General features: G+C 56.2%; 44 protein-coding genes (2 of these 44 cut by a window edge). 35 read left to right on the forward strand and 9 right to left on the reverse strand.

Going from position 1 to position 57,671, the window contains the following annotated elements:
- On the forward strand, positions 1–1,732 hold the 3' portion of the coding sequence (gene aceF / locus OUO13_RS04970; RefSeq protein ID WP_283172751.1) for a dihydrolipoyllysine-residue acetyltransferase. The gene continues 260 nt to the left of window position 1, outside the view; the window shows 1,732 of its 1,992 coding nt (coding positions 261–1,992); its start codon lies beyond the left edge, outside the window; the stop codon is at positions 1,730–1,732.
- A gap of 572 nt (positions 1,733–2,304) precedes the next feature.
- Here the strand turns inward: aceF and OUO13_RS04975 are convergent.
- Together OUO13_RS04975 and OUO13_RS04980 are read right to left on the reverse strand one after the other, a co-directional pair.
- Entirely contained in the window at positions 2,305–3,642 is a 1,338-nt protein-coding gene (locus tag OUO13_RS04975; RefSeq protein WP_283172752.1) for a hypothetical protein, read from the reverse strand.
- Between the two features lie 139 nt (positions 3,643–3,781).
- The gene (locus OUO13_RS04980) at positions 3,782–4,120 is read right to left on the reverse strand and encodes a hypothetical protein (RefSeq protein WP_283172753.1); all 339 of its coding nucleotides are present in this window, start codon (positions 4,118–4,120) and stop codon (positions 3,782–3,784) included.
- A gap of 607 nt (positions 4,121–4,727) precedes the next feature.
- Here OUO13_RS04980 and OUO13_RS04985 point away from each other — a divergent pair.
- From OUO13_RS04985 to ypfH, 12 genes are all read left to right on the forward strand, one after another.
- On the forward strand, positions 4,728–4,934 hold the full coding sequence (locus OUO13_RS04985; RefSeq protein ID WP_283172754.1) for a helix-turn-helix domain-containing protein: 207 nt from the start codon (positions 4,728–4,730) through the stop codon (positions 4,932–4,934).
- Between the two features lie 73 nt (positions 4,935–5,007).
- Entirely contained in the window at positions 5,008–7,494 is a 2,487-nt protein-coding gene (locus OUO13_RS04990; RefSeq protein WP_283172755.1) for a type I restriction-modification system subunit M, read from the forward strand.
- Positions 7,491–8,555 carry a PDDEXK nuclease domain-containing protein gene (locus tag OUO13_RS04995; protein WP_283172756.1) on the forward strand — a complete coding sequence of 355 codons (1,065 nt, stop codon included), beginning with the start codon at positions 7,491–7,493 and terminating at the stop codon, positions 8,553–8,555. Before OUO13_RS04990 ends, OUO13_RS04995 begins: the two co-directional genes overlap by 4 nt.
- Positions 8,552–9,904: a restriction endonuclease subunit S gene (locus OUO13_RS05000; RefSeq protein ID WP_283172757.1), complete on the forward strand. Its 1,353-nt coding sequence runs from the start codon at positions 8,552–8,554 to the stop codon at positions 9,902–9,904. Before OUO13_RS04995 ends, OUO13_RS05000 begins: the two co-directional genes overlap by 4 nt.
- A 64-nt stretch (positions 9,905–9,968) precedes the next feature.
- Positions 9,969–10,163 carry a DarT ssDNA thymidine ADP-ribosyltransferase family protein gene (locus tag OUO13_RS20035; RefSeq protein WP_428982320.1) on the forward strand — a complete coding sequence of 65 codons (195 nt, stop codon included), beginning with the start codon at positions 9,969–9,971 and terminating at the stop codon, positions 10,161–10,163.
- The gene (gene darG, locus OUO13_RS05005) at positions 10,163–11,239 is read left to right on the forward strand and encodes a type II toxin-antitoxin system antitoxin DNA ADP-ribosyl glycohydrolase DarG (RefSeq protein WP_283172758.1); all 1,077 of its coding nucleotides are present in this window, start codon (positions 10,163–10,165) and stop codon (positions 11,237–11,239) included. The genes OUO13_RS20035 and darG overlap by 1 nt, the downstream gene beginning before the upstream one ends.
- A gap of 280 nt (positions 11,240–11,519) precedes the next feature.
- Positions 11,520–14,630: a type I restriction endonuclease subunit R gene (locus OUO13_RS05010; RefSeq protein ID WP_283172759.1), complete on the forward strand. Its 3,111-nt coding sequence runs from the start codon at positions 11,520–11,522 to the stop codon at positions 14,628–14,630.
- A 14-nt stretch (positions 14,631–14,644) separates the two neighbouring features.
- On the forward strand, positions 14,645–15,358 hold the full coding sequence (locus OUO13_RS05015; RefSeq protein ID WP_283172760.1) for a M48 family metallopeptidase: 714 nt from the start codon (positions 14,645–14,647) through the stop codon (positions 15,356–15,358).
- 588 nt (positions 15,359–15,946) lie between these two features.
- Positions 15,947–16,228: an EF-hand domain-containing protein gene (locus tag OUO13_RS05020; protein ID WP_283172761.1), complete on the forward strand. Its 282-nt coding sequence runs from the start codon at positions 15,947–15,949 to the stop codon at positions 16,226–16,228.
- A gap of 137 nt (positions 16,229–16,365) precedes the next feature.
- Positions 16,366–16,662: a hypothetical protein gene (locus tag OUO13_RS05025; RefSeq protein WP_283172762.1), complete on the forward strand. Its 297-nt coding sequence runs from the start codon at positions 16,366–16,368 to the stop codon at positions 16,660–16,662.
- Positions 16,663–16,876: 214 nt separating this feature from the next.
- Positions 16,877–17,773 carry a LysR family transcriptional regulator gene (locus OUO13_RS05030; RefSeq protein WP_283172763.1) on the forward strand — a complete coding sequence of 299 codons (897 nt, stop codon included), beginning with the start codon at positions 16,877–16,879 and terminating at the stop codon, positions 17,771–17,773.
- Between the two features lie 48 nt (positions 17,774–17,821).
- Positions 17,822–18,469: an esterase gene (gene ypfH / locus OUO13_RS05035; protein ID WP_283172764.1), complete on the forward strand. Its 648-nt coding sequence runs from the start codon at positions 17,822–17,824 to the stop codon at positions 18,467–18,469.
- An 11-nt stretch (positions 18,470–18,480) separates the two neighbouring features.
- On the opposite strand, the gene OUO13_RS05040 is transcribed toward ypfH, so the two are convergent.
- Positions 18,481–19,569 (reverse strand): substrate-binding domain-containing protein, encoded by a 1,089-nt coding sequence (locus OUO13_RS05040; protein WP_283172765.1) that lies wholly within the window; start codon positions 19,567–19,569, stop codon positions 18,481–18,483.
- 138 nt (positions 19,570–19,707) lie between these two features.
- Here OUO13_RS05040 and OUO13_RS05045 point away from each other — a divergent pair, with 138 nt between their 5' ends.
- From OUO13_RS05045 to OUO13_RS05065, 5 genes are read left to right on the forward strand one after another with little or no spacing between them, the layout of a single operon-like run.
- A complete protein-coding gene (locus OUO13_RS05045) occupies positions 19,708–20,253 on the forward strand; it encodes a formate dehydrogenase subunit gamma (RefSeq protein ID WP_283172766.1) in 546 nt (181 codons plus the stop codon).
- Positions 20,250–21,812: a formate dehydrogenase beta subunit gene (locus OUO13_RS05050; RefSeq protein ID WP_283172767.1), complete on the forward strand. Its 1,563-nt coding sequence runs from the start codon at positions 20,250–20,252 to the stop codon at positions 21,810–21,812. The genes OUO13_RS05045 and OUO13_RS05050 overlap by 4 nt, the downstream gene beginning before the upstream one ends.
- Before the next feature lie 2 nt (positions 21,813–21,814).
- Entirely contained in the window at positions 21,815–24,700 is a 2,886-nt protein-coding gene (fdhF, locus tag OUO13_RS05055; RefSeq protein WP_283172768.1) for a formate dehydrogenase subunit alpha, read from the forward strand.
- On the forward strand, positions 24,700–25,608 hold the full coding sequence (gene fdhD / locus OUO13_RS05060) for a formate dehydrogenase accessory sulfurtransferase FdhD (RefSeq protein WP_283172769.1): 909 nt from the start codon (positions 24,700–24,702) through the stop codon (positions 25,606–25,608). Before fdhF ends, fdhD begins: the two co-directional genes overlap by 1 nt.
- A 28-nt stretch (positions 25,609–25,636) precedes the next feature.
- On the forward strand, positions 25,637–25,909 hold the full coding sequence (locus tag OUO13_RS05065; RefSeq protein ID WP_283172770.1) for a formate dehydrogenase subunit delta: 273 nt from the start codon (positions 25,637–25,639) through the stop codon (positions 25,907–25,909).
- A gap of 161 nt (positions 25,910–26,070) precedes the next feature.
- Here OUO13_RS05065 and OUO13_RS05070 read toward each other — a convergent pair whose 3' ends face one another.
- The gene (locus OUO13_RS05070) at positions 26,071–26,415 is read right to left on the reverse strand and encodes a cupin domain-containing protein (protein ID WP_003258412.1); all 345 of its coding nucleotides are present in this window, start codon (positions 26,413–26,415) and stop codon (positions 26,071–26,073) included.
- Between the two features lie 211 nt (positions 26,416–26,626).
- Here OUO13_RS05070 and OUO13_RS05075 point away from each other — a divergent pair, with 211 nt between their 5' ends.
- The gene (locus tag OUO13_RS05075; protein ID WP_283172771.1) at positions 26,627–27,502 is read left to right on the forward strand and encodes an oxygenase MpaB family protein; all 876 of its coding nucleotides are present in this window, start codon (positions 26,627–26,629) and stop codon (positions 27,500–27,502) included.
- A 387-nt stretch (positions 27,503–27,889) separates the two neighbouring features.
- Here the strand turns inward: OUO13_RS05075 and OUO13_RS05080 are convergent, their stop codons facing one another.
- Positions 27,890–28,651: a GntR family transcriptional regulator gene (locus tag OUO13_RS05080; protein ID WP_283172772.1), complete on the reverse strand. Its 762-nt coding sequence runs from the start codon at positions 28,649–28,651 to the stop codon at positions 27,890–27,892.
- A 171-nt stretch (positions 28,652–28,822) separates the two neighbouring features.
- On the opposite strand from OUO13_RS05080, the gene OUO13_RS05085 reads away from it, so the two are divergent.
- The 8 genes from OUO13_RS05085 to OUO13_RS05120 all read left to right on the forward strand — a co-directional run bounded on the left by OUO13_RS05085 (position 28,823) and on the right by OUO13_RS05120 (position 42,775).
- On the forward strand, positions 28,823–29,605 hold the full coding sequence (locus OUO13_RS05085) for a (Fe-S)-binding protein (RefSeq protein WP_283172773.1): 783 nt from the start codon (positions 28,823–28,825) through the stop codon (positions 29,603–29,605).
- Positions 29,602–31,164: a LutB/LldF family L-lactate oxidation iron-sulfur protein gene (locus OUO13_RS05090; protein WP_283172774.1), complete on the forward strand. Its 1,563-nt coding sequence runs from the start codon at positions 29,602–29,604 to the stop codon at positions 31,162–31,164. Before OUO13_RS05085 ends, OUO13_RS05090 begins: the two co-directional genes overlap by 4 nt.
- On the forward strand, positions 31,164–31,856 hold the full coding sequence (locus OUO13_RS05095) for a LutC/YkgG family protein (protein ID WP_283172775.1): 693 nt from the start codon (positions 31,164–31,166) through the stop codon (positions 31,854–31,856). The genes OUO13_RS05090 and OUO13_RS05095 overlap by 1 nt, the downstream gene beginning before the upstream one ends.
- 374 nt (positions 31,857–32,230) lie before the next feature.
- Positions 32,231–35,047, forward strand: coding sequence for an FAD-binding and (Fe-S)-binding domain-containing protein (locus tag OUO13_RS05100; protein ID WP_283172776.1), 2,817 nt, complete (start codon positions 32,231–32,233; stop codon positions 35,045–35,047).
- Positions 35,048–35,523: 476 nt separating this feature from the next.
- A complete protein-coding gene (locus OUO13_RS05105; RefSeq protein WP_283172777.1) occupies positions 35,524–37,452 on the forward strand; it encodes a PAS domain S-box protein in 1,929 nt (642 codons plus the stop codon).
- A 2-nt stretch (positions 37,453–37,454) separates the two neighbouring features.
- On the forward strand, positions 37,455–39,869 hold the full coding sequence (locus tag OUO13_RS05110; RefSeq protein WP_283172778.1) for a two-component system response regulator: 2,415 nt from the start codon (positions 37,455–37,457) through the stop codon (positions 39,867–39,869).
- 97 nt (positions 39,870–39,966) lie between these two features.
- Complete coding sequence (locus OUO13_RS05115; RefSeq protein WP_283172779.1) at positions 39,967–40,815, forward strand: SHOCT domain-containing protein; 849 nt, start codon at positions 39,967–39,969, stop codon at positions 40,813–40,815.
- A 361-nt stretch (positions 40,816–41,176) separates the two neighbouring features.
- Positions 41,177–42,775: a tetratricopeptide repeat protein gene (locus tag OUO13_RS05120; protein WP_283172780.1), complete on the forward strand. Its 1,599-nt coding sequence runs from the start codon at positions 41,177–41,179 to the stop codon at positions 42,773–42,775.
- 412 nt (positions 42,776–43,187) lie between these two features.
- Here the strand turns inward: OUO13_RS05120 and hrpB are convergent, their stop codons facing one another.
- The gene (gene hrpB / locus OUO13_RS05125) at positions 43,188–45,761 is read right to left on the reverse strand and encodes an ATP-dependent helicase HrpB (protein ID WP_283172781.1); all 2,574 of its coding nucleotides are present in this window, start codon (positions 45,759–45,761) and stop codon (positions 43,188–43,190) included.
- A gap of 174 nt (positions 45,762–45,935) precedes the next feature.
- On the opposite strand from hrpB, the gene OUO13_RS05130 reads away from it, so the two are divergent.
- The 3 genes from OUO13_RS05130 to tusA are packed head-to-tail and all read left to right on the forward strand — an operon-like array spanning position 45,936 to position 46,784.
- Complete coding sequence (locus OUO13_RS05130; protein ID WP_283172782.1) at positions 45,936–46,121, forward strand: tRNA (uracil-5-)-methyltransferase; 186 nt, start codon at positions 45,936–45,938, stop codon at positions 46,119–46,121.
- Between the two features lie 15 nt (positions 46,122–46,136).
- A complete protein-coding gene (gloA2, locus tag OUO13_RS05135) occupies positions 46,137–46,544 on the forward strand; it encodes an SMU1112c/YaeR family gloxylase I-like metalloprotein (RefSeq protein WP_283172783.1) in 408 nt (135 codons plus the stop codon).
- Entirely contained in the window at positions 46,545–46,784 is a 240-nt protein-coding gene (gene tusA, locus OUO13_RS05140; RefSeq protein ID WP_283172784.1) for a sulfurtransferase TusA, read from the forward strand.
- A gap of 845 nt (positions 46,785–47,629) precedes the next feature.
- Here the strand turns inward: tusA and OUO13_RS05145 are convergent.
- Together OUO13_RS05145 and OUO13_RS05150 are read right to left on the reverse strand one after the other, a co-directional pair.
- Positions 47,630–48,886 carry a PQQ-dependent sugar dehydrogenase gene (locus tag OUO13_RS05145; protein WP_283172785.1) on the reverse strand — a complete coding sequence of 419 codons (1,257 nt, stop codon included), beginning with the start codon at positions 48,884–48,886 and terminating at the stop codon, positions 47,630–47,632.
- A 91-nt stretch (positions 48,887–48,977) separates the two neighbouring features.
- The gene (locus OUO13_RS05150; protein ID WP_283172786.1) at positions 48,978–51,683 is read right to left on the reverse strand and encodes a DUF349 domain-containing protein; all 2,706 of its coding nucleotides are present in this window, start codon (positions 51,681–51,683) and stop codon (positions 48,978–48,980) included.
- 232 nt (positions 51,684–51,915) lie between these two features.
- On the opposite strand from OUO13_RS05150, the gene sbcB reads away from it, so the two are divergent.
- Complete coding sequence (sbcB, locus tag OUO13_RS05155; RefSeq protein WP_283172787.1) at positions 51,916–53,352, forward strand: exodeoxyribonuclease I; 1,437 nt, start codon at positions 51,916–51,918, stop codon at positions 53,350–53,352.
- 1,225 nt (positions 53,353–54,577) lie between these two features.
- Here the strand turns inward: sbcB and OUO13_RS05160 are convergent.
- Complete coding sequence (locus OUO13_RS05160; protein ID WP_283172788.1) at positions 54,578–55,279, reverse strand: cold shock domain-containing protein; 702 nt, start codon at positions 55,277–55,279, stop codon at positions 54,578–54,580.
- A gap of 676 nt (positions 55,280–55,955) precedes the next feature.
- Between OUO13_RS05160 and OUO13_RS05165 the strand changes: the two genes are divergently transcribed.
- The 4 genes in view from OUO13_RS05165 to OUO13_RS05180 are tightly spaced (at most 60 nt apart) and all read left to right on the forward strand, a layout consistent with a single transcriptional unit that may run on beyond the window.
- Complete coding sequence (locus tag OUO13_RS05165; RefSeq protein WP_283172789.1) at positions 55,956–56,246, forward strand: hypothetical protein; 291 nt, start codon at positions 55,956–55,958, stop codon at positions 56,244–56,246.
- A gap of 23 nt (positions 56,247–56,269) precedes the next feature.
- Positions 56,270–57,289, forward strand: coding sequence for a sulfate ABC transporter substrate-binding protein (locus OUO13_RS05170; RefSeq protein WP_283172790.1), 1,020 nt, complete (start codon positions 56,270–56,272; stop codon positions 57,287–57,289).
- 60 nt (positions 57,290–57,349) lie between these two features.
- Positions 57,350–57,574: a TOBE domain-containing protein gene (locus tag OUO13_RS05175; protein ID WP_283172791.1), complete on the forward strand. Its 225-nt coding sequence runs from the start codon at positions 57,350–57,352 to the stop codon at positions 57,572–57,574.
- A gap of 10 nt (positions 57,575–57,584) precedes the next feature.
- Positions 57,585–57,671, forward strand: partial view of an RBBP9/YdeN family alpha/beta hydrolase gene (locus OUO13_RS05180; RefSeq protein ID WP_283172792.1) — the beginning only. Its footprint extends 513 nt past the window's final position; only the first 87 of its 600 coding nucleotides appear in the window; it begins with the start codon at positions 57,585–57,587; its stop codon lies beyond the right edge, outside the window.

The following is a 57,671-nucleotide window of genomic DNA, read 5'->3' on the forward strand; positions in this document are numbered from 1 at the left end:
GGCTGCGGCCGCAGCGCCTGCACCAGCCGCGGCTCCTGCCGCCGCTGCTGCGCCAGCTCCGGTTGCTGCTCTGGCAGCAGCGGGTGGTACCCAGGCTATCGAACTGAAAGTTCCGGATCTCGGCGGCGCTGATGAAGTGACCGTTATCGAGCTCTGTGTGGCTCCAGGCACCAAGGTGTCTGCAGAAGAGTCCCTGGTCGTGCTCGAGAGCGACAAGGCTTCCATGGACATCCCTGCTCCGCAGGATGGTGTGATTGTAAGCTTCAAGGTTGCTGTTGGTGCCAAGGTCAAGGAAGGCGATGTGTATGCAGTGATTGAAGTGGGTGCTTCCGCTTCTGCCGCTGTACCCGCTGCTGCTCCGGCAGCAGCGGCAGCTCCGGCTGCTCCTGCACTGGTTGCTGCGCCTGCGCCTGCTGCTGCTCCAGCGGCCGCCGCTGCTGAAGTTGAACTGCCACTGCCTGACCTGGGCGGTGTTGACGGTGTGACCGTTATTGAACTCTGTGTGGCTCCTGGTACTGCCGTTAAAGCAGAAGAGTCCCTGATTGTTCTGGAAAGCGACAAGGCTTCCATGGACGTTCCGGCTCCTGCAGATGGCGTGCTGATTGGCTTCAAGGTCAAGCTGGGCGACAAGGTTAGCCAGGGTGACATCTACGCCGTGTTCCGTACCGGTGGTGCTGCTCCTGCCGCTGCGCCAGCCCCGGCTGCTGCTCCTGCTCCTGCTCCAGTAGCCGCTGCTCCGGCACCGGTTGCTGCTGCTCCGGCACCTGCCGCTGCTGCTCCGGCTGCTGCTGAAGAACCCGTGGGCAATGTGTCTGGCGTATACGCTGGTCCATCTTCCCGTCGTATGGCTCGTCAGCTGGGTGTGGATCTGTCCAAGGTTAAAGGCACCGGTATCCGTGGCCGTATCACCAAGGATGACATCCGTGCTTACGTGAAGTCTGCTCTGGAACGTGCTGAAAAAGCTCCAGTAGCGGCTGCTGCTGTGACCGGTGGTTCTGGCATTCCGCCAATTCCTGCCGTTGATTTCGCCCAGTTCGGCGAGATCGAAATGGTCAAGATGAGCAAGATCAAGAAGGTGACTGCGGCGAACATGACTCGTGCCTGGCTGAACGTGCCACACGTGACCCAGTTCGACGACGCCGACATCACCGATCTGGAAGCGTTCCGCGCCAGCATGAAAGCCGAGTCTGAAAAGGCTGGCGTCAAGCTGACCCCGCTGCCATTCCTGATCAAGGCAGTTGCCATGGCACTGCGCGCTGAGCCTAGCTTCAACGTGTCTCTGCATCATGACGGTGAGCACATCGTTCAGAAGAACTACGTGCACATCGGTATCGCTTGCGATACACCAAACGGCCTGATGGTTCCGGTTCTGCGTGATGCCGACAAGAAAGGTATCTACCAGATCGCCAAGGAAGCCAACGAGCTGATCAAGGCTGCCCGTGATGGCAAGCTGAAGCCTCGCGATATGCAAGGCGGCTGCTTCACCATCTCCAGCCTCGGTGCTATGGGTGGTAATGGCTTTACTCCGATCGTTAACGCGCCAGAAGTGGCCATCCTGGGTGTATCTCGTGCCCAGATGAAGCCAGTCTGGAATGGTAAGGAATTCGTGCCGCGCAACATGTTGCCGCTGGCGGTTTCCTACGACCACCGTGCGATCAACGGTGCTGACTGTGGCCGCTTCTTCACCACTCTGGTGGCGCTGATCGGCGACATCCGTCGCATCCTGCTGTAACCCGAAGCCCCGCACCTGATCAGTGCGGGGTGTCGGTTCCTCGTTCGGTTTTCCGATGGGGAGTAACAGGGTCTGTATATTTGGGGCGGACCCTGTCTGATCATTAGCAACTGCTTTCACCGGCCTCTGGCCGGTTTTTTTATGCCTGTTTGCAGGCCCTGTCGTTTGATTCGTTGGGCAATTCCTTTGCCGTTTTCTTTTGCCGATTTCTTTTGCTGTTTCCCGTTATTGTTTTTTCTTTGCCGGATTTCCTTTTCTGTTGCTGTGCGGCTGACGCTGGTTTGGCAGGTGCTGGTTCGGCTGACACTTGATGCGGCCGACTCTGGTGCCTTGCTGAGTGTTTACATCCTTAGACGACACTTGTGATTGGTCGGCGATTCTCCGGCACTTCCCATCGGAAAATAAACCTGGGGCCGTTTGGGTCTTTCTCCGCCTCAACTCCCGGATTGCAGCGCCATACTGTGCAACATACAAGCAAGACAATGGCTCATTCAGCTGCCCCAGTCATTGCCCACTGTTTTTCTTCACATAGCGATTCTGCGAAGGTTCGTATTGATCATGACCATTGATTCTCACTGGCCGCCCTCCTTGGTTTTGGCAACCCGTGCAGCCGCTACTCGTTCTGGTACACCCCGTTTTTTCAGAGAGTATTCAGGATTGATCAGGTGTCCACCGTTGTTGAGATAGTATTTGGTGTCCATGCCCAGCTGCAGTGCTTGCCACAGCAGGTCTTCGACCGACTCTGGCAGCATCAAGTCGTTGTTCCGGGTGGGCTTTGCCTCGCTCGCAATCACATACAAAGCATCGACTGACGTCAAAATGGCGGATGCATCCATGGACAAGTCGTCAGGCAGGCAATGCAACGTCGAGCTGCGACAATAACGCGTGGCATGGACTACAGAATCACGGGACGCCAACGAGCTTGGAGCAATGATCAGAGCATGCATTCCAATCATTTGCGCCAACAAGTTAGACGCCACGGCAGACGCTGACTCGCTACAAAACACTACGCCGACCGTTTTGCGAGATGTCGCAGGCAGGTATTGCAACCGACAGGCACCGACAGCTTCCAGTCCTATAAAGGCATGATTCATCCGGAACGGCTGGGTGTAACTGGCGGGATCAATCAACGCCGCCTTGAGTGCTTCAGTGTCGCAGGCACCTGTGACCTCTAACAGGTAGCGAACAAACGTTGATTCCGGCTTGTATGAGCAACACCAGTGCAGCAGCAGCCAGCGGTGAACACTGTCGTCGTCGGTCTCGCAATCGAGATCGGCAAAATCATAAACAGGTTCACCGAGGGCAGCTTCCAGACGTTGAGCAACAGGGCGCATGGATTCGCGCCATTGCAGAAATGGATTGTCGCCCGTTTTCCAATCGTCCCAGTCCTCGTCATACCAAGGCGGGCCTGGTACAAATTCAATGAGGGCTTCGGCGGGTGAGAGTTCCGACAAACGCCGCAGTGACCAGCGCTCATCCCCGCGATTGTCTGGCCCATCGAATATTGGCGTAACAGCGCTGACCTCCGCCGAGCGCGCTAGAAAGTCGACCATATCGGTGGGGAACAGGGCTTGGTTGCGAAGCCAGTCAATAAAATCGGTAACAGGCAGACAGGCTGGAGTATCCGGATCAAAGTTATCAAAAAAATGTACCCAGCCTGCATCCGCGACAGAGGCCCTGAGCTTCGCCGTCAGCTCGATCGCCAGCGGGCCTGCATCAACGGGTGCCACTTCCAAGCTCTGCAACAGCACGGTCAGCGACGCCAGTGGGTTAATGTACGGCCATTGCTGACCCGCGGGGGGCTCCAAAAGCTCAATGCTACCGCCCTCAAAACCACTCAGCAGAGCCACCCGGTCAGGTGCCAGCGCCGACGTTGGCAGCACTTTTATCAGCTTCTCGATATCTACCATTGTCCATCCTTGAATACTTCATCAGCCAAGCGATTCTTCCCCTTTGGACGACATGCATAAGGGCATTGAAACAGAAGCCGCGAACAGCTTTTTATGTGTCATCTCCTATGCCCTGCAAGTACGATCAGTTCAAGTCGCCTCAATCCAGATATATCGACAACCCAATAACGGCAAGCAGTGTTTTGAGCTGAGACTTCATGGGAGGTAAAGACTTTGATGCCTTTGGGGTTAACCTCGTTCTGATCCCGCAAATCCGCAATACCAGAATTACAACCAGAATGGGAATGACTATGGGAATCAGAGCAATGCCTGGGGCTATCCAGAAAAGTAGCGCATAGACTGGCATGATAAAAACCAGCAGAGGACCAAGTTGGAAAATCAGGTAGAAGACTTCCATAAACAAAACGGTTGCCACAATAACTTCTTCTGGAATTTGAATCGATCGAGCTGGAATGCGCCGCTCTTTATTTGGCTTCATCTGTCATCCCTTCCTGTTGTGGCATCCGGTTTAACATGTCAGTACGACATATTGTGTCGTACTGGTTGAATGGCAATTTCAGAATTACTACATGCCGCGCTGGCCTTCCATGAGAAGTACTATTCCATGGTAGCGGGCTGGTTTCGGTGCAGCTGCAGGAGCGAGGTCTGTGATGAGTACTGGAACCTCTCAGAATTGATTTTTGGGGTGCTAAAGGGGCCAGGTCGCTCCCGAATGGATTTGGCGGCGTTTGGTATTTGTCGAATGCAGAGAAGCTTCTACTTACAGCAGTGGTCGTGAGTGATAGAGGGCCGCGGCACCCCGTAACAATGCAATGATCAACGTCGGTTCAGTCATTAACACCTGCCGAAGCTGATCTGACAGGGCGGTCGTTCATAAACTGAGTCAAGCCTGACCGTGCAGATTGGGAAAATAACGTCTGCAGCATTCGCCTGGTCTCGGATACGCAAATCCTGTGACATCCTCGCCGCGCTCAATTAAGATAAATTCACTTTAAAAGTGATCTTTTGATCTCCTTAAGATCAAAAATCACAATAATCTTCAGCAAGCGCTTTTGCCGTTTTGCAGATCAAAAAGGGCTATGGGGATGATCAAATGTCACCTGTCTCGCATTATGGGCGAGAAAAAACTGAAGATCGCAGACGTTACCAGAGCCACTGGTATCAACCGTGGCACCATCACCCGCTTGTATCAGGAAACCGCGCTTCGCGTGGAATTCGACGTACTGGAGCAGCTGTGCCGGTATCTCGATTGTGACATCAAGGAACTGCTGGAAATTCAGCCAGACACCTGACATTGCCAGAGCGTTTACCATTCAAATTCCAAAAGGCTGTTGCATGCAGCGGCAGCCTTGAGCAAGGACCAATATGGCCATCAAGAAAACAGATCTGTACGCTCGTTTATGGGCCAGCTGTGACCAACTGCGCGGTGGTATGGATGCCAGCCAGTACAAGGATTACATCCTCACCCTGCTGTTCGTAAAGTTCGTCTCCGACAAGGCAAAAAACGACCCTTACGCCATGATCGATGTACCAGAAGGTTGTTTCTTTGAGGACTTTGTTGCCCTCAAGGGCAGCAAGGAAATCGGCGAACAGATTGATATCAAAATCGCGGCCATAGCAGATGCCAATGATTTGGTTGGTGTTATTACCCAGGCCCACTTCAACGACGAAGACAAGCTTGGCAAAGGCAAGGAAATGCAGGACCGCCTCAGCAAGCTGATTGGTGTGTTCGAAGGGCTGGAGCTGGCGTCCAATCGTGCCAATGATGACGACTTGCTGGGTGATGCCTACGAATATCTGATGCGCCACTTCGCTACGGAATCCGGCAAATCCAAGGGCCAGTTTTATACACCTTCAGAAGTGTCTCGCGTACTGGCACAGGTGGTGGGCATTACCAAAGACACACCACAGGATGTCACTGTATATGATCCGACATGTGGGTCAGGTTCCTTGTTATTAAAAGCCAGTGATCAGTCTTCGAATAGCTTGAGCCTTTATGGGCAAGAAAAAGACTCCAGTACATCAGCCCTGGCCAAGATGAACTTCATCTTGCATGGACATGAATCCGATGTGCACTGTGTAGTCCATGCCAATACGCTGTCGTCCCCTGCGTTTATTGGCGAAAATAACCAACTCAAGACCTTTGACTTTGTTGTCGCCAACCCGCCGTTCTCTTCGAAGAACTGGACGGATGGTGTCAGCCCCGACAACGACGAGTACGGACGCTTTGAATGGGGTGTTCCGCCCGAGAAAAACGGTGATTTCGCCTTTTTGCTGCACATCATCAAAAGCCTGAAAAGCAACGGCAAAGGCGCCGTGATTCTGCCCCATGGCGTGCTGTTCCGGGGTAATGCCGAAGCCCGCATCCGCGAAAACCTGCTCAAGCAGGGTTATATCAAGGGCATTATTGGCCTGCCTGCCAACCTGTTTTACGGCACCGGTATTCCGGCTTGTATCATCCTGATCGACAAGGAACACCGCACCGCCGCCCGTTTTGACGACGACGGCAAGCCGATGGCCGGGCGTGATCTGTTTATGGTCGATGCCAGCAAAGGCTTTATGAAAGACGGCAACAAAAACCGTCTGCGCAGCCAGGACATTCACAAGATCGTGGATGCCTTTAACAACCAGCTGACGCTGCCGCGCTACAGCCGTCGGGTCAGTTTTAGCGAAATTGTCGCCAACGATTACAACCTCAATATTCCGCGTTATATCGACAGCAGCGAGCCCGAAGACCTGCATGACCTCACGGCCCACCTGCAAGGCGGGATTCCGGACAAGGATCTGGATGCCCTGCACGCCTTCTGGCAGGTATTCCCATCCTTGCGCAGCAGCCTGTTTGAACCGGCTCGTGAAGGCTACAGCCATGCCAAAGTCGCCGCCTCCGAGGTAAAAACCACCATCCTCAATCACCCGGAATTTGCCGCCTTTGCCAGCGCCAGCCTCCAGCCATTCAGCGACTGGGCCAACAACGCCCAGCTGGATGAAATCCGCCAGGGCGACATCCCCAAGGAACTGATCCTGCGTTGGTCCGAAGACCTGTTGCAGCGTTATGCCGCCGTGCCATTGATCAGCAAATACGATGTTTACCAGATTCTGATGGACTACTGGGCCGATACATTACAAGACGATGTCTACCTGCTAACGCAGGATGGCTGGCAAGCGGGCAGTGTCGTGCGCGAGCTGTTCCAGATCCTCGATGACAAAAACAAACCGAAATGGCCTGAAGCTCACGATTTCGAAGTGGGTACTGCCAAGGCCAAACGCCGTTACAAGGCCGATCTGATTCCCCGTGAGTTAGTCGAACAGCGCTTTTTCAGTGATCGGATCAAGCAGCGAGATGCTGCCCGGCAACAACTGGAGCAGGCCGAACAGACACTGGAATCCCTGCTGGAAGAACACAACAACGAAGACGACCTGCTAGCCGCCGCCAAAGACGACGCGGGCAAACCGACCGACAAACTGATCAAGGTCCGTCTGAAAGAGCCTGGCGTTGATAGCGAAGAAGCCGCTGCATTAACCCTCTGCCAGGCGGCGATCAAAGCCATTGCCACCGCCAAAGCCACGCTGAAACAGGCACAGGAAGCGCTGGATATCGCCACCTTCAACCAGTACGCCGAACTCGACGAAGACGACATCAAGGCGCTGCTGGTCGATGACAAATGGCTGGCGACCCTGCAACGCCAGGTCGAAGCCGAAATTGAGCGCGTCACCCAGCAACTGGCCAGCCGCGTCAAACAACTGGAAGAACGTTATCACCAGCCGCTGCCACAGATCGAACAGTCGGTAGAACAGCTCAGTAACCGCGTGGCAGAACACCTGAAAGCCATGGGGCTGGAGTGGACGCTATGACAGACACACCCGCGAACCTCACCGCAGCCAGCCTGAAGCAACTGGTTCAGGCCATCAGCGCCCGCATCGAGCAGGCCCGTGCCCAGGTCAAACAGGCCGTTAACAGCGCTATGGTCGACAGCTACTGGGAAATTGGCCGCCTGATCGTTGAAGACGAACAGCAGGGCCAAACCCGCGCCGCCTACGGCAAACAGCAACTGCAACAGCTCTCGCAACAACTGACGGAACGGCTGGGCAAGGGTTTTGACGTCACTAACTTGCGTAATATGCGCGCCTTTTATCTGGCCTTCCCGATTCGAGAGACAGTGTCTCCCGAATTAAGCTGGTCGCATTACAACCGCCTCAGCAAACTGGAAAACCCTGCCGCTCGCGACTGGTATCAGCAAGAAACCATCAGCCAGCACTGGAGTGTGCGGGCGCTTGATCGCCAGATCAGCACGCTTTACTACGAACGCCTGTTAGCCAGCCAGAACAAAGCCCTGGTGGAACAGGAAGCCACCGGGCACACCCGGCCATTGGCTGACAGCGCCCAGGATTACCTGCGTGACCCTTACGTGCTCGACTTTCTCAACCTGCAAGACAAAACCTACCGCGAAAGCGAACTGGAGCAGGCCATTATCAGCAACCTGCAACACTTCCTGCTGGAGCTGGGCAAAGGTTTTGCCTTTGTTGAACGCCAGCAACGGCTACGCTTTGACGATCAGGACTTCTACATCGACCTGGTGTTTTACAACTACAAGCTCAAGTGTTTTCTGCTGGTCGACCTGAAACTGGGCAAACTCAGCCATCAGGACGTAGGCCAGATGGACACCTACGTGCGCCTGTACAACGAACAGAAAAAAGAACCCGGCGATAACCCCACCATTGGCCTGATCCTGTGCAGTGAAAAAAGCGAAGCGGTGGTGAAATATTCGGTACTGGCTGATAACCAGCAACTGTTTGCCGCCAAATACCTGCCGTACCTGCCCAGCGAAGAACAACTCCGCGCCGAACTGCAACGAGAGCGCCAACAGGCCCAGCAAACACTGGCAACCCAACCCGACGCAGGAGAAGACCTATGAACCCCGGTATTGCCGATCGCTCGGTTGGCTATCAAACCCTGGAGAACAACGGTGCTGCAACCCCGGCGCTGGAAACCGCCAACGACTGCCCGAAGGGATATAAACGGACAGAGGTTGGGGTAATACCCGAGGATTGGGATGTCCAAAAATTTGGAGATATTTGTTTGCTGATAAACGGTCGAGGATTCAAACCGTATGAGTGGGGTATTGAAGGATTACCAATTATCCGAATTCAAAATTTAAATGGCTCTGATGAATACAACTATTACCAAGGCATCTACGATTCAAAAATATTTATTAAAACTGGTCAGCTTCTTTTTGCATGGTCAGGAAGTCGAGGAACGTCGTTTGGCCCTCATGTTTGGAAGGGCGGAGATGCGCTTCTTAATTACCATACATGGAAATTAGTGGTTCGAAACGAGTCGATTGATGAGCAATATTTTTTTCATATCCTTAAAGATTTGACAAAAAGAATTGAAGAGGCTGCACATGGTGCATCTGCTCTAGTACATACTCAAAAAGGAGAAATGGAAAATTTTTATGTTCCATTTCCCCCAAAGAAAGAACAAACCGCTATCGCCAACGCGCTTTCCGATATCGACGCCCTAATCTCCGAGCTGGATACCCTGATCGCCAAAAAACAGGCCATCAAAACCGCCACCATGCAGCAACTGCTCACAGGCCGCACCCGCCTGCCTACCTTTGCCAAACGGGAAGATGGGACGGACAAGGGCTATAAACCGAGCGAGCTGGGAGAAATACCGGAGGATTGGGAGGTTATACCTCTAGGAAAAATAGCAATAATTGAAAGAGGTAAATTTACCGCTCGGCCACGAAACGACCCAAAATATTTTGGAGGGTCGATACCATTCATTCAAACTGGCGATATTTCTAGGTCAAATGGTTGGGAAGTATCATACAGTCAAACTTTAAATAAAGATGGTGTGGAAGTGAGTCGTCTTTTTCCTGGAAACTCCCTTTATTTTACTATTGCAGCAAATATCGGAGACGTTGCAGTTGTTAAATTTGAAGCAGCTTGCCCCGATAGTTTGGTTGTTTTAAGTGAATATAATGATTTTTGTAAAATATGGCTTTTTTATGCTTTATCAAGAGAAAAAGGTAATTTTGAGTCCTTGGCAACATCAAACGCTCAATCAAACCTGAATTTAGAAAAATTAAATCCATATTTAATAGCTGTCCCGCCATTAAATGAACAAACCGCTATCGCTAATATCCTCTCCGATATGGATACCGAAATCACCGCCCTGCAACAGCGCCAGCAGAAAACCCGTCAGATCAAACAGGGCATGATGCAGGAGTTATTAACCGGCCGGACGCGGTTGCTGTGATTTACACCAGCATGAATCCTCAAAAGGCTCTGATCTGGCGGATTGTTCATCGCGATAATCTGCCGTGGATTCTGGCCAATGGTCTGTATGCCGGAAACCACGCTCACAAGGCCGAGCGCTGGTGCATCAGCATTGCCCGGTATCGTCATTACTTGGGCTGGTGTGTTACAACGAAGCGATGAAAGCTCAACTAGAACAACAGTTACAACAGGCGGGTGTGTCGCTTCCGGTCGAAGTGCGCCCAGGGTGGTATTTCTGATGATCCGATACACAACAGGCAACCTGCTGGAAGCGGATGTCGATGCACTGGTGAATACCGTGAACACCGTAGGGGTAATGGGTAAAGGCATCGCCTTGATGTTCAAGGAGCGTTTTCCCGCCAACATGCGTGCTTACGCATTGGCCTGCAAACAGCAGCAGGTGCAAACCGGCCAGATGTTTGTGACCGAAACCGGCGAGCTATCCGGGCCTAAATGGATCGTGAATTTCCCCACCAAACAGCACTGGCGTAGCCCGTCCCGAATGGAGTGGATAGATACAGGTCTGCAAGATCTCAAGCGTTTTATTTGTGAACAACAGGTGCGCTCTATTGCTATTCCTCCACTTGGCGCAGGCAATGGAGGATTGGCATGGGAGCAGGTAAAGCCACGAATCGAACAGACGTTAGCTGATCTCGATAACGTTGATGTGCTGATCTACGAGCCGACCGCCAGATACCAGAACGTTGCCAAACCTCAGGGCGTTAAAGCGCTTACACCGGCCCGCGCCATGATCGCTGAGCTGGTACGACGTTATTGGACGCTGGGCATTGATTGCAGCCTGCTGGAAATCCAGAAACTGGCCTGGTTTCTTCAACGAGCGATTCAGCAGAATGGTCAGCAGGATGTGCTGAAACTGAATTTTCAGGCGCTGAACTACGGCCCATATGCCAATAATCTGGATCACCTGCTGAATGCTCTGGATGGCAGTTACCTGAAAGCCGACAAGCGCATACCGGACAGCGACCCTCTGGATGTGATCTGGTTTCGGGATGATCAAAAAGCCACACTCGATGCCTGGTTTAAATCTGAAGGCAAAGATTGGATTCCAACGCTGGATCAAGCCGCTCAAACCATTGAGGGCTTTGAATCGCCGTTCGGAATGGAGTTACTGTCGACCGTCGACTGGGCCATCAGCCGCATGCACGCAGACCCAACGCTTGAAGGTATCCGGACAGCGATCAGCCAATGGCCTGCGGGGCCGCAATGGGCAGCACGCAAACAACAGCTGTTTGGCGACCAGCATTTGCAAATGGCGTTGGACCGGCTTGTTGACCAGAGCCGCCAATTGGGTTGACTGTCTGGGTGATTGCACGCCTGAAACGGCTAAAAAATACCTATAACCATTTGAAATTAAAAACAAAAATTTGGTTGGCTAATGGTTGACTGGGCAGGCCAATGCCGGGTTTGTTGGCAACTTTATTTGGCACGATTTTCTTTGATCGTTGTTTGACTGAATGAGTTAAAACAGTCTGAACTTCTGGTTTTTTAAACCTATATTTTTGATTTTATTAGAAAATTTCAGACTTATTTGTTTGATGGTTGTTTGATTCCACGTTCGTACAGGGAGTAGAAGAATGAGCGATGTAGGCCAGCGTGAACGAGTTACCCAAAACCGTGTGGTACAACTTTTCTGCAAGGATCTGGGCTATCGCTACCTGGGCAACTGGCACTCCCGCGAGGGCAATCGCAATATCGACAACGAGTTACTGACTCCCTGGTTAAAGCAGCGTGGTGTTGGTGAGGTGCAGCTGAATCGTGTGTTTCGCGAGCTGGAGTCGGCGGCGGCGCTGGGTGAAGGTAAACAGCTGTACGACGTGAATCGGGCGGTTTATCAACTGTTGCGTTACGGCGTGAAGGTCAGTGAAGGCGCTGGTGAAAAAAAGCAGACTGTCTGGCTGATCGACTGGAAAAATCCTGAGGCCAATGACTTCGCGCTTGCTGAAGAGGTGTCTATTCAGGGGGAGCTGAAAAAACGCCCGGATCTGGTGTTGTATGTGAACGGCATTGCGCTGGCTGTGATCGAGCTGAAGCGCTCGTCGGTGAGTGTATCGGAAGGCATTCGCCAGAATCTGGATAACCAGAGTCAGGGATTTATTCGCAGTTTTTTCTCCACCATCCAGTTAGTCATGGCCGGTAATGATAGCCAGGGCTTGCGCTACGGGGTTATCAATACGCCGGAGAAGTTTTATCTGGAATGGCAGGAGGAGGCTGACAGTCTCTTCGACTACAAGCTGGATCACGACCTGCAGTGCCTGTGCAATAAACGACGTTTTTTGCAGATTATTCATGACTTTATGGTGTTTGATGCCGGAATCAAGAAAACCTGCCGCCATAATCAGTATTTCGGCATTGAGGCCGCCAGGCGATTTATAGACCGCCGTGAAGGCGGCATCATCTGGCACACGCAAGGGTCCGGCAAGAGCCTGACCATGGTGTGGCTGGCCAAATGGATTCGGGAAAATGTTACGGATTCCAGAGTGCTGCTGGTGACCGACCGAACCGAGCTGGATGATCAGATCAAATCGGTGTTTGAGGGGGTAGGGGAAGACATCTACCGGACTCGCAGCGGTGCCGATCTGGTGGCCCAACTTAACCGCAACGAGCATTGGCTGATCTGTTCGCTGGTACACAAGTTTGGCCGTTACACGGATGACGACGATGACGACAGGGTGTCAGAGCAGGCGACCCAGGCGTTTATTGCCGAGCTGAATGCATCCTTGCCCGCCGGGTTTGCCCCCAAAGGGCGGCTGTTTGTGTTTGTGGATGAGTGCCACCGGACCCAGTCTGGCAAGTTACACAAGGCGATGACGGCCATTTTGCCGGAGGCGCTGTTTATTGGTTTTACCGGCACTCCGCTGATGAAAAAGGACAAGAAAAAGTCGCTGGAAGTGTTCGGCCAATATATTCATACCTACAAATTCGATAAGGCGGTCAAGGATGGTGTGGTGCTGGATCTGCGCTACGAAGCGCGTGATATTGACCAGTACATCAGCTCGCCCAAAAAGATTGATGCCTGGTTTGAGAGCAAAACAGCCGGTCTTTCCAATATTGCCCGCTCCCAGCTGAAGCAGCGCTGGGGGTCTATGCAGACGCTGTTGTCGAGTCGATCGCGGCTGGCGCAGATCGTTGATGACATTCTGATGGATATGGAAACCAGACCACGTCTGAAGAGCGGCCGTGGCAATGCCATGCTGGTGTGTTCCAGCGTTTATCAGGCGTGCACCGTTTACGAGATGTTCAGCAAGACCGAGCTGAAAGACAAATGCGCCATCATCACCAGTTATCAGCCAACGGCATCCAGTATCAAGGGTGAAACGACCGGTGCGGGCGATACTGAAAAACTTCGGAAATATCAGATTTACCGGAAGATGCTGGCTGATTTTTTTGGCCAGACCGAGGACGAAGCCTCGGGTCGGGTTGCCGAGTTTGAACAATTGGTAAAAGAGAAATTTATCAAACAGCCAGGTCAGATGAAGCTGCTGATTGTGGTCGACAAGCTCCTGACCGGGTTTGATGCCCCTTCGGCGAGTTACCTTTATATCGACAAGCAGATGGCCGACCACAATTTGTTTCAGGCGATCTGTCGGGTTAACCGTCTTGATGACGATGGCAAGGAATATGGTTACATCGTCGACTATAAGGATCTGTTCAAATCCCTTGAAAAGTCGATCAAGGATTACACAGCCGAAGCCTTTGATGGATATGACCAGGATGATGTGGCGGGGTTGCTGAAAAACCGTCTGGAGCAAGGCCGGGAAGATCTGGAAAACGCTCTGGAAATGGTCAGGGCCTTGTGTGAACCGGTACCGGCACCACGAGACCTCAAGGATTATCAGCACTACTTCTGTGGCGTATCGGGCGAGAATCAGGATGATCTGCCGGAGAAAGAGGCCTTGCGTCTGTCCCTGTATCAGTTTGTCGCCAAATTGCTGCGTGCCTGGGCCAGCCTCGCCAATGAGATGAAGGAGGCCGGGTTCTCCGCGTCTGAAACCGAGGCCATTCGTGCCGAAGTGGTTCATTACGAGAAAATGCGCGATGGGATAAAGCTGGCCAGCGGTGACGCGTTGGACATGAAGCGTTTCGAGCCGGACATGCGCTATTTGCTGGACCAATACGTACGGGCGGAAGACAGTGAAACCCTGATGGACTTCGAGGAACTGGGGCTGCTGGAGTTGATCGTCGAGCGGGGCATCACAACGGGTACGCAGGGTTTGCCTGCGGATATTCGCAAGGATCCGGAAGCGATGGCAGAAACCATCGAGAACAACGTTCGCAAAACCATCGTCGATGAAAACCCGGTTAACCCGCGCTACTACGAGAAAATGTCGGCCTTGCTGGAGGAGTTGGTTCAGCAGCGACGCCAGAATGCCATTGCCTATCAGGAATACCTGGAGCAGATCCAGGCGTTATCCCGACAGGTTCTGCACCCGAACACCGCGCGAAAAGCCTACCCGGGTACGATTCAATCCTCGGCCCAGCAGGCACTGTATGACAACTTTGGTGAGGATGAGGTACTGGTCAGCAAAATTGATTTGGCGATTCGTTTCACCAAAAAAGCGGATTGGAAAGGCAGCCGAATGAAAGAAAAAGAAATTGCCAGAGCCATCAAACAGGAAACGGCAGGCTACGACATCGACATTGATAAGGTGATCGAACTGGCCCGGAATCAGCGCGACTATGACTGAGCAGGTGACCAGAGTTGTCTGAGTTGGAAATTGCTGGTCTGCGCATGCAGGTCAACCGCAAAAATATCAAAAACCTCCATATCAGCGTATTACCACCAGACGGCAGGATACGGCTGTCGGTGCCTCAGCACATGACGGACGTCGCCTTGAGAATGGCCGTGGCTTCCCGAATCCCGTGGATACGCAAGCAACAAAAAGACTTTGCCAACCAACCCCGCCAGTCAGACCGCCAGATGGTGAGTGGTGAGTCTCATTACCTGTGGGGGCAAAACTACCGGCTGGATGTGATTGAGAAACGTGCGAAGCACCATATTGCACTGGGTGGCAAACACATGCGCCTGACGGTGTCGCCAGCGACAACGCTGGATAATCGTGTGCTGGTGCTGACCGAGTTCTATCGGGCCCAGTTGAAAGAGCGTATCGAAAACCTGTTGCCGAAATGGACAGCGCGGATGGACCTCGGCGATGTCAGTTGGGGGGTCAAAAAGATGAAAACCCGATGGGGGAGTTGTAACGCCAAATCCCGTCGGATCTGGATAAATCTGGAGATGGCCAAAAAACCACCGGTTTGTCTGGAATACATCCTGGTCCATGAGTTGGTGCATTTACGGGAGCGTCATCACAACGATCGGTTTCGCGATCACATGAATCGCCTGCTTCCCGATTGGAAAGAGCGTCGACAGCAGCTGAATGCAACGCCATTAGGGTATGAAAACTGGCATTACTGAATGGTGTTTGCGGTGGGCCTCGGTCTGGTGCGATTTGACGCCGTGCGGCTATTACCTGAGGAATGAATCCTGCTGAGTTTCGAGTAGGCTGATTGTTGTAAGTCAGGCCTGATGTAGTGGTCAGCCAATTCTGGACACTAGGGACACTCTGAATAACTCTGCACAGCTCTGCGCGAGTGCTGCAGCGCGTGTGAGCAAGGCGACGAACGCAGCGAAATGACGAACCAACCTGGCCGGGTCCTTTTCAAGTTCGTCAACACCGCTCAAACACGCTGCAGCCCGCGCCCTTTGGGGCTTTCGGGATGGTGATGACTCGGTGTCGCCGGTTTTCAACGTAGCCCGCTATGCCATCAAACCGGCTTCGTGATTCATCACCATCCCGATAAGCCAGAGCGGGCACCGAGTTATTCAGAGGGTCCCTAGGTTCTTCTTCCGCAGCATGAGGTCTGATTCTTGCTGAGTGTTTACATCCTTAGACGACACTTGTGATTGGTCGGCGATTCTCCGGCACTTCCCGACAGCTCCTGACAGCACCTGACATCGCCTGCAGGCAGAATCAGACGATACAGTCCTGCATGAGATCGATGAATGAAAAAGCTGCTTACCAGTGTGTTGATGGTGTCCGGTGTGCTGATGGCCGCTGCGGTCCAGGCTGAGGATACTCCACCAAAACCACCAAAGATTCCGACCTTTGGTGAGCTGGATACCAACGGAGATGGCAAGATCAGTCGCAAAGAAGCGGAAGCAGATCACATGTTGTCAGACCGCTTCAGCAAATTTGACGAGAACGGTGATGGTTATCTGGTATGGTCAGAAATGCCAGCGCCGCCAGCTGGCGATAAAAAGCCAAAAGGGTTGGCCTCTGAATAATAAAAAAGGCGTCTGTGACGCCTTTTTTATTGAACTTCCTGTGGTCGTCTGAGCTGCTTTGAAAGCAACGACCGCTGTCTGAATGGAAGAGTGGCCTGGAGGTGCTGGCGAGACACGTTGTAACGTCTGGAGGTTCTATGCCTATTCCTGTTTCAGTCCCGCTTGACCCGCTTGAGGGATGGCAGGTACTGGATGATCTGATTCTTGATGCGCTGACTCGTCGTGGTGCCACTGGTGTGCTGATCGAAGAAGTGCGCTCCCGTATGAAGCTGGCGTGGGACGCCCATTGTTTCGAACATGTGCTGGATGTGGATGAGGCCGTTCTTGATTCGGTGGTGCAGCTGCAGAATGCCATGCAGGCTTATGTCACCCATCTGCTGTTTGATCGTTTGTTGCTGGAGATTGAGCTGGCGCGTCTGCGTGGCTTGCGTTGAGTTCTGTCTGGTCGTCTGAATGGCTATTGCATAGCCGATTGAATAACCTTCTGAGTTTTCTGGGTATTATATCTCTGACTGTCCGCTTTGCCGGGTTTTGGGGATTGTCAGACGATTTTAATCGGCATTATCACATCTTTGCGTTGTATTGTTCAGGAATCTGCAACGGATTTCCCTGTATGATGGGCATCTGTCCCATCCAGCAAGGTGAAAGATGGATCGTTTCCAGGAAATGCAGGTGTTTGTATCCGTGGTGGATGCCGCCAGTTTTGTTCGTGCGGCAGAATCCCTGGATATGTCAAAAGCAGCGGTATCCCGCTATATCAGTGATCTTGAAAGCCGTCTCGGCGTGCGTTTACTGCATCGTACGACCCGGCGGTTATCCCTGACGGGCGAAGGCTCGTTATTTTATGAGCGATGCAAATCCCTGTTGCAGGAACTGGATGAGGCCGAACGTGAGCTGTCCTGTTCCGCTGCCGAAGTCGGTGGAGTATTGCGCATCAATGCCCCCGTGAGTTTTGGTGTGTTGTATCTGGCGTCGGCCTGGGCCGGATTTCGCAAGCTGTACCCGAACGTGCAACTGGATATCACTCATAGTGATCGTGTGGTGGATCTGGTCGAAGAGGGTTATGACCTGGCGATCCGTATTGGCCAGCTGACCAGTTCCAGTCTGATTTCCCGTCGTCTTGGCACCACCAGTCTGGTGTTGTGTGCATCTCCTGAATATCTGCAAAAATCTCCGACGGTGACCTGTCCGGATGATCTTTTGAATCATTCCCTGCTGAGCTACAGCTACGCCAGTGGTGGTAACGAATGGCATTTTACCGGCCCTGACAGCGAGTCTCAGACTATTCGTTTCCAGCCTGCGGTACGCAGCAATACCGGTGATGTTTGCGCCACTCTGGCGCTGGAAGGTCAGGGGATTACCCTGCAGCCGCAGTTTATTGTGTCAGAGCATTTACGCTCCGGGCGTCTGGTGCCGATGTTGCCGGAATACACCGCACGTGAATCGGGGGTGTATGTGGTGTATCCAACGCGTCAATTCCTGGCACCCAAGGTGCGTGTGCTGATCGATTTCCTGGTGGAGTGGTTCGAGACTCCTCGCTGGTAAGTTTATGTAACCCCGAAGTCGGCCTGAGGGTCGTGTGGAGTAAAAGGTATGCCGGATTACGAACCCCAACATTCATTAGTGCTGAATCAGCCACAGCGCCCTCATCGCCTGTTGCTGCTTTTTCATGGTGTTGGATCATCGGCGCAAGATCTGGCTTCCCTCGGCACGCTGCTGGGGAATGAGGACCGGGACTGCATGGTGGTATCGGTGAATGCGCCGTTTCCGACCGATTTTGGTCAGGGCTGGCAGTGGTTTTCAGTCGGTTCTGTTACTGAGGAAAATCGCATTCGCCGGGTGGCAGAGGCCATGCCGCTGTTTGTGCAGTGTGTGCATTACTGGCAGAAGATGGCGCGGGTGTCCGCTGCTGATACCTGGCTGCTGGGTTTTTCCCAGGGCAGCATCATGGCGCTGGAGTCGCTGCGTGAGTCTTCGTTGCTGGCAGGGCATATTCTGGCAATTGCCGGGCGATTGGCCCGACCTATCGATGCTGCCACCGCGGATACCCGTGTGAGTCTGTTTCACGGCGAAAGCGATGGTGTGATTCCGGTGCAGCACAGTCTGGATGCTTGCCGTCAGCTGTGTGCGTTGGGTTTGACCGCCTCAGTGCAAACTTTCAGCAAACTTGGGCATGGCATCAATCAGGAGATGTTGCAGGCGCTGGTGTCGGCTTTTCTGGATGATCCGCACCGCGCCTGATTATCTGTGTTTCAGGAGGTCCCTGTATCGAACAGATCCTCCAGTGTAAAAACCTCGCCGCTGTGCTCGGCGCTATAACCGGCCAGCGCGTTCACGGACTGTCGAAACTCCTCACTGGCCAGCCGTTGCAGAAAGTTTTGCACGGTTGGCCATTCCAGTGTGCGCTGGTGACAGGCCAGCAAATACTGCTCACGTTCGATCGGAATAAACTCCAGGCCAAACTGGCTGGCAGCGGCTTGTACGCCAAAGCCGACATCGGCCATCCCCGCTGCCAAATGAGCCGCAACGGCTGAGTGGGTGTACTCCATCGGGCTGCCTTCCATGCGTTCAGTCAAATCCAGTTGTTGGCGACGCAATAACTCTTCCAGCAGCAGACGGGTGCCGGAACCGGGTTCGCGATTGATAAAACGGATGTCGGTGCGCTCCAGATCACTCAGATGATGAATTCCAAGCGGATTGCCGGCTTGCACCATCAAGCCTTGCTGGCGGGTGATAAATCGGATCAGCCGATGCGCGCGTGGTTTCAGTACCTTTTCGACGCGGGCGCGCATCTCGCTGCTGACGGCTTCTTCGGGCAGATGGAAACCGGCGATATCACATTGATCCCGTGCCATCGCCGCCAGTGCGTCCGAGCCGTACCGGTACTGCAAATCCAGATCAAACCCTTCTGCAAAACGTGGCAGCAGTTCTACCGCATAACCGTGGCTGGCGTGCAGGCGCAGGCGTGGGCGGCTGCCTTCCAGCAGGCGCGACAATTCCAGATTGAGTTCCGAGGTGATGTTGTCGAGTTGTGGCTCAAGGCGGGCGATCACCCGTTTTTCGGCCCATAACAGTTTTTGCCCGAGGGCAGTCAGGCTGGCGCCGCGGCCTTTTTCGAGATCAACCAGCGGGGTGCCAAAAAATTCGGCCCATTTGTTGAGCTGGTTCCAGGCGTGCCGATAGGAGATGCCAGTCTGACGGGCGGCGCTGGTGAGTTTTTTATCCTGCTCAATATGTCGCAACAGGACAAACAGCTGCGGGTCCAGTGTGCGACCCTGATCATCGCGAAACGACCATGTCGGAACAATGCTGATGCGGTGAATGGGTTTAGGCTCGGACATCGGTATAGGCACTTTTTTTCATATTTTGAATAAATCCGGTCGATGGTAATTTGAGCGCCACAATAATAGCAATGCACCAGCACTACTTCCGTGTATATAGGAACAAAAGTTCATATATAGCTGGCAGGAGGGAACTCAATGCACAAACCCGGTAGCGCACCCTGGAACGCCAGTGACGCGCAACACATCATCGATCAACACAAGTCCAGGCCGGGTGCACTGCTGCCCATCCTGCATGCCATTCAGGATCACTTTGGCTGGATTCCTGATCAGTCGGTAGCCATGATTGCCACCGATCTGGGTGTCACTCGTGCCGAAGTTCATGGTGTGATCAGTTTTTACCATCACTTCCGCACCAAAGAGCCGGGTCGTCACGTGGTAGAAGTCTGCCGTGCTGAAGCTTGTCAGGCGCAGGGCTCGCGTGCTCTGGAAGCACATGCCAGGGCTTCGCTGGGCGTGGATTACCATCAGACCACCGCCGATCAGACCATTACCCTGGAGCCGGTGTATTGCCTCGGCAACTGTTCCTGTGGCCCGTCTGTGCGTATTGGTGACGAGATTCATGCCCGTGTGGACGCCAAACGTTTTGATGCACTCGTGGAAGAGCTGCGTACCGAACCGCTGACGCTGGCCTCTCTGGCTGCGCCGAATCTGGCCGTTTCCGAGCAGGAGGTGCCGTCATGAGCTGGACCATTCATGTTCCATCGGACACCACCGCCCGTGCACTGGGTAGTGATCGTCTGGTATCCGGCATTCAGGTGCTGGCACGTGAAGCCGGTGTTGAGCTGCACGTGCGTCGCAACGGTACTCGTGGCCTCTACTGGCTGGAGCCGCTGATTGAAGTCGATACCCCGAACGGCCGTTATGGTTTTGGCCCGGTGAATGATTCCGACCTTGATTCGCTGTTTGCCAGTGAATTCTGGAAGGGTGAGGTGGATCATCCGTTGGCTCTGGGACTGGTGGAAGAGCTTCCCTACCTGAAGCGTCAGCAGCGTCTGACGTTTGCCCGTCTGGGTCGTATTGATCCGCTGTCGCTGGACGATTACCGCGCCCACGCCGGTTTCCGTGGTCTCGAAAAAGCCCTGACTCTGGCGCCACAGGCGATTGTGGATGCGGTTAAAGAGTCCGGCTTGCGTGGTCGTGGTGGTGCAGCGTTCCCGACCGGCATCAAATGGCAGACCGTACTCGGTGCCAGTGCCGATCAGAAATACATCGTTTGTAACGCCGACGAAGGTGACTCCGGTACTTTCGCCGACCGTCTGGTGATGGAATGTGACCCTTATATGCTGATCGAAGGCATGACCATTGCTGGTCTGGCCGTTGGCGCAACCCAGGGTTATATCTATCTGCGTTCCGAATACCCGCAAGCCTTCCGTACCCTCAACAGCGCCATCGAACGCGCCTGTGAAGCCGGTTTGCTGGGCGCCAATATTCTCGGTTCCGGTTCTGATTTCCATCTGGAAGTCCGTCTGGGTGCCGGTGCCTATATTTGTGGTGAAGAAACCGCATTGCTGGAAAGCCTTGAAGGCAAGCGTGGCATGGTGCGCGCCAAGCCGCCGCTGCCGGCACTCGTGGGTCTGTTTGGCCGTCCGACGGTGGTGAACAACGTGCTGTCGCTGGCGGCTGTACCGTTTATTCTCGATCAGGGTGCGGCTGCTTATGCCGAATACGGCATGGGTCGTTCCCGTGGCACCTTGCCATTCCAGCTGGCGGGTAACGTCAAGCAGGGTGGTCTGGTGGAGCTGGCCTTTGGTCCGTCGCTGCGCGAGCTGATGTTTGAATTTGGCGGCGGTACCCGTAACGGTCGTGCGCTGCGTGCGGTGCAGGTGGGTGGCCCGCTGGGTGCCTATCTGCCAGAAAGCCAGTGGGATACTGCGCTGGATTATGAAGCCTTTGCCAAGGTCGGAGCGGTGCTCGGCCACGGTGGTGTGGTGATGTTTGACGATACCGTTGATATGGGCGAACAGGCTCGTTTCTCAATGGAATTCTGTGTGGCGGAGTCGTGTGGCAAGTGCACGCCGTGTCGTATCGGTTCTACCCGCGGGGTAGAAGTGATCGACCGCATTCGTGCTGGTGAACAGGTAGAGGCTAACCTTGAACTGTTGTCCGACCTCTGCGACACCATGCTGAATGGTTCATTGTGCGCCATGGGTGGCATGACACCGTTCCCGGTGCAAAGTGCGATGAAACACTTTGGTGAAGACTTCGTCAAAAACGCATCCGCCGCTGAGCTGGAGGCCTGATCATGCTGCAGTATTTTGATCCCAAGGTTAACCCTGTGGTTGACCACAACCGTGATTACGGCACCAAACCTTCGCTGAGCGAAAAACAGGTTGTGCTGGAAATCGACGGTATTGCCATTCAGGTTCCGGAAGGCACCTCGGTGATGCGTGCGGCAGCGATGGCCGATATCACCATCCCGAAACTGTGTGCCACCGATAACCTCGATGCTTACGGCTCCTGCCGTTTGTGTGCGGTGCAGATTGAAGGTCGTCGCGGTATGCCGGCTTCCTGTACCACACCAGTAGAGCAGGGCATGAAGGTCTGGACCCAGACCGATGCGCTGGCCAAGCTGCGTCGTAACATCATGGAACTGTACATCTCCGATCACCCGTTAGACTGTCTGACCTGTCCGGCCAACGGCAACTGCGAACTGCAGGATATGGCCGGTGCGGTGGGTCTGCGCGAAGTGCGTTATGGCTTCGAGGGTGAGAACCATCTGGAAGCGCCGAAAGATACCTCCAACCCGTATTTCACCTTCGATGGCAGCAAATGTATCGTCTGCTCCCGTTGTGTGCGTGCCTGTTCGGAAGTGCAGGGTACCTTTGCCCTGACGCTGGATGGTCGCGGTTTTGCGTCGAAAATTGCCGCTGGCCAGGATGAAGGTTTCCTCGATTCCGAGTGTGTGTCCTGTGGCGCCTGTGTGCAGGCGTGCCCAACCGCAACCCTGACCGAAAACTCGGTAATCAGCATGGGTCAGCCGGAACACAGCGTCGTCACCACTTGTGCCTACTGTGGTGTTGGCTGTTCGTTCAAGGCCGAAATGAAAGGCGACAAACTGGTTCGTATGGTGCCGTTCAAGGGCGGTGAAGCGAACCACGGTCACTCCTGTGTGAAAGGTCGTTTTGCCTTCGGTTACGCCACTCACAAGGATCGTATCCGTGTGCCAATGATCCGTGACAGCATCGACCAGCCATGGAAAGAAGTGAGCTGGGACGAAGCCATCGGTTTTGCGGCCAACCGTCTGCGCGCCATTCAGGCTGAACATGGCCGTGAGAGCATCGGTGGTATTACCTCCTCCCGTTGCACCAACGAAGAAGCCTATCTGGTTCAGAAACTGATCCGTACCGCGTTTGGTAACAACAACACCGACACCTGTGCTCGTGTGTGCCACAGCCCGACCGGTTATGGCCTCAAGCAGACCCTGGGTGAGTCCGCCGGTACCCAGACCTTTGACTCCGTGTTGAAGGCGGATTGTGTGCTGGTAATTGGTGCCAACCCGACCGACGCCCACCCGGTATTCGGTTCGCTGCTGCGTCGCCGTCTGCGTGAAGGTGCCAGCCTGATTGTGGCCGACCCGCGTCACATCGACCTGCTGGATACGCCGCACCTGACCAGTGCCATGCACTTGCCACTGCGTCCGGGTTCCAACGTGGCCATGGTGAATGCTCTGGCGCACGTGATTGTGACCGAAGGTCTGGAAGACCTGGATTTCATTCGTGAGCGTTGTGACAACGCTGCTTACCAGCAATGGCGAGCCTTTATTGCCGAAGAACGTAATTCTCCTGAACAGATGGAAGCGGTCACCGGTGTTAACGCCGAGCTGGTACGTCAGGCTGCCCGTGCCTACGCCAATGCCAACAACGCTGCCATTTATTATGGTCTGGGGGTGACTGAACACAGCCAGGGCTCCACCACGGTAATGGGTATTGCCAACCTCGCACTGGCGACCGGCAACATTGGTCGTGACGGTGTGGGTGTGAACCCGCTGCGTGGTCAGAACAACGTGCAGGGTTCCTGTGACATGGGTTCTTTCCCGCACGAGCTGCCAGGTTACCAGCACGTTGCCGACGACGTTGCCCGTGGCCGTTTTGAACAGGCATGGGGTGTCACCATTGATCATGAGCCGGGTCTGCGTATCCCGAACATGTTCAACGCGGCGATTTCCGGTCAGTTCCGCGCCATGTACGTACAGGGAGAAGACATTGCCCAGTCCGATCCGAACACCCAGCACGTTGAACAGGCGCTGCGTTCACTCGACTGCCTGATTGTCCAGGATATTTTCCTCAACGAAACCGCCAAGTTTGCCCACGTGCTGCTGCCGGGTTCTTCGTTCCTGGAGAAAAACGGTACTTTCACCAACGCCGAACGCCGTATCAACCGCGTACGCAAGGTGATGCCGCCGGTGGCGGGCAAGGAAGACTGGGAAGTAACCCAGATGCTGTCCAACGCCCTTGGTTATGCCATGAACTACCAGCATCCGTCTGAAATCATGGCGGAAATCGCCAGCCTGACGCCAAGCTTTGCCGGTGTCAGCTACGAAAAACTGGAAGAGTTTGGCAGCCTGCAATGGCCATGTAACGACGAAAACCCGCAAGGTTCGCCGATCATGCACGTGGAATCTTTCCCGATTGGTCAGGCCCGTTTTGCGGTTACCGAGTTTGTGGCGACCACTGAGCGTGCGACCCGTCGCTTCCCGCTGTTGTTGACTACTGGCCGTATCCTCAGCCAGTACAACGTGGGCGCCCAGACCCGTCGTACCGAGAACCAGGTATGGCACTCGGAAGACGTGCTGGAAATCCACCCGCACGATGCTGAAGAACGTGGCGTAAAAGACGGCGACTGGCTGGGTATCAGCAGTCGTGCTGGTCACACCGTGCTGCGCGCGCGCATCAGTGAGCGTATGCAGCCGGGTGTGGTGTACACCACTTTCCACCACCCACACAGTGGTGCCAACGTGATCACCACCGATAACTCCGACTGGGCAACCAACTGTCCGGAGTACAAGGTGACCGCGGTGCAGGTCGAGCGTGTAACCCAGCCGTCGGAATGGCAGAAGAACTTCCATGACAATCACCAGCGTCAGAACAAGTTCCTGAAAGACGCCACGACTGCGGTGGACCCGTCGTAATGAGCGGACGGGCGACTGACAACCCGGCACATACCGCGTTTGCGGTCACTCGCTGGCAGGGTTCTGCGCCGTTGGCGGCGCAGGATCAGCTGGCCGACGAAGTAGCCGTGGCGCTGGTGTTTAACGGTTTGTCGCATGTCGTGATGATGGCCAGCCCCACCGCATTGGCAGACTTTGCGTTGGGGTTCAGCCTGTCGGAAGGCATTGTCAGCAGCCCTGAGCAAATCTACGGCATCGATATCGTCAGCCGAACCGTTAATGGTGAGTTGGGGATTGAGGTTCAGGTAGAGCTGGCGACCGAGTGTTTTGTGCGTCTGAAAGAAAAGCGCCGCAACCTCGCCGGTCGTACCGGTTGTGGTTTGTGTGGGGCGGAATCGCTGCAACAGGCGGTTGCTGCTCCCCAGACTGTTCCGGTACAAGCGCTACCAGCATCGGAGTCCATCGAACGGGCGCTCGGTCAGCTGGTGGGGCAGCAGCCTTTGCAGGCCCTGACCGGAGCGGTACATGGCGCTGCGCTCTGTGATGCGGACGGCAATATTCGCCTGTTGCGTGAAGACGTTGGTCGTCACAACGCCCTCGACAAGCTGATTGGTGCCATGACCAGTGCCCGACTGCGTGATGCCGGTGACTTGCCGGTCGCTGAGCAGTCGTTTGTGCTGATCTCCAGTCGTGCCAGTTACGAAATGGTCAACAAGTGCTGCTCAACCGGTATTTCAACACTGGTGGCGGTATCGGCACCAACGGCGCTGGCGGTGAATCACGCTCGTATGGCTGGGCTTAACCTGATCGGCTTTGCTCGTCCGGGGCGTCATGTGATTTACAGCGAAGCGCTGGCAACCGATAACCACCCGCAACGTTCCTTACATCCAGAACAAGCACAACAATCCGTCTGTGGTCTGGTTTCCTGACCGGAAGCCGCCGCACTGGGAGGTGTATATGAGTGATAAACAACACGAAAGTGAACAGGACCATCTGGTTCGTATGATCAACCAGATCGCCCACAACAACAGCGCCGCTGGTGATCATGAGGCCATCGCCGATGTGGTGGCTGGGCATGTGAAAAAATTCTGGCCACGTCGTATGAAAGGCCATCTGGCTGAATGCCTTGATAACGGTGGTGACGTATTGCACCCGGCGGCTCGTTTGGCCGGTGAGCGTCTGCGTGATGATGGCCATCTGCAGGATGTGCAACCGCACGAACGCGGATAAGCACCGCCTCCGGTGTTAGTTCCAAACCCGGTGTTAGTTCCAAACCCGGTGTTAGTTCCAAACAAAAAGGCCCGGCTGATTTCTCAGCCGGGCCTTTTTGTTTTATCGCGATACGGTCAGACGGTGCAGTGGGTTGGCACGGCACCGTCATGTGCCGGTTATCAGGCGAATACGAAGTACTTGCGAACGGTTTCAACCACTTCCCAGGTACCTTTCATGCCTGGTTCGATCACAAACACGTCACCGGCTTTCAGGTGTTTAGGCTCTTCACCTTCCGGGGTGATGATGCAGTAACCATCCAGAAAGTGGCAGAACTCCCACTTCTCGTAGTTCACCTCGAACTTGCCTGGGGTGCAGATCCAGGTACCCATGATCTTGCTGCCGTCGGCTGACAGGTAAGCGTTCAGGTTCACAGTGTGCGGGTCGCCGCCGATACGCTTCCACTTGGTGGCATCCACCACCGGAGTCGGGCAGGTTTCACGCAGAACGGTAATAAAATCAGACATCTCAGCTCCAGAGCGAAGGATAAGTGATTGGTCATTCTAGGGAGGAAGGATAGGGTGGGTTTGTCTGTTGCCGACCTGCTCGTGAGGGATGACGTCGGTAATGTGTAAATCGCAAGCGAGCCGTCGGGCGTCAGTTTCAGAGCGGGAATCTGGTTTATGATTCGGCTCATTGGCGCTGTCTGGCGCAGTGTTCGCTTTTACAGGATCTGACATGGAACTGATCAGAAAACGGATTGAAGCCCAGGTGATGAGCCTGACCGGCTTGTCGTTGAATACCATTGATTACGAAAACCCGCCGGGTGATCCCGGCCTGTTTGGGCAGGATGCGGTGTGCTGGCGGGTGCACAGTGATTTCCCCTCAATGCTCTGTGGCGGCATCGGTGCCCTGATGCTGCAGATGATGCATCCGCTGGCGCTGGCGGGCGTCTGGGATCACTCCAACTTTCGCGCGGATATGCTCGGGCGACTGCGGCGTACCAGCCAGTTTATTGCCGGAACAACCTTTGCCGCGACCGCTGATGCCAATGCCTTGATCAGCCGGGTGCGGCGAATGCACGATCAGGTGTCTGGTATGCATCCGGACGGTCGCTCGTATTCAGCCAACGACCCGGAATTACTGACCTGGGTGCATGTCGCCGAGGTGCGCAGTTTTCTGACCTCTTACCTGCGTTACCGTAATCCGGATATGAGCCTGGCTGATCAGGATCGGTATTTTGAAGAAGTGGCCCTGATCGCCGAGCGGCTGGGGGCGGTGGATGTACCGAAATCCCGCAAGGCGGTGGATGACTGGATCCAACAACGCCGTCCACAGCTGGTGTTTGATGAACGCACGGCTGAGGTGCAGCAGTTGTTGTTGAATGCCCCGGCTCCGAATGTGATGGCCAGGCCGGTGGGGTATCTGATGACGCAAGCCGGTTTGTCGTTGCTGCCGGATTGGGCGCAGGACATGGCCAGAATTCGTTTTTCCCCACGTCAGCAATGGCTGATTGATACCGGCATGAAAGGGTTGGGTGGCACACTGCGCTGGGCGATTCGTAATGGTGCCTCGAACCGGGCGAGACGGCGGATGGCTGCGCGTCCCGGATGACGCCTTCGGCTCTTCCGGGCTACGTGTGGTGGTTCAGTGGCTGGGTTGTCCGCTTGTTAATTGGCCAGGCCTTTTGCCCTCTTGGGGGACCTTGTCCCCCGGCCGGGCGGGCCTCCTCCTGCTTTTGCCCGCTGGGCTCGTATTCCCGGTATTTCCCGACAACGGCGTTTCGACCCCGGCCAGATGGCACATCCCTGTGCCAACGGGCCTTGCGGGGCATCCATGCCCCGGCTGGGTCGGCCGTTGCGGTGAATCCCGGCTCGCCCAGATGGGCAATTAACGGTGGCCAGCTGCGCTGGGTTAAAACGGTGTGTTGCTGAATGCTGCTCGCCCGACGCCCGACGCCCGACGCCCGACGCCCGATCCGAGCGCGGCCCGGCCCGACGATTATTTGATCAGCGCAATTCTTCTCAGCGACCGCTTGGCGTTGCTTTCAAATCTCGAGCTCTGTTGCAGGGTTTCTTCTACAAACGCGAGGTGGTTGTTGACGGCCTGGCGGGCGGCGTTGGCGTCGCGCTTGAGGACGGCTTCACACAGCGAGCGGTGTTGTTCGAGGATTTCTTCGCGGCGACCTTCTTCGGTGTAGAGGTAGGTGAGGTTGGTGGCGATGGTCTGTTTGAACAGGCTGAACAGCGCCCGCATGCTGTGGAGCAGGACGGCGTTGTGGGAGGCTTCGGCAATCGACAGGTGAAAGCGCCAGTCGAGTTCGGCTTCGGCTTTGGCGCCGAGGCGTTTGTTATGGCCGTCGAGCCATTCGTTAAAACGACGCTGGATGATTTCGTGGTCTGATTCGGTGGCGCGTTCGGCGGCGTAGTGGGCTGCCACTTCTTCCATCGCGTGGCGGAATTCCAGCAGGTCGTAGTTGAACTCCGGGTGGGTCTGGAACAGGCCCATTAACGGGTCGGCCAGCGACATTCCCAGTTGTTCGGTTACAAACGTGCCGCCGCCCTGACGGCGCGTGACCAGTCCTTTGGCTTCAAGCTTCTGCAGCGCTTCTCGTACCGAGGGACGCGACACTTCAAACTGGGTGGCCAGATCACGCTCAGGTGGCATTTTTTGCCCCGGTTCCAGGCTGCCTTCAATGATCATGGATTCCAGACGCTCGGCGATGATTTCCGAAATCTTGCGACTCTGGATACGTTCAGACATGTAGGGCACTCCGCGTCAGGCGTTGGGTTATTTGGATCATGGAAGGACAGATAGCTGCAAAAACACGTTCCGTGGTTGACGGAAAAGAGTTGCGGCGCTAACGTTGCTTTATGAATTTGGGTAAATGGTAATACCAATTTTAAAAAAAGCAACCCTGACGAGTGCATACCCATGAGTCTTCCTGATCGAATTTATCCCTCTCGCCCTGAACAGGTGTACCTCGTTGGTACTTGCCTGGTTGACAGTTTTTATCCCGATGCTGGTATGGATGCCATTCACCTGCTGCAGTCTTGTGGTGTGCAGGTGATTTTCCCGCAAGACCAGAGCTGCTGCGGCCAGCCGGCCTGGAACTCTGGCTACGAAGACGAAGCCCGTGCGGTGGCCCGTACCCAGCTGGAGGCCTTTGCGGCGGACATTCCGGTGGTGGTGATGATGGGTTCCTGCGCCGGCATGATGCATCTGGAGTACCCGCGTGTGTTCGCCGGTCAGCCAGAAGAAAAGCGTGCATTGGCGTTGGCGGCGCGTACCTATGAGTTCTCGGAATTCATGGTAAATGTGCTCAATTATCAGCCAATGAAAGATGGTAAGACCAGTTATCAGCCGCTGCGTGTGGCGCTGCATACCTCCTGCAGTGCCCGTCGTGGCATGCAGGTGGCGGCTGAACACAAGGCGCTGGTGGAATCCCTGCCGGGTGTGCAGGTGGTGGAACCGGCTCGTGTCACCGAGTGCTGTGGTTTTGGCGGTACGTTCTCGGTGAAGCAGGGCGATATTTCGGCGGCGATGGCGGCAGACAAGGCTGATGCCATGGCGGCGACCGGTGCTGATTGTATCGTCAGTGCCGACTGCGGCTGTCTGATGAATATCGGTGGCACGCTGGAGAAACAGGGCCGTCCGATGGCCACCAAACACCTCGCCACCCTGTTGTGGGAATCTGCTGTGGAGGCCGGGAAATGAGCGAAAACCGTATTGAAATGCAGCAGATCGTGGATCAGGAAGAGCACGATTTTGCCGATATGAAAGCCCGTCATTTCAAGGCGCGGGCGAAAATGGCGCTGGAAAACGAAACCCTGCGCGCCAGTTTTCGTGGTGCCAGCGATTTTCTGATGGCCAAACGCAAATCGGTATTCCCGGACGACGAAGAGCTTGAGGCTCTGCGTGATCGTGGCGAAGCCGCGCGTCAGCGCAGCCTGCAGGATCTGCCCGAGCTGCTGGAAATGCTGGAAGCCAACCTCACCCGTAACGGTGTGCAGGTGCACTGGGCGGAAACCGCCGATGATGCCTGCAAGATCATTCACGGCATTATGGAAGCCGGTAATGCCAAAACCCTGGTGAAGGGTAAATCCATGGTCAGCGAGGAAATCGAGCTGAACCATTATCTGGAAAAGAAAGGCATCGAATGTCTGGAAAGTGATATGGGCGAATACCTGGTACAGCTGGGTAACGAAGCGCCATCCCATATCGTGATGCCGGTGATCCACAAGAACAAACGCCAGATCGCCCGTCTGATGCACACCCGTGCCACCACACCCGATGGTGAGCCGGTGCCGTACAGCGAAGACGTGGATGATCTGATTGGTAACGCCCGGGCGATTCTGCGCGAGAAATTCCGCAACGCCGACGCCGGTCTGTCTGGCGTGAACATGGCCATCGCCGAAACCGGCACCCTGTTGCTGGTGGAAAACGAAGGCAACGGCCGGATGAGCACCACGGTGCCGCCGATCCACATCGCCGTGACCGGTATCGAAAAAGTGGTGCGCAGCCTCACCGACGTGCCGGAGTTGCTGACCCTGTTGCCGCGCTCGGCCACCGGCCAGCTGATCACCACGTACGTCAATATGATCTCTGGCCCACGTCAGCCGGGCGAGCTGGATGGTCCGCAACAGGTGCATCTGGTGCTGGTCGATAACGGCCGTTCCCGTATGTACAACCACCCGCAGTTAAAACCGACCCTGCAGTGTATTCGTTGTGGCGCCTGTATGAACCATTGCCCGGTGTACGCCCGTGTCGGTGGTCATGCCTATGGCTCGACCTATCCGGGGCCGATTGGTCAGGTGGTCACGCCGCAGTTGGGGAACGCCGGTGGTCTGGCCGCCAATGGCGACATGATCAACGCCTGCTCGCTGAACGGTGCCTGTGGTGAAGCCTGTCCGGTGCGGATTCCGCTGCCGGATCTGATTCGTGAATTGCGTGCCGAAGCCGCCCGTCCGGCCACCGCGACCGCACTGGGGATGCCCGTTCCGGGCACCGGTAGCCGTCGTAACCTCGGCGAAAGCCTGATCTGGACCGGCTGGAGCACCATTTACAAGGTGCCGTTCCTGTACCGCACCAGCACTCGTCTGATGGGACTGGGCCGCAGCCTGATGCCGGGCAAACTGGCGCCATGGACCAATACCCGTTCCATGCCGAAACCCGCTGCTCGCAGTCTGCACCAGCTGGCGCGTGATGCCGGTGTGCCGTCCACAGCAGAAGAAGCCCGTTACCAGAACAAGCAGCGTCAGGCGGAGGAAAAATAATGAGTGCCCGTAACAATATTCTCAGCCGTTTGCGTGCTGGCAAGGCCAACCAGCAAGTGGCGTCCAGTCGTGCGGAATTACCGCCGCTGGCACGCCTGCCGGAAGCCCAGCGCAAGGCGCGCTTTATGGAGCTGATGACCGCCAGCCATGCCGACATCGTTGAGTGCACGGATGCCAACTGGCAGCAGGTGCTGCAGAACCTGTTGGCTGAACGCGGCGTGCGTCATCTGTTGATGGGTGACTCCGACGCCAACCGCGAGCTGCAAGCCGCACTCGATGCCGGTCTGCCAGCTCTGGAAATCCGTCTGTATCAGAGCGCCATGCAAGCACCACAGGATCAAAGCCCGGTGCGCGGTGAATTGTTCACCAACACCGATGCTGGCTTCAGTCGCGCTATCGCAGCGCTGGCGGAAACCGGATCGCTGGTGGTCTGCACCGGTCCGGAAGAGCCGCGCACGGTGTCGCTGGTGCCACCACTGAGCATTGTGCTGGTACGCGAAGCCGATCTGTTGTCGGGTGTGACCGAGCTGATGACCAGCCGTCCGTGGAATCCCGACCAGTTTGGCGCCAGTGGTATGCCCACCAACCTGCTGCTGATTTCCGGCCCGAGTAAAACTGCCGATATCCAGCAGACCCTGGCGTATGGGGCTCATGGCCCGAAAGAGCTGGTGGTGCTCTGGATCGGAGATTGAACCACGCATAAGGGCGCCGGGCTGTGTTGCGTCCTCGCGAGCCCCTTCGCCTACCACCTGGTATGTCTCGGGTGCTCGCTGCGGGGCGCCTTGCCCGGCATCCCTTCTGCTGTGTTCCGGGACTACAGGCTTTTCCTGAACGCAGCGTAGGAGTCCGGCGCAGCAGGTTCCACTTCTGGCTCCCGCGCCGGAACGAGGAAAAAGCGTCTGGCGTCCGACCTCAGGCGTCCGGCGACTAAAACAAGCGTCAGGCGTCCGACCTCAGGCGTCCGGCGACTAAAACAAGCGTCAGGCGTCCGACTTCAGACGTCTGACCCCAAAAAAAGCGTCTGACTTCTGGCGTCAGACGATAAAAAAAACAGCAGGAACACACCATGAAAGCGGAATATCAGGCCTTTATTAATGACTTGTCGCGGGTAGTTGATAACGCTCGCATCATTACCGATCCACTGCGTACGCTGGCGTTTGGCACCGATGCCAGTTTCTATCGCCTGATTCCGCAGGCGGTGGTGATGGTCGATAACGAGTCAGAAGTGGTGCAGCTGCTGTTGCTGGCTGCCCAGCACAAGGTCCACGTCACCTTCCGCGCGGCGGGCACCAGCCTGTCCGGGCAAGCGGTGACCGATGGAATCCTGGTGCGCCTGTCTGCCAACTGGAACGGTTCGGAAGTGCTGGATAACGGTGCCCGTATTCGCCTGCAGCCAGGTGTAGTGGGGGCACATGCTAACCGCAAACTGCTGCCGTTCCAGCGCAAGATTGGCCCGGACCCAGCGTCGATCAACGCCTGTAAAATCGGCGGTATTGTTGCCAACAACGCCTCCGGTATGTGTTGTGGTACGGCCCAGAATACCTATCAGACACTGGCCTCCATGCGTCTGGTGCTGGCCGACGGTACTCGTCTGGATACGGCCGATCCGGCCTCTCGTGAAGCGTTCCGCAAGGCTCAGCCAGAGCTGATTCAGGCACTGGAGCAAATGCGCGATGAAGTGGCGGCCAACGACACCCTCAATCAGCGTATTCGCAAGAAATTCGCCATCAAGAACACCACCGGTTACAGCCTTAATGCGCTGCTGGATTTTAACGATCCGATCGACATTCTGATGCACCTGATGGTGGGCTCTGAGGGCACCCTCGGTTTTGTCTCCGAAGTGATCTACAACACCGTTGAAGAGCATGCCTTCAAGGCCTCGGCACTGCTGATGTTTGCCGACATTGAACTGACCAGCAAAGCCGTAACCGCGCTGTCTACCGCTCCGGTCGCCGCGGTGGAGCTGATGGATCGTCCGGGTTTGCGCTCGGTACAGGACAAGCCGGGGATGCCGCCTTACCTGAAAGAGCTGGGTGACGACGTGGCGTGTTTGCTGGTGGAAGTGCGTGGTTGTACCGCCGCCGAGCTGGATCAGAAACTGACGGCGGTGATTCTGGCACTGGAGCCGTTCGACTGCCTGTACGGCAAGGAATTTACCACCGACGCCGCGACCTGCCAGCTGTACTGGAATATCCGTAAGGGTCTGTTCCCGGCGGTGGGGGCGGTGCGTGAAAAAGGCACCACGGTCATTATTGAAGACGTGGCGTTCCCGGTGGAAGCACTGGCACCCGCGGTGCTGGAGCTGCAATCGCTGCTGCGTAAATACCGTTACGACGAGGCCATTATTTTCGGCCACGCCCTGTCCGGTAACCTGCACTTTGTGTTCACCCAGAACTTCACCGATCCGGCTGAAATCCAGCGTTATGCCGATTTTATGGATGAGGTATGTGTGCTGGTGGTGGGTCGTTACGACGGTTCCCTCAAGGCCGAACACGGCACTGGCCGTAACATGGCACCGTTTGTGGAAATGGAGTGGGGCGCTCAGGCCTACGACCTGATGTGGCGCATCAAGGAAGCCTTCGACCCGAAAGGCATTCTGAACCCGGATGTGGTGTTAACCCGCAACCTGCGTTCCCACATTGAAAACCTCAAGCCGATTCCGGAAGCCGATGATCTGGTCGATCCTTGTATCGAGTGTGGTTTCTGCGAGCCGGTGTGTCCGTCCCGTAACCTGACCCTGACTCCGCGTCAGCGCATTGTGGTGATGCGTGAGCTCAAGCGTCAGGAGCGTGAAGGCAAAAACGCCGATTACGAGCAGCTGCTGGGTGATTTCCAGTACATGGGGATTGATACCTGCGCTGCCGACGGTCTGTGCAGCACCGCCTGCCCGGTGTACATCAATACCGGTGATCTGGCGCGCAAACTGCGCAGCCAGCGTAACGCCGGACATGCTGGCACCGCGCAATGGCTGGCCGATCACTTTGAAGGCGTGTCTTGTGGTACCCGTACTGGCCTGAAAATGGTGGATGTTACCCGTTCTGTGGTAGGTGACACGGTGCTGGAAGCGGTCAGCAAGGTGGCGACGGCGGTCAGTTTTGGCAAGCTGCCAACCTGGCACAACGCAATGCCGCAGGCGGCGGATAAACAGGAGCCTGCCCATATTCCGGCGGCATCGTCCGATCTGGTGTATTTCCCGAGCTGTGCCAGCCGTGCCATGGGCCCGGCCAAACAGGATGCCGATCAGCGCAGCCTGCAGCAGGTAACGCTGGAGCTGGCCCGCAAGGCTGGCCTGACATTGGGTCAGCTCGATGATCAGGATGGCCACTGCTGTGGTATGCCGTTTGAATCCAAAGGCCACTTCGCCCAGGCCGATGAACTGCGTGAAAAGCTCAATCAGGCGCTGCTGAAGGCATCGGATAACGGTCGTATTCCGGTGCTGATTGATACCAGCCCATGTGTATTCCGCATGAGCCAGAAGCTTGATCCGCGTATCCAGCTGCTCGACCCGATCCGCTTCGCCAACCAGTATCTGGTGCCGCGTCTGGATATCCAGCCAACGGACGACCGGGTCGCAGTGCACGTTACCTGTTCGACCACCAAGGCAGGTCTGGGTAATGAGCTGATTGAACTGGCAAAAGCCTGCTCGACCCAGGTAGTGGTGCCGGAAGAAATCACCTGCTGCGGGTTTGCCGGTGACAAGGGCTTTGTGATTCCGGAACTGAACGCGTCGGCGCTGAAGCCTCTGAAGGGCCAGGTGCAGGAGTGCAAGGAAGGGATTTCAACCAGCCGTACCTGTGAGATTGGCCTGGCCAAAAACAGCGGTATTCCGTATCACTCGATGTTCTATCTGCTGGATCGGGTCAGCTCGCCTCGCAAGGGTTGAGCATTGATTGCCGGCGTTGCCCGGCGTAGCTGGCTGCTCACGATCTGCACGGCTTTTTAATTTGCTGCACCGCTTGCCCTCTTGGGGGACCTTGTCCCCCGGCCGGGCGGGCCTCCCCCTGCTTTTGCCCGACTGGGCTCGTTTACCCGAAATTCCCCGACAACGGCTTTTCGACCCCGGCCCGATGGCACATCCCTGTGCCAACGGGCCTTGCGGGGCATCCATGCCCCGGCTGGGTCGGCCGTTGCGGTGAATCCCGGCTCGCCCAGATGGGCATTTTGTAGCCACCTTCGGTGGGGTAAATCGGTGTAAATAGATGCTCTGTTGTAGGGTGGGCATTTATGCCCACCAAAATCACGCCCGACGCCCGACGCCCGACGCCCGACGCCCGACAGGCATCTGATCGACATCCATTGCCAGCTCAGGCCTTGAGTTCTGTTACGGTCATAACATGACGCTGGATTGCTGACATTGTTGTGATCGACAGCTGCGGTATCGACCGTCTGGCGCTCTTGATGGTGGATGCAACACTTGCTCCGGAATGCCTGCTCTATACTGGTTGGGTTATCAACCAGGAGTGGGTGGATATGGCAAGGACTTCCGTTTTCAAAGAGCGTGAGCTTCTGCGGGATCGTGCTCTGGATACCATGTTGGAGCACTCGGAAACCGGCATCGCTGTCATTGATCGGCAGCTGATCTACCGCTTTATCAATCCTACTCTTGCCCGCTTTAATGGCCCGTCGGTGGAAGAACACGTCGGCCGTTCTATTCATGAAGTGCTCCCTGAGCTTGCCCCTATGGCTGCCCCATTATTGCAGCGGGTGCTGGACCATGGCGAACCTCTGCGTAATTTTGAAATTCGTGTGCCAACTCCCAGTGTGCAGGAAGAAGATTCCCTGTGGCTGGCATCCTATTTACCTATCTGGTCGGAAGACAAGGAACAGTCGGAAGTTATCGGAATTCTGGCAATTGCTGAAAACGAAACACTGGTGAAAAAACTTGAACGCTCACGGCGTGAAGCGAGCGAGTTGGTGCAGCGAGTGATCGACAGTTTGTATGCTTTTGTTGGCATTCTGGCGTTGGACGGTACTGTTCTGGACTGTAACCGTGCTCCATTGGAGGCGGCCGGTATTGATATAAAGGAAGTTGCTGGTCACAAGTTCTGGGAATGCTTGTGGTGGAATTACGACCAGGATCTGCAGGCTCAGTTGCAGTTCTGGATTCAGGCTGCTGCCCGCGGCGAAATCATCCGTCAGGATGTGGTGGTGCGGATGGCGAATGACTCCCGCATGACTATCGACTTTATGCTGGCGCCCCTGCGCGATGCCAATGGCCACATTACCCACCTGATTCCTTCAGCCAGTGATGTCTCGGATCGAGTTGCCAGTGAACAGCAGTTAAAAGCCAGTGAAGACCGTTTTCGGAGGGTGGTTGACAGCACACTAAACGCACTGCTGCTGATTGATAATGAAGGCAACATCCACCTTGCTAATCAGCGTGCGGCCGAAATGTTCGGTTATCCCATGGAGCAACTTATGAATCTGCGGGTGGATGATCTGGTGCCGATTGAACGTCGTCATCATCATAAGGGATTACGCAGCGGATATTTCCAGCATCCGGAGGCACGGGCCATGGCGCTGCGTCAGGAGTTATTTGCCTGTCGTCAGGATGGCAGCCTGTTTCCGGTGGAGGTGGGGTTAACGCCGTTGTGGTTCAGTGAAGGCATGCGGGTGCTGGCCACCGTGGTGGATGTATCAGTACAAAAGTCCAATCAGGCCGAACTGGTGCGGGCGCTGGAAGAAAAAACCGTCCTGTTGAATGAGGTGCATCACAGGGTAAAAAACAATCTGCAGGTGGTGTCGAGTCTGCTCAGCCTGCAGGCCCGTAATGTGCCGGAGGATGCCAGGGTCTATTTGCAGGAAAGCCAGGATCGTATTCGGGCCATGGCCTTGATCCACCAATTGTTGTACGAGCAGAAAAGCTTCGATCGGGTGGATATTGCCTCGTACGCCCAGCGCCTGATGGGATTATTGCGTCGCAGTTACCTGACCGGTCCGGGTATTCGGGTCGTGATGGATGCACCCGAGCAGCTGTTTGTGCCCTTGGAAGTCGCCCAGCCCTTCGGTTTGTTACTGAACGAGCTGGTGACCAACTCCATCAAACATGCCTTCCGGGGGCGTGACAGTGGCGAGATTTGTCTGACCATGGAAGAAGCGGGGGATCTGGTGCGCATTCGTATTGCTGACGATGGTGTGGGTTTGCCGGGTGGCGTCGAAATTGGCAAAGGCCGCAGCCTCGGCTTCCAGCTGGTGCCAGGGCTGGTGGAGCAAATGGGCGCACAACTGGCGCGGCTTGATGTGGCAGGAACCTGTTTTGAGCTGACCTTTTCACGCGGGGGTGTATGAACATGCCGTCACATCGCATCCTGATTGTTGAAGATGAAAAAATCACTGCACTCGATCTGCGGATGACTCTGGAAGAGCTGGGACACGACGTGGTCGGGTCTACCGGGCGCGCGGAATCGTCAATCGATATGGTCGCCAGTTTGCAGCCCGATCTGGTGCTGATGGATATTCATCTGGATGGTCCGATGTTGGGCACGGAGGCGGCGATGCTGATTCGTGAACGGTTTGCCACACCGGTGGTATTTCTGACGGCCTACACTGATGACAAGACCCTCGACGAAGCCTGTCGCAGTCTGGCCTATGGCTATATGGTCAAACCCTTTGAAAAGCGCGAGGTGGAAGCGGCGATCCGCATCGCCATGACCCGCGCCAACCTGCACCGTGATCTGCAGTTGTCGGAAGAGCGTTTGCGGCTGGCGCTGGAAAGCGCCCGTATGCGTATCTGGCAGTGGCAGCCACAGCATGCGCTGGAGGCCGAACCTGCTGAATCCGGTGGTTCCGGTCAGTTTTATACCGAGTTCGAGCAATTGCTGGCGCACGTTCACCCGGACGACCGCAGTCAGTTGCAACAGGAGCTGGGTCGCAACAGCCGCTATCGGTGTCTGGTGCGTTACCGCAATGATCTTGGTGATTATCGCTGGACCCAATTGATGGCCAGTGTGGTGGCGGGGCGCGATCTTCCTCGCAGTGTGCTGGGTGTTATGCACGATGTTCATGAAGATCAGCTGGCGCGCGAACGGCTGCAACAAGCGGAAGTGGTGTTTAACTCCACCTCGGAAGCGCTGGTGGTAACGGATACGGAGTTCCGCATTGTGCGGGTGAATCCGGCATTTACCACCATCACGGGCTATAGCGCCGACGCTGTGATTGGCAAGTTGGCCGACATGCTGACGCGCGCACGTCGTCAGGAAGATTTGTCCGAGCCTCTGCCGTTGTCTGAGCATTCCTGCAGTGGGGAGGTGTCCTGCCAGCGTAGTGATGGTGAATTGTTTCCGGCCTGGCAGCACGTCAGCACCATTAGCGACGATGATGGGCTGCTCAGCGGTTATATCGTTACGCTGGCCGACATCAGTGCCCTGCGCCGTGCCGAAAAACGCCTCGAACAGCTGGCGTTTGTGGATTCCCTTACGGGTCTTGCTAATCGGGTGCAGCTAGAGCGGTCGCTGGTCTACCGCCTGGCGCAAAGTGACGATCGCCATCCGCTGGCGGTGGTGTATCTGGATCTTGATGGTTTCAAACGGGTGAACGACACCCTCGGTCATGGTGCGGGTGACCAGTTGCTGGTGGAGATCAGTCAGCGGTTGCGGGCAACCCTGCGTGACCGCGACCTGATTGCCCGGGTGGGTGGAGACGAGTTTGTCATGCTGCTGGAGATTCATACGGAATCTGACCTGCACATTGTTGCCCGCAAGGTGCTGTCTGCTATTTCCCAGCCAGTGGCGCTGGAGCGTGAAGAAGTGCAGGTGTCTGGCAGTATTGGCCTGGTGATGGCAAATGACCAATCGGGCAGTGCCGAAGCTCTGATTAAAGCGGCGGATGCCGCCATGTTTGAAGCCAAAAAACAGGGCAAGAACAGTTACTGTTTTTACGACATCGACCTTGATCGTGAATTGCAGCAGCGGCTGCAGATCGAGCAGTCATTGCCGGCTGCGTTGCGCAACAAGCAGTTTGTGCTGGGCTACCAGCCGCTGCTGGATGCTGCCAGCGGACGGGTGCGCGGCGTAGAAGCCCTGATTCGCTGGCAACACCCGCAGCTGGGGTTGTTGTTGCCCGAGCGCTTTATTCCGTTCGCTGAGCAAAGCCAGTTTATCAACGATATTGGTGACTGGGTGTTGTGCGAAGCCTGCCGCACCTTGCGTGACTGGGAAGCCATTGGCCTGACTGGCCTGACCATGTCGGTGAATGTGTCGCCTCGGCAGTTGTCCGATCTTGGTTTTCCGCAACGGCTGGAAGCCATTATTGCCGAGTATCAGGTGCCACCGGATCAGCTGGAGCTGGAAATTACTGAAAACGCCCTGCAAGCCAGTGAACCGCTGGTGGAACAGCTTGGGCGCATCCGGGCGCTGGGAGTGCACCTGGCCATTGATGATTTTGGCAGCGGTTATTCGTCACTCAGTCGTTTGAAAGAGCTGCCATTTGACCGGGTCAAGATTGATCGGGCTTTTATTCGCGACTTGCCGGACAACAGTGACGATGTGGAGATCTGCAAAGCCATTCTGGCGTTGTGCCGGGTATTGGGAATGCGGGTTACGGCAGAAGGTGTCGAAACACCATCACAACGCGATCTGTTGATTTCACTGGGTTGCGACACTTTGCAGGGATTCCTGTTCAGCCGTGCCATGGTGAGCGCCAAGGTGCGGGAATGGGTAGAGAATCTGGCTGACAGCAGTGGTGATCAGCAGACCGGTTCTTGCTGAAAGCAGTGTTCAGATTTCTGACGCACAGTTGTCACGGTATTTGTTTGCGTATTCAGGTATTGTGTCGCTCCAGCCAGCTGCACCGGAGGGAGCCGCAATGAATAATCTCAGTCAATACGGACAAGGGGTCGTTAATGACCTGTCCTGGCGTTATGGCCTGTCGGCCGATACCGTCATCAACATGATTCAGGCCGTGATCAACGGCAATGGCACCATGGCGCAATTCTACAGCCCGGAACTGGGCGGCAGCGGTCAGTGGATGTCCGGTGGCATGACCATGGTTGGCGACATGTTCAATCAGGGGCTGAAAAACACCGTGAACAATCTCTGTTCCGAGATTTCCGGCATTCTGATGAGCGGCCAGCTGATTTTTGAGCCTGCTCCTGTCACCACCTTTGATAACAACGGTAATCAGACCGGCACCTACCAGAGCAATGGCAACTGGTGGCCTGCGGAACTGGGTTGGCCGTCATCGTCCGGTGCCCAGAACTCGATCCGTTATGCCATCTTCCCGGACAGCCATCGTCTGGCGCTGGATATCAACGGACAGGTAACCGTGTATGACACGCTGGATCATCAGATTGGTGGTGTTGGTCAACAGCAGGGCAACGGTTACTCCCTGACCTTCAGTAGTCAGTACGGCACGGTAGCGGTGGATTCATTGCCGCTGGCTGCCGGATTTGGCGGCAGTAACCAAAGTGGCAACTCAGGTTATAACCAACCGGTGTACGAACAGCCTGCACAAAACAGTTCGTTGGTGGATAACAACGGTTATACCAATAACGCCGGAAACGGTTCTGTCGCCAATACCTCGGGTAATACCTCGCAGGATGGTTCTGGCGACATCATCGCGACGATCGAACGTCTGGCGGAACTGCATAACCGTGGCATTCTGTCGGATGCTGAGTTCTCCTCGAAAAAAGCCGAGCTGCTGCAGCGCCTGTAATTGCACCAGTTGTCACCCTGATGGCCACCGACGCTGGTTTGTGGCCATACCTCAAGCCATTACCCGTTAACGGGTGATGGCTGTTTTGTTATCGATTTTGCCTTGGGACCCTCTGAATAACTCGCGCAGAGCTGTGCAGAGTTATTCAGAGTGTCCCTTGGTCTTGTCTTCGCTAGTTAAGCCAGCCCCGTTCGTTTGTTGACGGTTGTTTGCTGATTTTATGTACAGAATTGGCCGGTGCCGGGCTTTAACGGCGCAAATCTGTGCTGCATTTGTCTGCCGGTACCGGGTTTTCCCAATAGTTTTATGACAACATAACGCGTTTGTAATGGATAACTCGCTACCGTTGCCGAGGTTCTCGATGCTGCAGGGATTGCCTGTTCTTCTTCTGATGCTGTTGCCACTGACTGTTTCTGCCCAAGTATACCAATGGGTAGACGAGCAGGGACGCACCCATTTTTCCGATAAAGTCCCATCGGATAAAAGCGCCAGACCGACGACGGAACAACAAGCCAGTGTTGGTTTGCATGCGCCAGTTCACCACGATGGTGTGGCCTTGCGAGGTCTTACATGGGACGAAATGGCCTACTTGCGGCAATTGCTGCGAGCGCGCCAGTTCGAGGTGTTAAACAGCCGTCTGGATGAATACCGCCGTAACGCCGATGCGGACGCCGCTGCTGAGCCACTGTTGTGGGGGGCCTATCAGGCGTTCGATCTTGGTGTGGCGTCTGCGGAAGAATATTTCAACGACTGGGTGCGTCTGCATCCGGGTGTTGAGGGCAGTTATCTGGCGCGCGCCAGTTATCAGTCTGGGGTTGCCTGGCAGCTTCTGCAGGAAAAGGGCCGATCCGCCAATGCTGATGACCGCAAACGTATTAACGGTTATTTCTTCGCAGCGCTGGGTGACCTGGATGCTGCCATTCGTATCAACCCCAGCTCTGCCATTGCCTACGCCCTGCTGGTGAGGATGGGTGGGGCGTTGAATGAGCGTGAACAGCTGAAATCCTATCTGGACGGTGCCGAACGTGATGTTCCGATGTCGTTTGTGGTGGCGCGTATGCGTTTGCAGATGTTGAGTCCGGCCTTTGGTGGTTCGGAGCGTACCATGGCAGATTATGCCAAGCGTGTGGCTGCACGCAGCAAACAGAATCCGCTGCTGGCGTTTTTGCCGGGGTATGTCGACCTCTACATGGGTGATCTGGCCCGCCAGCAGCGTAACAACCAGGCTGCCCTTGAGCGTTATAACCGTGCAATAAACTCGGCGGGTGATAACCACGAATTCTTCCAACATCGTGCTGAACTGTTGCTGGAGATGCGTGAATACGAGGATGCCATTCGGGATTTCTCGTCGGCGGCCCGTTACAACACCGCTGACTCCAGCCTGTATGTGGGGGAGGCCAAAGCCTTTGCGGCCATGGGCCAGTACCGCAATGCGGCATCTGAATTACAACGAGCCCGCAAAATTGATCCATCCAGCCTGCCGTTGGCCGAATTCAGTCAGCAAGTGGTGAAAGCTCTGGTCAAGGAAGGACAGCAAACCCGTAAAGCGGGTGATGCCAAAGAAGCCGCGACCTTTCTGGAAGCCGCAATTGGCCTGAGCCCTAAAAACGGTGATGCGGTATACGAATACTCGCAGGCATTAAGCGATCTGCAGCGTTTCTCGGAAGCCCAACAACAGCTGGAAGCCGCTTTTGAAGGTCACACTGACGAGTTGAAACACTATCGTCTGATGGAGCAACTGCTGTTGCGGCGTTACCAGTGGGATGAAATCGTGGGTTACTGGTCGATGTATATCGACCGTCACGGTGAAGATGCTGCCAGCCTTGAAGCGCGTGCCCGTGCTTATTATGGCAACCATCAGTATGAAAAAGCGTTGGATGATGCTGAAAAGGCAGCGGCTCTTGGTAACAAGTCGGCCAAGGCACTGGTGAAGGAATATTCTGCCAAGGTGAATCGTTAAGCGCGGCCGGGCCGCGATTGGATCTGATGTCTGGCCGGATGTGATCGGATCTGGCGTCTGGCGCTTTGCGGCTACACCGCTTGTTAATTGGCTACTCCGCTTGCCCTCTTGGGGGACCTTGTCCCCCGGCCGGGCGGGCCTCCCCCTGCTTTTGCCCGACTGGGCTCGTATTCCCGGTTTTCACCGACAACGGCGTTTCGACCCCGGCCCGATGGCACATCCCTGTGCCAACGGGCCTTGCGGGGCATCCATGCCCCGGCTGGGTCGGCCGTTGCGGTGAAACCCGGCTCGCCCAGATGGGCATTCGGTAGCCAGCTGCGCTGGGCTAAATCGGTGTGCTGGTGGATGATATTCGCCCGACGCCCGACGCCCGACGCCCGACGCCCGACGCCCGACGCCCGACGCCAATGCGCTATTGCCCTGACTGTTTCTGGCGCGCCAGTGCATTGCTGGTTAATGCGGTGGCTTCGGCTCCGGTTGGGTCTTCCGGCCATGGATGTTTCGGATAACGGCCGCGTAAATCCTTGCGGACTTCGGCGTAGGAGTTGGACCAGAAGCCCGGTAAGTCGCGGGTGATCTGTACTGGTCGTCGGGCCGGTGATAACAGGTGCACCAGCACGGGCAATCGGCCATCGAGAATTGTCGGGTGGCGGGTGCTACCAAACATCTCTTGCAGTTTGACCGCCAGTACCGGCGCTTCCTGACAGTAATCCAGCGTGATACGCGAGCCGCTGGGCACTTTGATGGTGAGCGGTGCCAGCTGGTCGAGGAGTTGTTGCTGCTCCCAGTCGAGTTGCTGTTTGAGGATGTCGAACCAGTCGAGGCGGGCGAGGTCACGCTGGTTGCGGACCTTGTCGAGCCAGGGCTCCAGCACGGCGTACAGGCGTTGGGCGAGCGCCTCGTTGCGGCAGTCGGGCCATTTGCTGAATTGCATATGTTGCTGGCTGTCTGTCGGAAATCCCTGCAAATACTCATACACCAACACCATTCGTGCCTGTAACTGGCGGCTGCTGTCTTGCCAGTCGAGGCATTCCAGCGCCTGTTGCGGGTTGTCAGCCATCCAGTTCTTCCAGATGCTGAGCCATTGTTCCGGCTGCGGGCTGGCCAGTTTGCGGGCTTTCCAGACCAGTTTGCCAAGGCGTTGCTGTTGTTCGGTGAGCAGGGTGCCGTTGTCGAGCCAGCGAATATCCAGCACTTCCCGGAACAGATGTGGTTGCCATTCCTGCAGCTGCGCCAGCTGCTGGTCGTCCAGTGCCACTGCCAGACGAATACGATTCGGATTGCCACCGGTCATTTCGGCAATGGCCAGCCACGGGCTGTCGTTCAGGCGCGAGTCCTGCCCAAGTTCCGCACCGCTGCCGTTGGCCAGCTGATAACGACTGTTGCCGGAGCCTGAAGGCGCACGCAAGCGGGCAATCCGGTCCGGAAAGGCGAGGGCTGCGATCAAGGCTGGTTGTAGAGGGCTACTGTCGCGGGGTGGCAGGTTCAGGGCATCGGCCCAGCGTTGCGCCAGTGGTTGAATACGGCTGCGCCAGAATCCTTGTTGGCGGGCGTAATGCAGGCGTTGGTCGAGGTCGTCCTGATGACCGGGGTTGCGTGGGCCATCCTGAATCAAGGCCACCAGTTCGCTGGCGGCACGGCCCATGCCGTAACGTCCTGACAGCAGCAGGGCGTGTGCCCAGCGCGGCTCCAGACCAGCGGCGGCACACTGGCGGCCATGATCCGTCAGCTGTTGGCCATCGCTGATACCCAGCTGTTGTAACAGGTCGGACGCTTGCGCCAGAGCCGGAGCCGGTGGTGGTGTTAACCACAGCAGTTCATCGGCGGCAGCACCCCAGGTAAGTAACTCCAGCAACAGTGATGACAGATCCTGTTGGGCGATTTCCGGGCTGATATGAGCCGGGCGGCGGCTGTGTTCACCTTCGCTCCAGAGCCGGTAACACAGGCCGGGGCATTGGCGTCCGGCACGGCCTTCACGCTGAGTCGCAGAAGCCTGGCTGATATTGCGGGTCTGCAATTCACTGAGGCCACTGGCCGGGCTGAACTCCATCCGCCGTTCCAGGCCAGAGTCGATCACCAGGGCAACACCGTCAAGCGTGAGTGAGCTTTCGGCGATATTGGTGGCCAGCAGCACCTTGCGAACCCCCTCAGGGGCGGGTGCCAGTGCGGCTTTCTGGGCACTGTCATCAAGCTGGCCGTGTAGCGGCAGAATCGCCAGCTGTGCTGGCAATTGCCCTTGTTGCTGCTGCTCGGTCAGCAGTTCCTGCAAGCGACGAATATCCCCGGTGCCGGGCAGAAACATCAGCACGTGGCCAGGGCTGCCAGTCGGAATCGGTTCGTTCAGAGCTTCCCGTAATACTCGGGACAGCTGCTCGGCCAGGCGCTCGTTACTGTTACGAGCCGGCCGGTAATGGGTGACCACCGGAAAACCACGCCCCGGACAATGCAGGGCAGGGGCATCGAGTGCGGCGCTGAGGCTGTCGGTATCAAGGGTGGCTGACATCACCAGCAGACGCAGGTCCGGACGTAGCAGCTGCTGGCTCTGATGTGCCAGCGCCAGCGCCAGATCCGACTGCAAATGGCGTTCGTGAAATTCGTCGAACAGGATCAAGCCAACGCCGGTCAGTTCCGGGTCAGTCTGCAGCATTCGCGTCAGAATCCCTTCGGTGATCACCAGAATCCGCGTTCTGGCGCTGCTTTTCTGCTCCAGACGAATGCGATAACCGACTCGCTCGCCGACCGCTTCCCCCAGCTGTCTGGCCATAAACAGCGCCGCGTTGCGGGCTGCCAGTCGCCGTGGCTCTAGCAGCAGAATCTGTTGGCCGTCGAGCCAGTCGGCATCCATCAGCGCCAGTGGCACCCGGGTGGTTTTACCGGCACCGGGTTCTGCGGTCAGCAACAGGTTGGGGTGCTGGGCCAGTTGCTGGCGGATGTCGTCCAGCATGGCATCAATGGGCAACGGAATGGCGTTGGTGGAGTCGGTCATGGGCGCAATTGTCGGTATTTTTGCTCGATCATCGGAAGCGGGATGTTACCATTAACCGCAGAGGGCTGGCTGCTCTGGTGCCTGTGAGCAGGCCCGGAACGGCCCTGAAAGCTCGTGGTCTTACACGGGTAAGGCTGGTTATGTGGGCTGGTCCCTGATTCAGGAGTATTGCGGATGTCTGATTCAGACAAGGTTATCGACTTCGCCAAAGCCGGTGAACGTCATCGCCATTCCCGTATGCATCGGGAAAAAGAAGAGAAAGTGGATGAGCTGCGGGAACGTTTTGCGGCCGCCTTGCCGGACCGTAAAACCCCGGTGAAAGACTATTTGCGCAAGAAAAAAGCGCGCAAGAAAACCTGACAGGAGTTGTCGGCGATGCTGACCGGTATTCACCATGTAGCCATCATTTGTGCGGACTACCCGCGCAGCAAGGATTTTTACCAGCGGATTCTGGGGCTGACGGTACTGGCTGAAACCTACCGTCAGGCGCGCGACTCCTGGAAGCTCGATCTGGCCTTGCCGGATGGCAGCCAGCTGGAGTTGTTCAGTTTTCCCGGAGCACCGGCGCGACCAAGTTACCCGGAAGCGCAGGGCTTGCGCCATCTGGCGTTTGCCAGTGACGATCTGGATGCCGACGTTCACCATTTGCGGTTGCATGGGGTGGAATGTGAGCCGATCAGGGTTGATGAACTGACCGGGCGACGTTTTACCTTTTTTGCCGATCCCGATAACTTGCCGCTTGAACTGTATGAAGTGCTGCCAGAAGCAGCCGGAGAGAATTGAATGTCTGACGTATACCAGCAACTGGATGCCCGTGGTCTGTACTGCCCGGAGCCAGTGATGATGTTGCACAACCTGATGGCGGATGTTCCGACCGGAGTGCTGGTGGAGGTATTGGCGACGGATCCTTCTACCCGTCGTGACTTTCTGAAGTTCTGCAATTTTCTGGGGCATGAGCTGCTGCAGTGTGAGGAAGTGAACAACGAGTTTCATTTTCTGATTCGCAAGGGCGAAGAGGGCTGATCGGATCTGGCCGGGCCGCGATCGGATCTGGCGCTTTGCGGCCACTCGGCTTGTTAATTGGACATGCTGCTGGCCCTGCCTGGGGGACCTTGTCCCCCGGCCGGGCGGCCGTCCCCCTGCTTGGCCCTGCTGGGCTCGTGTCTCCGGTATTCACCGACAACGGCTGTTCGACCCCGGCCAGATGGTACATCCCTGTACCAACTGGCCTTGCGGGGCATCCATGCCCCGGCTGGGTCGGCCGTTGCGGTGAATCCCGGCTCGCCCAGATGGGCATTCTGCAGCCAGCTGCGCTGGGCAAAACCGGTGTTATGGATACTCTGTTGCAGGAGCGCGCCGTTGGCCGCGATGGCGTTGCGGCGTGGCTCCGATGCTGGGCACGCTTCGCTGTGCACCAGCCTACTTTTAGTGATAATCGCGCCTGGCGTCTGGCGTCTGGCGTCTGGCGTCTGGCGGCCACTCGGCTTGTTAATTGGCCACGCTGCTGGCCCTGCCTGGGGGACCTTGTCCCCCGGCCGGGCGGCCGTCCCCCTGCTTAGCTCTGCTGGGCTCGTGTCTCCGGTATTCACCGACAACGGCTGTTCGACCCCGGCCAGATGGTACATCCCTGTACCAACTGGCCTTGCGGGGCATCCATGCCCCGGCTGGGTCGGCCGTTGCGGTGAATACCGGCTCGCCCAGATGGGCATTCTGCAGCCAGCTGCGCTGGGTGAAATCGTTTCAAATTGATGCTCTGTTGTAGCGTGGGCATTTATGCCCACAAAATCGCACCCGACACCCGACACCCGACACCCGACACCCGACACCCGACACCCGACACCCGACACCCGACACCCGACACCCGACATTCAGCGCTCTGTCGGTTGCAGTCGAATCAGTTTGCCGTCGGTTTCGTCGGTGAGCAGGTAAACCAGGCCGTCCGGTCCTTGTTCCACATCGCGTATGCGTTCGCCAATCCGGTTGGCAAACAGCCGTTCTTCGCCGCTGACGGTTTCGCCGTCCAGTGTCAGTCGTACCAGTTGCCGGAATTTCAGCGAGCCGACCAGCAGGTTGTTATGCCAGCCGGGGTAGCGGTCGCCGCTGTAAAACAGCATGCCGGAGGGGGCGATTGAGGGTAACCAGTAAAACAGTGGTGACTCGGTGCCAGCCTTGATCGGGCCTTCGCCGATGTCGCCGCCGGTGTATTCCTTGCCCCAGGTGGTCAGTGGCCAGCCGTAGTTGGCGCCGGGCTGGATGATGTTGATTTCGTCGCCGCCTTTGGGGCCGTGCTCATGAATCCATAACTGGCCGGTGCTCGGGTTTAGCGCTGCGCCTTGTGGGTTGCGATGCCCGTAAGACCAGATTTCCGGGCGGGCACCGGCTGTGTGCACAAACGGGTTGTCGTTGGGCACGCTGCCGTCCGGGTAAATCCGCACTACCTTGCCGAGGTCGTTATCCAGCGTCTGGGCGCTGTCGCGGGCCAGAAAGCGTTCGCCAAGAGTCACAAACAGATAACCATCCGGGGTGAATACCAGTCGTGAACCAAAGTGGGCGGTGGAGAGTTTTTTCGGCTGCTGCCGGAAGATGACCTGCTGGTCGACCAGTCGGAAACCACTGGTGTTGTCGCCTTCAAGGCGGGCCGACATCACGGCGGTGCCGTTGCTCAGCAGCTCGCCGGGTTCGGAGTAACTCATGAATACCCGGTCTTGCCAGATCGCTACATCCAGCAATCCGCCCTGACCCATGGCCGATACTTCCGGAACCCCGGCAACCGGAGTGCTGACTTGCCAGCGGTTGTTCGTGGCCGTTAATACCCGCAACTGGCCGGAGCGTTCGGTTACCAGCAAACGGCCATCGGCCAGAAACGCCATTCCCCAGGGATGATTGAGGCCCGTCGCCAGAACTTCCGGCGTCGCAACACTGCTGTCGGATTCCATAATCTGGTTGCCCGTAAAGGTCTGGTTACGCGGGTGATCGGCAGCGTTGGCTGGGCTGGATAAAAGGGCGGTGCTGGAGAGAAGCGCGGTGCTGGAGAGCAGGGTGGTGGAAGCAGCAAGGCTGCACAACAGGCTGGTGGCCAGTACCCGTGCGGATATCAGGCGGGGATGCAGTACAGGAAAAACCATAAGACTGACTCCTTGGCTGGAGTCAGGCATTGTCCCCCCATGCGGGGGACAATGCCAGCGGGTCGTACGGATGCACGACCACGGGGATAGCTTACAGGCTGGCGCGGAAGCCGCGCAGGAAGCGCTCTTGCTGGTCAGCACTGGCGCTGGTAGTCAGCCATTGTTGCAGCAGGTCCTGACGTTCCTGATCCACCGACTGGGATTGACCCAGCCCCTGAGCCAGACGCTGTACCTGCAGCTCCATACGACGAGCCTGATCGGCACCGCTGGTTTCGATACCGGCCAGCACTTCCATACGGATGCACAGGTCGCGGGCGGCGGCGGATTCGCTGTTCAGTTCTTCACGCTGGGCCCAGGCTTGCTCGAAATCGAGGTCACGGTATTCGCGTGGCAGTGCAGCGGCGTTGTCCCAGTCACTGGCGCTGTTGTCAGCCAGTGCTTGCAGGCGGTCAATCACACCCTGCCAGCGGGCCTGTTCAGCCAGTTTCTGTTGTTCCTGCTGCTGGTCGTCCAGAGCATTGGCCGCATCGGTGAAGCCTTTGCGAACACGCTGGAAGGCGGCGCGTGGCAGATCCAGAGTGGCAAATTCCTGCTCCAGTTCTTCCAGACGCGACAGCTTGTCGGCAACGGACAGCTCCAGCTGGGACAGACCCAGGGCTTCGGCGACCAGCTGTTCGGCATGCAGTACGGTATCGTCCAGACGGGCCTTGCGTTCGGCGCGGGCCTGATCCAGACGGGCGAATACGGCATCACAGTGGGTGCGGAATTGCTTCCACAGCTTCTGATCGGCTGCGCGTGGCGTAACCCCCACGGCTTTCCAGTCTTGCTGCAACTGCTTGATCACATCAATGGCGGCAGTCAGGTCTTCGGCTTCAATCTGGGCGGCCGCTTCTTCCGTCAGGGCTGCCTTGCGGGCCAGATTGCGGTCGTATTCGTTCTGCACGTGAGCGTAGATACGGTCACATACGGCGCGGAAACGTTCCTGGGTATTGTTGTGCGCAGCACGTTCCACCGGTGAATAGGTACGGAAGGTTTCGCGGGCGGCTTCGAGGGTTTTCTGTACGACTTTCCAGTCGGCATTGGCCCAGTCGAGACCGGTTTCGTAGCGATCCAGTTCATCAATCAGCTGGTTGCGACGCTCAACATTGAGTTCGCGGTCGCGTGCCACGCTGGCGAAGTATTCACGGCAAGGCTCAAAGGCACGGTCACCGGCGGCCTGGAAACGTTCCCACAGTTCGCGGTCGGGTTGGGTGCTGTTGAGGGTTTTCCACTCGTCCTGCATCGCCTGGATCTTGTCGGCCAGAATGTCCGGAGCAATATCGGCTCCGACCAGGGCTTCCATGGCTTCGCACAGGGCTTCTTTTTTCGGCGTGGTCACAAAACCCTGCCAGTCGCGCATCTCGCTCAGACGGGCACCGAGCGAGCGGGCCTGACGTTGCAGGTTGCGGGTGGCACGGCTGTCGACCTGACGCAGATTGGTGGTGATCTGGCCGTACAGCTTGCTGGCTTCTTTCAGGTGACCGTCCTGGATGTGTTGTTCCAGCTGGTCGATCTGGCGTTGCAGGCCATCAATACGGTTGGTTTGCTGCTGGTCGAGGGCACGGATAGCTGCTTCGGCCTGCAGTTGGCGTTCGGCCAGTTCACGCAGGAATTCCGGACGTGGCTGGGCATCGGGCCAGCGAATCTGTTGCAGGAAGCGGCTGGCGTCTTTCACGGTTTTTTGCAGGGATGGCAGGTCTTCGGCTTGCGGCTGGGCCAGCAGAGCCTGAATGGCATCACCGTGGGCAGCCAGCTGTTGCAGGCTGGAGTGCAGGGCAAAAGCGCTTTGCAGGCCGTTTTCGAAGGCACGGGCCTTGTCGGCAGATGGCTTGTTATCCGCCAGAGTGGCACGCCACTGCTGATCCAGATCCTGGGCTTGCTGATGCAGTTCTTCTGCTACGGTGGAGGCATTGGCCTGGGCCAGCAGTGCTTCCATACCCAGCAGCAGACGGAATTGGGCTTCAGCCGCCGCTTCGGCACGGGCGCGGCTTTCTGCCAGGCGACGTTCTTCTTCTTCGTGCTCACGCAGCACGCTGGCCGCTTTGGCAAGCTCGCTGGCCATCTCGGCCTGACGCTCGGCACTCATGGCGGCGTTCAGCTCCTGAGAAGCCTTGCTGATGACCTGCAGGCGACCGTTGAAGTCCGGGCCATAACCCAGACGGTTCAGCTGGCGTACCTGCTGGAACAGTTGTTCGATGCGCTCGGCCTGAGCGGCTCGGGCTTCTTCTTCGGCCTTGTATTCGGCCAGACGATCCTTGCACAGGCGATAGACAGCTTTGTCCTTGCCCTGGGCAATGTCTTGCAGCTGTACCAGCAGTTCAGCTTTCTGGATGCCTTCGGCGGCGGCCAGACGCACACGCGCCACCGGGTGGCTGCTGGCGATGTTGAAACGTTCCTGCTCGTCAGAGATCAGGGCGATGGCTTGCAGACGCAGATCCTGATCTTGGGTCAGACCGGCAATACGTACCAGCGTCTGGCTATTAATACCATCGAGGCGCTGGCCTGCCGGCATCAGCAATGACAGCCAGTGCTCACGAGCGGTCTGACGCACGTCATCCTGGTTGTGGCCCAGCAGGTTTTCCAGAGTGGCTTCGTCACGGATACGCACGACGGCGGCACGACGTAAATCGGCAACAGTTTCGGCGGCAATAAAAGTCAGCAGCTGCTCGACGGAGTTGAGCTCGCTCAGTGCCTGGCGGCGAACGTCAGGGTTAGCGTGTTGCCACTTGGGCTTCAAAAACTTCTTGATAAATTCCATCGAGCAGATCCATACCACTTGTCAGAGAGGATTGAGGCGCGACCATTGTACAGACCAGCCGCCGTTAGGGAAGTGGAATCGAATTGAGCCAGAAGCCGGGTATAGAGCCTTTTCATTCCGGGGCTTGCCATTGCTGGCGCTGAACTGGCAGGCATCTGGTGATACCATGCACGGTTTGTAAAAGGCTGTGAAATTGGCACAGCCGGCTATTTCGGAATCTCGGGAGCCCCCTGTGAACAGCATTGTCTGGCATGACTACGAAACCTTTGGTACCAGCCCGGCGTGGGATCGTCCCGCCCAGTTTGCGGCGATTCGTACCGATGAAGATCTCAACGAGATCGAACCACCGGTGGAGATTTTCTGTCGCCAGGCGGATGACTATTTGCCGCACCCGCAAGCGGTTCTGACCACCGGGATTACCCCGCAGGACTGCAATCGCAACGGTATGCCGGAAGCCGAGTTCGCAGCCGAGATCAACCGTGTCTTCAGCGTGCCGGGTACCTGTGGTGCTGGTTACAACAGCATCCGTTTTGACGACGAGTTCACCCGCAACATTCTGTATCGCAACTTCCACGATCCGTACGCCCGTGAGTGGCAGGGTGGCAACAGTCGCTGGGATTTGCTCGACGTGGTGCGTTGCGCCTACGCCCTGCGCCCGGATGGCATTGAGTGGCCAACCGGTGTGGATGGCAAAACCAGCTTCCGACTGGAGCTGCTGACGGCGGCCAATGGTCTGGATCACGGCAAGGCCCACGATGCGGTATCCGACGTGCGTGCCACCATCGCGCTGGCGCGCCTGATTCGTGATCGTCAGCCCAAGCTTTACCGTTACCTTTATAACAATCGCAGCAAACAGGCCATTGGTGACCTGATCGACGTTCATCAGCACAAACCGCTGGTGCATGTATCGGGCATGTTCCCGGTGGAGCAGGGTTGTATGGCCATTGTGGTGCCGCTGTGCTGGCATCCAACCAACAAGAATTCGGTAGTGGTGTTCGACCTGAATCAGGACCCGACGCCGCTGTTTGAACTGACCGCCGACCAGATTCGCGAGCGCATATTTACCCGTGCCGACGAACTGCCAGACGGCGTCAGCCGTTTGCCGATGAAAGAGTTGCACATCAACAAGGCACCGGTGGTTGCGCCTGCCAATACCCTGACCCCGGATCAGGCCGCACGCTGGAATCTGGATGGCGAACGCCTGCGTCGCCACCGCGCCATGATCGTGAACGGCCCGGATATCACTGCCAAATTACATCAGGTGTTCAGTGGTCGTGAGTTTGCCGACAGCGGCGATGTGGATGCCGGTATCTACTCAGGCTTTTTTGGCCCAGGTGACAAGGCGCTGATGAACGAACTGCATTCCCTCAGCCCAATGGCATTGGCCGGGTGGGGCAAGGCCTTCAAGGACAAACGCGGCGAAGACCTGCTGTTCCGTTTCCGCGCCCGCAGCTGGCCTGAGACTCTGAATGGTGAGGAACGCGAGCGCTGGGAGCAGCATCGTCAGGAGCGCCTGTTTCATACCCGCAGTGATATTCCGGCGCTGAACTTCGAGCAGTTTGCCAAAGAGCTGCAGCTGGCTGCTCAGCAGGTGGCGCACGATCCTCGCAAGATGGGGTGGCTGCAGGATTTGCAGTTGTATGCCGAGGCGATTTATCCGGGGTATTGAGGTAGAGGCCCGCTGAGTGAAAACGGCATTCTCTTGTAGGAACGGCTGTTAGCCGCGATAGCGTGGCGGTTATACGCGGTGTTGATGGATGCTGTTCGTCAGACGTCAGACGTCAGACGTCAGACGTCAGACGTCCGACGTCCGACGTCCTATGCTTGGCGCTTCGCGGCTACTCCGCTTGTTAATTGGCCAGGCCGCTTGCCCTCTTGGGGGACCTTGTCCCCCGGCCGGGCGGGCCTCCCCCTGCTTTTGCCCGACTGGGCTCGTTTCTCCGGTCTTCACCGACAATGGCTTTTCGACCCCGGCCAGATGGTACATCCCTGTACCAACTGGCCTGGCGGGGCATCCATGCCCCGGCCGGGTCGGCCATTGCGGTGAATTCCGGCTCGCCCAATGGGCATTTGGTGGCCACCTTCGGTGGGTGAAATCGGTGTGCTGGTGGATGCTGTTTGTCCGACGTCTGCTGACTGCTACTCCGCTTGTTAATTGGCCAGGCCGCTTGCCCTCTTGGGGGACCTTGTCCCCCGGCCGGGCGGGCCTCCCCCTGCTTAGCCCTGCTGGGCTCGTTTCTCCGAAATTCCCCGACAATGGCTTTTCGACCCCGCTCAGATGGCACATCCCTGTGCCACCTGAGCTAGCGGGGCATCCATGCCCCGGCCGGGTCGGCCATCGCGGTGAATCCCGGCTCGCCCAGATGGGCATTTGGCAGCCAGCTGCGCTGGGCGAGAGCGGTTTTGTGGTAGGAGCGCGCCGTTGGCCGCGATGGCGTGGCGGTTATGCGCGGTGTTTATGGATGCTGTTCGTCAGACGTCTGACGCTTCGCGGCTACTCGGCTTGTTAATTGGCCAGGTCGCTTGCCCTCTTGGGGGACCTTGTCCCCCGGCCGGGCGGGCCTCCCCCTGCTTTTGCCCGACTGGGCTCGTATTTCCGAAATTCCCCGACAATGGCTTTTCGACCCCGGCCAGATGGTACATCCCTGTACCAACTGGCCTGGCGGGGCATCCATGCCCCGGCCGGGTCGGCCATTGCGGTGAATTCCGGCTCGCCCAATGGGCAATTGGCAGCCACCTCCGGTGGGCAGCGCCGGTCTTAACGGTTGCTATGTTGTAAAAGGTGTCCGTTAAAACGGGGCAAGATCATTGAGAGGGTTTTTTCTACAGCTTCAACTTTGACTTAAATGGCGGCACGTAGTGCCGTCCAGTTTCAAGTTTTTGTTAAATGACGATCAACTCAGCCAATGCGCAATAGTGAATAAACTAACTGGAATGGCTACCATCATTGCTAGAGCGCCAAGGCAACCACCGCTGCGGCTCGAAGCCGAGTAAGAAGCATCATCTGTAATCTCACGGTTACGTAACCATTCAGCATGGCAATTTGAACAGTAAAGTTTCAGCGTACCCATGTTCCATGCACGAATAGTGCGATTATCAAACGGAACATTGCAACGACAACGAGCGCAGGTAAATAATTTACTTGTAGGTGTTTTTTGGCGGTTATAAACGGCAAAAAATATAATTGCTGGTAGTGCGAACGGAATGGCCGTTGTCAGATTTTTAGAATTAAAATAACTAAACCCAGCCACAGCGATCAATATGATGGCAATAACTAAAAAGACATAATCAAGACCTGTTTTTCTGGCGGGTTCAAGAATGATCTTTTTGTCATTTGATTGATGATGGCTTTGATAATTTTGCTTAGAAACTGATTTGATAGGGCGAAGCGTCAAACCTTCATAGTAGACTTCTGTTGCTCTCATTCTTTGCTGATTATCTACTGTAGCCTCGAATAGCACAGCATCATTGATTTGAGGTCTTCTATTTTTTGGATTAACAACAGAGATATGGAAGAAGATCTTGTCTGAATTATCATCAGGAGTAATAAAGCCAAAACCTTTATCATCATTCCATTGAGTGATTTTACCTTTCATCGAATTCCTATAAATATCGAATAGTCATTTAACAGTTTATTCATGCGCATGCGCGTTTTTCTGGTGGCGTTATTTGTTGCAAAAGGATGGTAGGAATTTGAATCGATTGGTAATTTCCATTTTCATCAAACTCTCCTCCCTGGAAATACACGCATGCTCGTTTTTCTGGTTTAACGTGCGCATTAATTTTGCGCCAAAAACGCAAAACCTTTGAACTTCATGGAGTTACGCTAACAGCATCCGGAAAAACGCGCAACCGCTCTGGAAATACGGGCATGGTTTTTTCTTTTTCCTGATTATGCTGGTTATCCATACAGCTCTTCAGGAGGGGGAGGTTCATGGGGAACGGTCCGTTTTTGAACCAGATTATTCGCTTCATGCGGCTGAATGGATGCAGCCTTGGAGCAGAAAAAACTGACCTTTACTGGATCAAGGTCTCTGCATCGAACTCAGGAGCACATTTTTTCCATACGCTCGACGCTCGACACCCGACACCCGACACCCGACACCCGACACCCGACACCCGACACCCGACACCCGACGTCCGACGCTCGACGCTCGACCCGACTTGAATTCTCCTTCTGCCATTTTTTGCATAAGCATTCCATTTTAAATTGGTTTGTTCGTTATAGCGCCTTTGCCAAACTGTGCTTATTCGATCAACGGGAGCACGGTGGTGAGTGTTGTTTATATGCGGCTACGTTATTCAGTAAATCATTTGCGGGTTATCGCGGCGGTTTTGCTGGTGGTGCTGATTGGTGGCGCCTTTGGGGTGTCGGATAAAACGACTATTTCCTCTCCTGAAGTCGGTGGCTATTTGATGAGGGCTGTCTGTGCTGAAGTCTGTGCCTCTGTTGATTCGTTAACGTTATCGGTGACGGTTGCTGCGAATGATGATTCGAGTTTTCGTATATCTGCGCCGGTTGCTGATTTGAATATAAAACCCGCTGTTGCGGTTTCGTTTTGAGTGATATCGACAGGAGTCTGAATATGGTATTTGCATTTGATAAAAAGCTGGCGGCTGCGGCAGTGGTGGTGAGTGTGCTGGCGGGTTCGTTGCCTGCTCAGGCGGCGCAGTTGGAGTTGCTGAACGTTTCTTATGATCCGACCCGCGAGTTGTATCAGGACTACAACGCCGAGTTTGCCCGTTACTGGAAAACCCGTAGCGACGACTCCCTGACCTTTCGGCAGTCGCATGGTGGTTCGGGTAAGCAGGCACGGGCGGTGATTGATGGCCTTGAGGCCGATGTGGTGACGCTGGCGCTGGCCTATGACATTGATGTGATCGGCCAGGAAACCGGCAAGCTGGCGAAGGACTGGCAGGCCCGTTTGCCACAGAACAGTTCGCCTTATACCTCGACCATTGTGTTTCTGGTGCGCAAGGGCAATCCCAAAGGCATCAAGGACTGGGGTGATCTGATTGCGCCGGGGGTTGAGGTGATTACGCCGAACCCGAAAACCTCGGGCGGTGCACGCTGGAACCATCTGGCGGCATGGGGATTTGCGCGTCAGACCTACGGTTCGGAATCCCGTGCTCGTGATTTCGTGACCAAGTTGTATCAGCACGTGCCGGTGCTGGATTCCGGTGCCCGTGGTGCCACCAATACCTTTGTGCAGCGTGGCATTGGTGACGTGTTGCTGGCATGGGAAAACGAGGCGTTCCTGGCGATTAACGAGCTGGGCCCTGACCAGTTTGAAATTGTAGTGCCGTCGGTGTCGATTCTGGCGGAACCACCAGTGGCGGTGGTGGATGAAAACGCCCGCAAACACGGCACGCTGGAAGTGGCACAGGCGTATGTCTCTTACCTGTATTCACCGGCCGGGCAGCGTCTGGCGGCGCAGCATTATTACCGTCCGGCCTTACCAGCGCTGGCCGATCCGCAAGACGTCGCACGTTTTCCGGCGATCCGGACCTTCACCATTGATGAAGCCTTTGGTGGTTGGGACAAAGCCCAGCGCGAGCATTTCGCGGACGGTGGCATCTTCGACACGATTTATCAGCCACGTTAATTCGACATTTCTATCCAACGATTCAAGCCGCCGGGTGCTGGCCCGGCCAGGAGATTTTGCATGACCATCAAGGCGATCAACGTACGTAACCAGTTTCAGGGCACCATCAAACGCATTCGGCGAGGTGATGTGGTGTCGGAAGTTGAAGTGGACATCGGCAGCGGTCTGATTACATCCATTATTACCACCGGTTCGATCGATGAACTCGGTTTACGGCCCGGCAGTCAGGTGATTGCCCTGTTTAAATCCACCGAAGTGGCGCTGGCCAGCTTTGCACCGAGTTAAGGGGGATGTTATGTCGATTCTGATTGTGCCCGGTTATCAGGGCAGCGGAGCGGCTCATTGGCAAAGCTGGTTGCACCAGCAACATACCGATAGTCGC

The sequence above is a fragment of the Parathalassolituus penaei genome (genome assembly GCF_026626885.1).
GTDB classification, from domain to species: Bacteria; Pseudomonadota; Gammaproteobacteria; order Pseudomonadales; family Oceanobacteraceae; genus Oceanobacter; species Oceanobacter penaei.

Excerpts from the sequence above, each read along its gene's own strand:
- OUO13_RS04975 (WP_283172752.1), bottom strand. The coding sequence starts at position 3,642 with ATGGTAGATATCGAGAAGCTGATAAAAGTGCTGCCAACGTCGGCGCTG.
- OUO13_RS04980 (WP_283172753.1), bottom strand. The coding sequence starts at position 4,120 with ATGAAGCCAAATAAAGAGCGGCGCATTCCAGCTCGATCGATTCAAATT.
- OUO13_RS04985 (WP_283172754.1), top strand. The coding sequence starts at position 4,728 with ATGATCAAATGTCACCTGTCTCGCATTATGGGCGAGAAAAAACTGAAG.
- OUO13_RS04990 (WP_283172755.1), top strand. The coding sequence starts at position 5,008 with ATGGCCATCAAGAAAACAGATCTGTACGCTCGTTTATGGGCCAGCTGT.
- OUO13_RS04995 (WP_283172756.1), top strand. The coding sequence starts at position 7,491 with ATGACAGACACACCCGCGAACCTCACCGCAGCCAGCCTGAAGCAACTG.
- OUO13_RS05000 (WP_283172757.1), top strand. The coding sequence starts at position 8,552 with ATGAACCCCGGTATTGCCGATCGCTCGGTTGGCTATCAAACCCTGGAG.
- darG (WP_283172758.1), top strand. The coding sequence starts at position 10,163 with ATGATCCGATACACAACAGGCAACCTGCTGGAAGCGGATGTCGATGCA.
- OUO13_RS05010 (WP_283172759.1), top strand. The coding sequence starts at position 11,520 with ATGAGCGATGTAGGCCAGCGTGAACGAGTTACCCAAAACCGTGTGGTA.
- OUO13_RS05020 (WP_283172761.1), top strand. The coding sequence starts at position 15,947 with ATGAAAAAGCTGCTTACCAGTGTGTTGATGGTGTCCGGTGTGCTGATG.
- OUO13_RS05025 (WP_283172762.1), top strand. The coding sequence starts at position 16,366 with ATGCCTATTCCTGTTTCAGTCCCGCTTGACCCGCTTGAGGGATGGCAG.
- OUO13_RS05030 (WP_283172763.1), top strand. The coding sequence starts at position 16,877 with ATGGATCGTTTCCAGGAAATGCAGGTGTTTGTATCCGTGGTGGATGCC.
- ypfH (WP_283172764.1), top strand. The coding sequence starts at position 17,822 with ATGCCGGATTACGAACCCCAACATTCATTAGTGCTGAATCAGCCACAG.
- OUO13_RS05040 (WP_283172765.1), bottom strand. The coding sequence starts at position 19,569 with ATGTCCGAGCCTAAACCCATTCACCGCATCAGCATTGTTCCGACATGG.
- OUO13_RS05045 (WP_283172766.1), top strand. The coding sequence starts at position 19,708 with ATGCACAAACCCGGTAGCGCACCCTGGAACGCCAGTGACGCGCAACAC.
- OUO13_RS05050 (WP_283172767.1), top strand. The coding sequence starts at position 20,250 with ATGAGCTGGACCATTCATGTTCCATCGGACACCACCGCCCGTGCACTG.
- fdhF (WP_283172768.1), top strand. The coding sequence starts at position 21,815 with ATGCTGCAGTATTTTGATCCCAAGGTTAACCCTGTGGTTGACCACAAC.
- fdhD (WP_283172769.1), top strand. The coding sequence starts at position 24,700 with ATGAGCGGACGGGCGACTGACAACCCGGCACATACCGCGTTTGCGGTC.
- OUO13_RS05065 (WP_283172770.1), top strand. The coding sequence starts at position 25,637 with ATGAGTGATAAACAACACGAAAGTGAACAGGACCATCTGGTTCGTATG.
- OUO13_RS05070 (WP_003258412.1), bottom strand. The coding sequence starts at position 26,415 with ATGTCTGATTTTATTACCGTTCTGCGTGAAACCTGCCCGACTCCGGTG.
- OUO13_RS05075 (WP_283172771.1), top strand. The coding sequence starts at position 26,627 with ATGGAACTGATCAGAAAACGGATTGAAGCCCAGGTGATGAGCCTGACC.
- OUO13_RS05080 (WP_283172772.1), bottom strand. The coding sequence starts at position 28,651 with ATGTCTGAACGTATCCAGAGTCGCAAGATTTCGGAAATCATCGCCGAG.
- OUO13_RS05085 (WP_283172773.1), top strand. The coding sequence starts at position 28,823 with ATGAGTCTTCCTGATCGAATTTATCCCTCTCGCCCTGAACAGGTGTAC.
- OUO13_RS05090 (WP_283172774.1), top strand. The coding sequence starts at position 29,602 with ATGAGCGAAAACCGTATTGAAATGCAGCAGATCGTGGATCAGGAAGAG.
- OUO13_RS05095 (WP_283172775.1), top strand. The coding sequence starts at position 31,164 with ATGAGTGCCCGTAACAATATTCTCAGCCGTTTGCGTGCTGGCAAGGCC.
- OUO13_RS05100 (WP_283172776.1), top strand. The coding sequence starts at position 32,231 with ATGAAAGCGGAATATCAGGCCTTTATTAATGACTTGTCGCGGGTAGTT.
- OUO13_RS05110 (WP_283172778.1), top strand. The coding sequence starts at position 37,455 with ATGCCGTCACATCGCATCCTGATTGTTGAAGATGAAAAAATCACTGCA.
- OUO13_RS05115 (WP_283172779.1), top strand. The coding sequence starts at position 39,967 with ATGAATAATCTCAGTCAATACGGACAAGGGGTCGTTAATGACCTGTCC.
- OUO13_RS05120 (WP_283172780.1), top strand. The coding sequence starts at position 41,177 with ATGCTGCAGGGATTGCCTGTTCTTCTTCTGATGCTGTTGCCACTGACT.
- hrpB (WP_283172781.1), bottom strand. The coding sequence starts at position 45,761 with ATGACCGACTCCACCAACGCCATTCCGTTGCCCATTGATGCCATGCTG.
- OUO13_RS05130 (WP_283172782.1), top strand. The coding sequence starts at position 45,936 with ATGTCTGATTCAGACAAGGTTATCGACTTCGCCAAAGCCGGTGAACGT.
- gloA2 (WP_283172783.1), top strand. The coding sequence starts at position 46,137 with ATGCTGACCGGTATTCACCATGTAGCCATCATTTGTGCGGACTACCCG.
- tusA (WP_283172784.1), top strand. The coding sequence starts at position 46,545 with ATGTCTGACGTATACCAGCAACTGGATGCCCGTGGTCTGTACTGCCCG.
- OUO13_RS05145 (WP_283172785.1), bottom strand. The coding sequence starts at position 48,886 with ATGGTTTTTCCTGTACTGCATCCCCGCCTGATATCCGCACGGGTACTG.
- OUO13_RS05150 (WP_283172786.1), bottom strand. The coding sequence starts at position 51,683 with ATGGAATTTATCAAGAAGTTTTTGAAGCCCAAGTGGCAACACGCTAAC.
- OUO13_RS05160 (WP_283172788.1), bottom strand. The coding sequence starts at position 55,279 with ATGAAAGGTAAAATCACTCAATGGAATGATGATAAAGGTTTTGGCTTT.
- OUO13_RS05170 (WP_283172790.1), top strand. The coding sequence starts at position 56,270 with ATGGTATTTGCATTTGATAAAAAGCTGGCGGCTGCGGCAGTGGTGGTG.
- OUO13_RS05175 (WP_283172791.1), top strand. The coding sequence starts at position 57,350 with ATGACCATCAAGGCGATCAACGTACGTAACCAGTTTCAGGGCACCATC.